Raw genomic sequence first — 55,650 nt, 5'->3', positions numbered from 1 at the left:
CGCCGTCGGTGTTGTGGCGGACGATGTCCCCGGTCCGGTAGAGCCGCTCGCCGACGGTGCCTTGGCGGCCGGAGACGAACTGCTCTTCGGTGAGTTCCGGTTGTCCCCGATAGCCGCGTGCGACTCCGGGGCCGGCCACGTGGAGTTCTCCCGGCACTCCCGTGGGTGCGAGCCGGCCGCGCTCGTCGAGGACGTACACGCGGGTGTTGCCGAGCGGACGGCCGATGGGGATGCCGGTGAGGTCGGCGGGAACCGGGGCCTGGATCGGGTGGCAGGTGGCGAACGTGGTGCATTCGGTGGGCCCGTAACCGTTGAAGAACCGCGTGCCGGGCAGAGCGGCGACGGCGCGGCGGACATGGGTGACGGACAGCGCTTCACCGCCGACGAGCAGCTGCCGAAGCCCGCCCAGCGCCGAGACGTCCTCGTCGACGATGTGGTTGAACAACGACGAGGTCAGCCAGGCCGTGCTGATCCGGTGCCGGGTGATCGCGTCGGCGAGCGGCCGGGCGGTGAGCACCCGTTCGCCCGCGATGACGCAGGTGGCGCCGGTGAGGAGGGCGCCCCAGATCTCGAAAGTGGCCGCGTCGAACGAGATCGCCGACGCGTGCAGCACCACTTCGTCCTCGCCGAGGATGCCTTCCGGGAGCCCGGTGACGAGACGGATGATCGACCGGTGCTCGATTTCGACGCCTTTGGGACGTCCGGTCGAGCCGGAGGTGTAGATGACGTAGGCCAGGTCTCGTGGCCCCGCACCGGAGTCGAGAGCGGCCGCTGATTCCTCGTCGAGGGTGGGATCGCCGGTGAGGTCGGCGGTGATCACCAGTTCGGCTTCGCCGTCGGTGAGCAGGAGCCGTTGGCGTTCCCCGGGGTACTCCGGATCGATCGGCAGGTAGGCGGCGCCGGTTTTGAGCACCGCGAGCAACGCCGTGATCAGCCCGATCGAACGCGGCAGGCACACCCCGACGAGGGCTCCCGGCCCGGCGCCCAGTGCGCGCAGCCGGTGCGCGAGCCGGTTGGACCGGACGTCGAGTTCGGCGTATGTCAGCGAGTCCTCGCCACAGATCAGGGCCGTCGCGTCAGGCCGACGGCGGACCTGTCCGGAGAACACCGCGGGCACCGTCGCCGGATCCGGCAACGTCGTGGCGGTGGCGTTCCAGTCCTCCGTCAGCCGCCGGATCTCGATGTCATCCATCATCGGCAGGGCCGGCAGCGGCCGCTCCGGGCCGTCCCCGACGGAGGAGAGCAGCTGCTCGAAGTGCTGGGTGAACCTCTCGATCGTGCCCCGGTCGAACAGGCGGGCGTTGTAGTCGACGCGCGCCTCCAACACGCCGTCCCGGTCCGTCATCTGGAATTCGAGATCGAACGCGCCGGACGGCGAAACCTCCGGCAGCGGCACGTCGACCAGCCGGAACGTGACCTGGGTGAGGGGAGTGCGGCTGAAATCCCGCCGGGGAACCAGCTCCGCGACGAGGCGCTCGAAGGGGATGTCCGGGTTCGCCTGGGCGCCGAGCGTGGTCTCCCGCACGCGTCCGAGCAGTTCCGGGAAGGTGGGGTCACCGGAAAGACTGCTGCGCAGCACCAACATTTCCGGCGACGCGGGCACACCGACCGTCACGTCTTCGGTGCGCCCGTAGCGGGACAGCACGACCTTGAAGGTCGCCAGAAGCGTCATGAACAGAGTGACGTCGTGGCGGCCGCTGAGTTCGCGAAGCCGCTCCGCGACAGCGGGATCCACGCCGAAGGAGACCGAGTCGCCGCGATACGCCGCCACCGGCGGACGCGCGCGATCCGTCGGCAGTTCCAGCGCCGCGGGGACGTCGGCGAGCCGGTTCCGCCAGTAGTCGAGTTGCCCGCCGAGCGCGCCGAAGATCGGCTCATCCGGACTTTCCATCGCGTGTTCGACGAGCCGGATGAGCCTGCCGACGAGCCGCGTCGCGGTGGAGCGGTCGAAAAGACCGGTGCGGAACACGAGTGAGCCGTGCAGCTTGCCGTCCTGCAGATGGGTGACCAGCTCGAGATCGAACCGGGTCGCCACCCCCGCCCACGGCACGCTGGAGATCTCACCTTCGCCGGGCGTGGGGATTTCCCCGTTGTGCACGACCACGACGTCGAAGATCGCGTTGCGGCCCGCGTCGCGATCGGGCCGGACCTCCGCGACCACCTGGTCGAACGGCGCCTGCTGATGGGCGTACGCCTCGACCATCTTGGTGCGTGTCACCTTGAGCAGCTCGCGGAACGACATCGACGGGGTGAGGTGGGCGCGCAACACCACGGTGTTCACGAAAAAGCCGAGGACGTCGGCGAACCGGCGGTCGTCGCGACCGGCCAGCACCGTTCCGATCGTGACGTCCACCTGTCCGGAATGGAGGGACAGCAGAGCCTGGAACACCGCGGCCACGGCGCTGGAGAGCGCGCACCGATTCCGCAGGGCGAAGGCGCTGAACGTCTTCGTGAGCTCGGCGGGCAGTTCGAAATCGACGTGGTCGCCCGCGAAGCCGGGTTTGCCCGTTCGCGGCCTGTCCGTCGGCAGCCGCAGCGGCTCGAATCCGGCGAGTTCCCGCCGCCAGTAGTCGAGGTGTTCCGCGGCGGACTCGGCGCCGGAACGCTGCGACGCCACGAACTCCTCATAGGTCACGTCGAGCGGCGCGGGGGTTTCCGAACGGTAGAACGCGACGAGATCCTCGGTCACGATCTGGATCGACCGGCCGTCGGTGATGATGTGGTGATTCACCAGGCACAGCACGGCCGATCCGTCGGCGCACTCGACGACCATCGCGCGTACGGGCGGCGCCGCCGCGAGATCGAACGGTTCGCTCACCAGGTCGGCCGTGTGCTTCTGCCATTCGTTCTCGCCGGGGCCCGCGGTCCGCCGCGCCACCGGGATGCGGAAGTCCGGCACCGGAACCGCCTCGGGCGTCCCCGATCCGTCCACGACGAACTTCCAGCGGAGCACCGGGTGACGTCCGGCGAGCGCGCCGAGCGCCTTGTCGAGTGCCTCGAAATCGACGCCGTCGTGGAACCGCAGGACGATCGGGATGTTGTACGCGGCGCTGGTGCGGTCGAGCTGCTGCACGAGCCACAGGCGCTCCTGCCCGAGCGACAACCTCATCGATTTCTCCTTCATCCGACGCTCGCGGGCACCGGCGGGGCCGCGGCTTCGATCAGCACTTTTTCGTCGACTTTCCCGTTGCGGGTCAAGGGGATCTCGTCGACCTGGACCCACAGGGCGGGTATCGCGTAGCTCGGCAGCCGGGCTGAAAGGAACGCGCGCAGCGAGCGCTGATCCGTCTCGGCGCCGGGGTGCACGACGATGGCCGCCACGAGCTGGAGGCTCTGGTTCGGTTGCCGCGAAACGACGATCACGGCGTCGCGGATACCGGGATGACCGGCGAGGACGGTGCCGATCTCCTCGGTTTCGATGCGATGCCCGTCGAGTTTGACCTGCTTGTCCGCGCGGCCGAGGAAGAGCACGTTGCCGTCCGGGTCGAGCCGGACCAGATCACCCGTGCGGTACAGGCGTTCGCCGACGTCCGGCGAGAAGTGGCCGAACCGTTCGTTCGTTTCGGCCTCGTCGTCGAGATAGCCGTCGGCCATCCCCGCTCCGGCCGCGTACAGTTCGCCGATCCCGCCGGGCGGGACGAGCCGGCCGTTCCGGTCGAGGATGAAGACCCTGGTACCGGCGATCGGCTTGCCGATCGGCAGCGGTCCGGAGATCTCCGCGGCGGACCGCACGGTGTACGTGGTCGTGAAAGTCGTGTTCTCGGTGGGGCCGTAGCCGTTCGTGAGCACCAGCCCGGGAAACGAATCGAGCACGCGCGCGGCGGCGTCGTGCGGAACGACCTCGCCCCCGCTCACCAGCCAGCGGAGTCCGGCGAGGGCCTGCGGCCGCGACTTGACGACCAGCCGGAACAGGCTGGCTGTCAGCCAGGCGACCGAGACTTCCCGCTCGGTGAAGAACTTTTCGAGCTTCCGGACCGTGGGAAGCCGCCCGGGAAAGACTTCCAGCGTCGCGCCGTTGAGCAAGGTCACCCAGATCTCGTACGTCGACGCGTCGAAAGCCAGCGGCGCCATGCGCAGCACACGGTCACCGGGTCGCGTTTGGAGCTCGGCCGTCCGCGCGAGCCGCGCGACCGCGCGATGCGGGACGACGACGCCCTTCGGTTCGCCGGTGGACCCCGAGGTGAACGCGATGTACGCCGTGCGGCCGGGGTCGCCGGAGCCGGATGTCCGGCTCGGCGTGCCGGGATCCGTTCGCTGCCCGGGAATCCAGGAGTCGACGCGGGTGAGCCCGCGCAGGACGGGATGATCGGCCGTGGCGGTGTCGACCACCGCGACCGCGGGGGCGAGCTTGCCGACGATCCTCTCCTGCCGGGCGTCCGGCGCGTCGTCGTCGAATCCCGCGTACGCCGCGCCCAGCCGGATGATCGCGAGCAACGCCACGATCTCGCCGACGGACCTCCTGGTCGCGATGAGCACCGTGTCACCGGGCCGGGCCCCGGCGCGACGCAGCACCTCGGCGTACTGATCGGCGGCGCACGCGAGCTGTTCGTACGTCAGCTCGACGTGGGCGTCACGGACCGCGACGTCCCGCGGGCGGAGCCGGACCTGTTCCAGGAACAGGGTTTCGATGTCGGACGGCGGACTGTCGGCACCGGCCAGCGCGTCGAGGATCCGGCGGCGTTCCGGCGCGATGCAGCGCACGTCCCGGAGGCGCTTGCCGGACGCGGCCAGTTCCGCCACCGCGGCGGCGACGTCGGCGATGAACCCGTGGTCGGCGTCCGGCACGCCGGTGACGAAACGGATCTCCCCGGAACGCAGATCGGCGTCCGTGGAAGCGATCACGAGGTCCACGGATCCGTCTTCGGCGGCTCCGGCCGTCCGCACCGAACGCAGGAAGTCACCGACGAGTGCTTCATCGTCGACCTCGAGCCGGATCACCTTCCCGGCGAACGAGATCGCGGCCTCGCTCGCGGCCGTCCACCGGCACAGGGTGACCGCGAACGCGGCCACCACCAGCGCGGCGGAGCCGGCCGTCAGAGCGTAGGGAAGGGTGCGCACCTCAGGCATCGGCCTTGCCACTGCTCGCACGCGCCAGCCGGACATGGAGGTGATCGGGGCGGCGGAAGATGTGGCCCCGCTCCCGCAGCCGCCAGAAACCCTGCCGGATTCCGTCGAGCGAGCCGCCGAGCCGGACGCCGCCGAACCGGAGCGACAACCGCTCGAACAGCGTGTCGAACTCCGCCAGGGCCAGCTGGATGCCCAGGCAGGTGTGCGGACCGGCCGAAAACGCCAGCAGCCGCTGGTCGGTGCGATCCGGGCGCCAGGTGTCCGGATCCTCGAAGGTGTTCTCGTCGCGGCTGGCGCTGCCCAGCGACAACAGGAGCGCGGACCGGCGCGGGATGTCGACACCGTGGAGGGTCAGGTCGGTGGTCGCGTACCTGAGGATGGTGTGACTCGGCGGCTCCCACCGCAGCGTCTCGCGGACCACCTGGGTCCGGTATTGCTGATCCGCCAACGCCGACAGCTCGACATCGTGCGCCAGCACGGCGTACATGATCTTGCCGATGGTGGCGACGCTCGTCTCGGTTCCGGCCAGCAGGAACAGCGTCGCCGTGCCCAGCATGGACTCGTCGACCGGTTCGCCCGGCGGGAAGACGAGGTCGAGGAACGGCATCCGGCCGCCGTCCCGGCGATCGGCGAGTTTGTCCTTCAGGTACTCGATCAGCTCCGCCTTGGCCGTGAGCGCCGAATCCAGCGAGGTCGCCGGGAACTCGATCGCGCCCGCCAGCGGGAGGACCCGGGGACGCAGCCAGGCCGCGTCTTCCGGCGGCAGACCGAACAGCCGGGTGACCATCGCGTAGGGCACCCCGACCGCGACCCGCTCCATGAACTCGACGTCGACCTCGTCCGCGGACCCCATCTCGGCCTCGATCGAGTCGAGGACCTGGTCCACCGCGGGTACGAGGATCTCGGTGCGCAGCCGCTTCACCGAGCCGCCCGCGAACAGCGGCATGAACAGCTTGCGCAGGTCGCGGTGGCGCGGGCCGTCGGTGTCCAGCAACGTCCGGCCGAACAACCGGCGGCTGCTGCGCATCGGGAACCCGCTGCCGACCTGCCGGTCCGACAGCAACTCCTGGACGTCGTCGAACCGCGTGATCAGGAAGGCGTTGAAGGCCGCCGACCAGTGCACGGGTTCCGACCGCCGGAGTTCCTTGTAGATCTGCCACGGATCGGCGAGGAACTCGTCCGAACTGAAGTCCAGACTCACCTTCGTGGTGCTCATTTGTCGCCTCCGTTGCCGACCAGTTCGGTCCGGGACTTCAACTGACGGCCGGCTTCTTCCGAGGTGAGCCGGATGGACTCCGCGGTCCCGTCGAAACCGCCGGCCAGTGCGGGCACGACCTCGTGCGCGAGAGCCGTCAGCTGCTCGAGGGTCGCCTTGTGCGAAACCCACCTGGGAACGAAGAAGTTCAACGAGACCGGGTCGCCGACGCGGTCCATCAGGTCGCGGATCCGGCTGACGCAGGTCGCGGTGTCCCCGACGATGAACCCGCCCGTGTCGACGAGGTTCTGCAACGTCTTGCGGTGGGCGACCGGCGAGTCCGGGATGGGCATGCCGAGCGTGTTCCGGTACAGGCCGCGCCGCAGCGCGGAAAACCCTTCCAGGAGCTCCTCGATGCCCGCGGCGGGGGAGTCGGCGATGTGGACGAAGACATTGCAGCGGATCCGGGTCCCGCCCGCGGATTTGTTCCGGTAGGAATCGACGCGCTCGATCAGCGCGCCGACCGGATCCGGGTCCATGCCGGGACGGATGGAGCCCCAGGGCGGTGCCACGTGGACGGTCGGAGTCGTGGCGGTGTCCGTCAGGAGTTCGATACCGGCCGGGCTCAGCGAAGACGCGACAACGGTCTCGATGGCCCCGGCGCCCCGCAGCGGCTGGAGCTGCAGGACGGCCTTCTTCACGGTGAACCACGGTGTCGTGGTGTTGACCGTCTCGCCGTTGAGGAGTGCTTGCACCGTCTCCAGCGCCGCCCGGAAGTGATCGCGGACCGTGGCCGGATCCACCCCGATCATTTCCATGTCGTGGACGTAGGTGCCCGTTCCGACGCCGAGGATCGCCCGGCCCGCGGTGAGGTGATCGAGCAGCACGATCCGTTCCGCGACATGCAGGGGGTGGTGATAAGGCAGCGGTATCACGCCGGTGGCGAACCGGATGCGGCGCGTTTCACGGGCCAGCGCCGCCATCAGCATTTCCGGAGAGCTGAGCGTGCTCCAGCCGCTGGAGTGGTGCTCGCCGAGCCAAATCTCGTCGAAACCCAGGTCGTCGGCGAGCACACTCAGTTCGATATCGCGCCGCAGCGAAGCGTGAGGGCTGACCGAAGGGTCGTGAAAGGGCGGCAGGAAGCAACCGAACGCCTTTGAATGCATGATACGAAGACCTCTTGATTCTTTGTCCGAGGGGCGATGGTCGGTTTCTCAGCCGGCGGGCACCTGCTCCAGCAGGTAGTCGCAGAACTTGTCAACGGTGGTCAGGTCCTCGTTCTCTTCGAGGTCGATGAACACGTCGAGCTTCGTCTCGATCTTCTCGATGAGCGCCAGGTACTCGATGGAGCTCATACCCGTCTCGGGGAACTCCGTGTCCGCCTCGATGGTCTGGTTCTCCAGAACGCCGCCTGCGACTTCGGACAGTAGTGAGAAGATCTGCTGACGCAGTTCCGACCTGGCATCTTCCGCGCTCATGTGTCCCCTTTGCTGATCCGCGCCTCATGGGTGCGGTAGACGTCGAAAAATAAACCAGTGGTTTCGGTCGATCCTTTTCCGGCCGGGCGTACCCTGTGCATCACGAAAGTGGCCTACGGCGGTGAAAGTATTGTTGCCCGAAAAGGCGGCGATTCGCAACACCGTCCCGCGGCGTAAAAGTGCCGAACAAAGAAAAAACTCCTGGCGGAGCGTCTTGACGCGCTCCACCAGGAGTATGTGAATGCTACTTTCAGCGCTTGCGTTTCTGGAGTAGTTCGGCGAATTGCCGCCAGTCTTCCGCGCGCGCCTTGGCGAGTTCGGAGATCAATTCCAGCCGGTGTTCGGGTATGTTCCTGGCGACCTGATCCCATTCGTCCCGGTCGTTGAGGTGCCCGTCCAGCAGCCGGACCAACGTGCGCCCGGCTTCGGTGTAGCGGATGGTGGGATCCGACCGGAGCCACTCCACCGCCGCTTGATCGGCGGCCGTCTGGGTGTGGGGGTCGGCTGTGGGTGGCCTCGCCGAGGTGCGTGCCGGGCTCCCGCTCCGCGTCACCCCGGGGGACGGCACGTCGCTGTTGCGGTGCCGATGACGCACGTCGTGCGCCGTCGCGAGGGAAACCCCCGCGTTGCGCGCGATTTCCCGGATCGAGGCGGTGGGGTTGCTCGCGAGCAACTCGTGCGCGCGCCGCCTGCCCTGCGTCGGATCCAGCGCGCGGACGCGGCCGTCGCGGCCGACATGGGCGTTCGACTGGGGAACTTCCCCAGTCGAACGGCGCAACCGGCCGACCGTCTTGTGGGACAGGCCGGTGACCGTCGCGATGGCGCGATCGGACCACTGGGGGCGCAGCTCGAGAATCCGGCAGGCGGCGGTCTTGCGGTCGGCGAGGGAGAGCGGCAGTCCGTGCGCGATGTTCGACTTCACCGCGAGGATGAACGCGGCTTGCTCGTCCCCGTCGAAGAACTGCACGGTGATCGCGACGGCCTTCTTGATCTTGGCCGCCTGCAGCCGGTGCGTCCCGTCGATCACCCGCATCGTGGGCCGGTGCACGAGAATCGGCGGCAGCGGCGAGTCCGTTTCCGCGAGTACCCGTGCGTAGGCGAGATCCACTCCCGCCGCCCTGGGGGAGTCTCGCGCGGTCAGCAGGTCTAACGGCACCTCGACGACCTCGCCGAGCGCTGGATCCCAGCCCGCCGCCACCCAGTCACTTTCCCGCCTGGCAACGGGGATCTGCGGACTGTCCGCCTGTTTTTCCTTGTGCCAGTTCAACATCTTCTAGCCCCCAGAGCACTTGGATCATGTCAAACCTTTTCCATCATTCGAGCCAGTGTGTGAACTTGTCAAGGGCCGTGAGTCGCTGAGGTGTTCGACCGCCGGCCGAGGAACTTGACGACTTTTCTGCGGTCGCGGCGAGGCTGTCCAAGGGCTTCCTTGACGGACGTGCGCCTTCCGTGCAGCCTGGTCGAAGGTGTGCCGCACGCAGGAGACCGCGGGTTGGGGGCGGATCGTGGCGGCAGGATGATTCTCTTGTGAGACAAGGGAAAGGCGCCCGTCGTAGGCCGCTTCGTCTTCCTCGAACACCCGAAATGGGACGATTGATCTTCGGAATGGCCGCGCCCGAAAGGCTTCGAAATTGCCCGGACGGGCCGAAAGAATTCTCTGGCGGCCGTAACGGCAAGCCACGAGTGTGACGGAGTGTGTGCCCTCGGCAGGATTCGAACCTGCGACACCTGCCTCCGGAGGGCTAAACCGCGTGTCGCGCCCGCGAGTGCCGTGACCTGCGCATATGCCAAGTTTGGAATGCTCGCCGACCCCCGGTTGGGAACGCATTGGGAACTGACGTGTGCCCAGCGGTCAGTTGGACCGTGGTTTCAGCGCGTCCGCCAGGACCCACTGGCGGTGCCACGTGGCCCCCTCGCCGGGCCTACCAAGGGGGAAGGTGACCCACCCAACCCAGTGTCCGGTGACCGTGGCTGCCCACGTGCTCAACGTCCCGGGCACGGTCCCGGTCAAGTCGAGTCCGTCAGAGAGCGATCCCCGCGGGCCGTCGACCGGGAAGACCACTCGCAGGTCGACCCACACCGGTCTGGGCGGCTCGACCGCGTGCACGTGTGGCGCATCGCCGGTAGGCCTTGCTGAGTCGGTCATGTGTTCGATTATGCATCCCTCGGTCCAGCCTGCTGGGAACACCTGGCGCGGTCCATGCAGGTCAATCCACACGAAGGAGTCAACACAGATGCACGACGCCTCTCGCAGTGTCAAACCGGTAACGTCAGGTCGCATGGGATTGACGGAGGAAGCGCAGCAACTCGCTGAACGTCTGGTCAAGCCGCTAGGTCGCCGCTGGAAGCATGTGCAAGCGGTTGCTCTGCGCGCCTCGCAAATTGACCATGCCGTAGCACCTTCAGACCGAGGGACTTTGGTTGCAGCCGCGTGGCTTCACGATATCGGCTACTCGTCCGACATCGGCCACACACGGTTTCACCCGCTCGACGGCGCTAGGTATCTGAAGCAAGAAGGCTGGCAGGCGACTGTGGTAAACCTGGTAGCCCACCATTCTGGAGCACGATTTGAGGCCATTGAAAGGGGAATGTCCGCTGAGCTGGGCGAATTTCCCTTCGAGGACTCGCCTCTTTTGGATGCGTTGGTCACTGCCGATTTGACAACAGGTCCCGGCGGCGAATCGGTCACGTACGACGAGCGAATTTCCGAGATCTTGAGTCGATATCCGGCCGATGATCCTGTGCACAGGACATGGGTCAAGGCGGCGCCGATACTTCGCAAATCAATCGAACGGACCGAGGTTCGCCTTGCGGCTTAGCCAAGGTAGGGTTCAGTTCGATCAGCATCTAACGCGTGCTCGATTCTAAGGCGCATTGAGGGGTGAATATTCAGGGCGGCCAACTCGCCTACCTGAACCCATCGCACTGCCTTAGTTTCAGTTCCATCTTCGCGTGCCGTTCCACCCGTCCAGCGTCCTTCAAAGCACAAGGAGAATTGCTGTCGCACCTCGCCGTCGTCGTATGCCATTACGTGACGCGGATCGGTGTAAGTTCCGACAAGGCGTTGCACTTCGATATCCAAGCCTGTTTCCTCTCTTACTTCACGGATAGCTGTGTCTGCGATGCTTTCCCCCGCATCGTGTCCGCCACCCGGGAGTGCCCACAAGTTGTTATCCACCTTGTGTATTAGAAGAATTCGACCTTCGTTGTCTCGAATCGCTACCGTCACAGAGGGAACCACGTTGTTCGCCTTCGGTGCGCTGGGGTCGTCGAAGTAATCGATACGCGCCACAGTTTCAGTCCTTCTTAGCTTTAGTCTCCGGAACGCCTACTGTCCAGACCTGTTCAAACGATCGCATATAGTGCTGCCAGATCGACCCGCCGTTAATTTGCCTATAGTGCATCACTGGACTCTGTCCGGCCAATGCGCCATGTGCGTGGCCATTGACTAGCAGGTTGTCATCGAATCGGTAAATTGAGTTATAAAGAATCGTTCCGTGTGTGCGAACCTCCACTCCGTCTACGTTCCACACGTCGCTCAAATACCGACGCATGAGCTGTATTCGCCCCTCAAGGCCGCCTGGTGTTCCTTCGTCTTTTGCTCGCTGTATTACGGCAGGTGTCGTTTCATCTCCTACGAGCAACCGGAACCTAACTCCCTGTTCCGCCTTCTTTTGGATGAGGGGAACAAGGTTGTATTGCTCGACCAGGAAGGCCCCCGAGAAGACCAAGACGTCCATCTCGCGTTCAACCGCGGTCAGTAACGACTCCCACACTGCGCCGGTCATTGCCGATCGCGACGGGTACATGTGGACCAACTCTGACTCAGTCGGCGCTGGCCGCGCGTCACCTGCCACATGGGGCCACAGGTCCATCTCGCGTACCCCAAGCACGCGGGTTATCGCGTGTCGCGTGACCCGATGAGGCGTCCTCTCCTTGCTGATCCACCGCTCAGCCGTCTTAACGTCCTTGCCCACCCTGGCAGCCAGCGTCTCGATATTGATGTTGGCTGCCAGCATCGCCGTCCTCAAACGGTCGTTAGCCACGGCGCCCTCCCCCGGGTCGGGTCGAGAACGCTTCGCCTCGCTGCGGGGACGTTTCGGACGTTTCGAGGACGCTCGCTCTCGCAGCAACGTCCTAAAAGGTCTTCTGAAACGTGGTGTCGACGTCCCTTGATCTGCGGTTTTCTTAAGTCACGGCAGGCGACACCAAGAAAATCCAGAAGGGACAGGCGGATGGCCAAGAACAGCGGCTTCCCGGGCCTCAAGACCGGGGGCGTAGTCGACAAGCTCAAGAAACTCATCCTTGCGGCAGTGGTGGTCACGGTCATCGTGATGGTGCTCAAGTCACCTGCGGAGGCGGCCGACGTGGTCACGGACGGCCGCGACAGCGGTGAAGATGCGATCGACAGTCTGATCACCTTCTTTCGATCTCTCAGGAACGGCTAGTGCTCTCCTCCAGTCGCGCGACCCGCTCCCTCAGTTCGTCAACCACCGTTCGAAGGCTTGCTAGCTCGCGCACGAGGTAGCCCGAGTCCGGCTTCTCGGCTGGCGGTTCGTTGACAAAGACTCCGACCGCCGGGGTCACCGATAGCCAGCCCTCACTTTGCAAAACCTGGAGGGCCTTCTGCACGGTGCCCGGCGAGTACCCCTCTTGTTCTGAGAGAACGCGATAGCCCGGAAGCATCTCGCCCTGCGGTAGATCACCGCTTCGAATCCTGCTCCTGATTGTCTCGGCGAGCACCTCGTACTTAGCGGTCATGAAACCAGTCTAGCCACACTGACCCATACCGACATAGATCACACGAATGGTCTAGCGACAACTGCTATATATCGATCTAGTCTGACATGTGTCAGTCCAACGAAGGAGATTCCGATGAGGAATGCACGACCGACCCGCCGCCAGATCGAGGCGAACTCCGATGACCTGGGGTTCGACGCGCTGACGATTACCCCGGCCGGGGTGGACGCCCTGGTGGCGTCCGATGAGGTGACCGCGGTGGAGGATCTACTGGCGGACGCCGGTTACATGGCCGTCGACCTGCCGGAGTTTGACTTCGAGCCGCGCACTCTGGCGGAGTTCGAGACTGAGATTTCCCCGGCCCCGGTGGTCGAGTTGGCTACCTGGTCGGTCGCCGGACTGCCGGGTCAGGGCAAGTCGGCGGGTGCCCTGGCGGCGCTGTACGACTTCGGTGAGGTGGCGTGATGGGCCGCCGCCTGTTCGTCCCGGCCGTGTTCGCTGACTTGTTCGCGTCAATGCCGCCGAAGACCGCTTCGGTCTCGCGGTGCCGGGAGTGGCTGGAGGCCACGGAGACCGCGCTCCGCTCCCAGATTTCCGGTCCGCACGGTGTGCAGGCCATGCGGATGATTCCGCTGCTGATGACCGTTCGTTACACGAGTTTCTGAGCTGACGTTCCGCTCACTTTTCCCACTATTTCTCACTTTCTCGCCTTTGTTGTGGAGGTACCGTCATGCCTGGATACGCCACCCCGGCCGCCGCGATCACGTCCCGGTTTCGTGCCCTGGCGGCTCTGCTGACCCGCAACGCCACCGTGCTGGAGGCGTCCGGGCTGCCGGGCGAGGTCGTGGCGCCGCGCTCGACGGTGTACCGGGATGTGGCCGCGCAGCTCAACCTGCAGGCCGGTGTCGAGGGGGAGCGAGCCGCGGGGAATCCGCTGGTGCTGGTGCTGTCCGAGTACGAGACCGCGCTGGCGATGGCGCACCGGTTCGAGCTGCTGGCCGGCCAGCTGACCGCCAACGCCCGCATCCTCACCGCTGGCACGTCGGACGTGGTGATGCGTCGCCGGGCTCGGGTGTATCGGGACGTCGCCGCGCAGGTTCGGCTGCTGGCACGGTTCGAGGTCGACGAGGCTACGGCGCGGCGGATCCGGGCGCAGCGTCCGGTCACGGAGGCGTTGCGGATGCCGTCGCGAGTGGCGCGGCAGGCGGCGACCCGGGCACCGCGGGTGCGGGCGGCGTTCCTCGAGGTTCTGGTGGCCGCGATCGCGAAGCGGCGCCGCCGGGGTTGGTCGGTGGCGCGGCTGACGCTGTGGCTGCGTGGCGAGTTACGGGATCCGCAGACCGGCGCGGTGCACCCGTGCGCTGAGAAGTCCTTTGTGTCTTACGTGGTCGCACTGCTGGGCGGTCCGGTGGGGACGGTGGCGGCGTGATGGCCGGGACTCCGTTCGATGGCCGTTGGCCGGGTGCTCAGCTGGCGGGCGAGTACGGCCTGTGGGTCCAGCCCACCGGCACGGCGGTGCTGTACGAGGTGATGATCGAGTCCTTCGGCTACCTGCACGGCCCGCCCCGGCCGCTGGTGACCGACACCCCTGCTCTGATGATCGATCTGCGGAGGCTGTTCCGCGACCCGCACGTCAGTCCCGCCCTGCGCTACCGCACCGGCCGGGACGACGCGGTCCGGGCCAACGTGCTCGACCAGCCCGGGGCCATGGAGTTCCTGCACGGTCAGGCCGCCGCGATCGCCGCCCTGGTGCCGTCGGTGTCGCCGGACGTGGTCACGGTCGCGGTGGGCTGCGCGGGTGGCCGTCACCGCTCGGTGGTGATCGCCGAGGCGCTGGCGCTACTGCTGTCCGGTGACGGGATCTCCACGGAGGTCTTCCACCGCGACATCCGCCGCCCCGTCGTGCGGCGCTGACCCCCGCGCCACCTCCTGAATCCCTTTACTGCCAGTTCTTTCCCGGTCGGGTGCTGTGCCCGGCCGGGAGATGTCAGCTCCACCTCGATAGTTCCGTCACTCCAACGAAAGGACATTTCCGATGAAGGACTCCGCGCTGATCACCATGGCCATGAGCTCGTTCAACCTCAGCAACAAGGAGGCGTCGGAGCGTGTCTCGCTGGTCACCTCGATGTTCCGCAGCGGTTCGGACACCGCGACCACCCGGGCCCGCTACAGCAACCGGTTCGGCGCCAACCGTGATGACACCCACGAGTTCGTGATGTTCGTCCTGCTGCGTTTCGAGGCCAAGGGCAAGTGACGGGAGAGACCTCACCCCCGACCCCGAGCACTGTCCTGAAAGGAGTTCTGATGTCGCTGAGACATTGGGTCGCCGCTATGGCGGTCCGGATCGCGACCCGTCTGGACCGCCGCGCGCCGGTGTTCTACGCCGCCGACGTGGTGCTGTTCGCCCACCACGACGGTGTGCCGCATGTGCTGCTGATCGAACGCGGGAAGAACCCGCACCAGGGCAAGGCCGCGTTTCCCGGCGGGCACGTCGAGAGCTGGGAGACCTCGCTGGAGGCCGCGAAACGCGAAGCGGTCGAGGAGACCGGGCTCGACCTCGACCGGGTACCGCTGCGCCTGGTCGGTGTCTACGACGCTCCCGGCCGGGATCCGCGCGGCCGGTATGTCGGTGCCGCCTACACCGCGGTGCTCTCGACGATGCCCGCTCCGGTGGCCGCCGACGACGCGGCCGCCGCGCACTGGGTTCCGCTGGCCCGTGCCGTGAAAGCCGCCCAGGACGGCGGGTTCGCGTTCGACCACGCGGACATCCTCACCGACGCCGTACGAGCCACTGGCGTCGGCCGCTGACCCGCTGTCCGGCCCGCACACCTCAATGACCTTCCGGTTCGCGGTTCATCCCGCCACGAACGCGCCGCGCCCGGCAGGAGCACCAACCACTACCAACCCACATCGAGCACAGGAGGACGTCATGAGCATCGTGAAGGCCGTCAAGGCCACCGCCAAGGCGGTCGACAAGACCGCGGGGTTCGTCGGCCAGAACCGTTCGCGGGTGGTCATGCACACCGGGAACGGGCTTCCCAAGACCCACTGCGGCGGGTGCGGCAAGCCCGCGAAGAAACAGTTCAGCGGTCACCGCTACTGCGGTAAGTGGGCGTGCCAGCAGAAGATCACCGCGAAGCTCTACGGCTGAACCCGCGATGGAACAGCCGATCTGTCGTTGCTGAGCACGCCGCACTCGCCACGTGCCACATCGGACGATCCACATCGGACATTCGCCTGGTCACCGCCTGGACCGCACACATCCCAACGTCTTCCCATGGAGGAACCACGATGCCCTACATCAAGCTCACCGGCCACTACAGCGAACAGACGCCGGGCGGCGTGTACATCGGCCATATCAACATGACTGTGCGTCTCGGGAATGGTGTCACGGTCGAGCTGCCGCTTCCGTTCGTGCCGCTGGGCAGTCACCTCGGTGTCGCTCCGGTGGTCGAGCCGGGCGAGGCGGGTTCGGTCCGGCTCGACTTCACCCGGTGGACCCCGGTCAGCTACGGCGACGTCACCGCCCGGTTCCCGTTCAACTTCGACCGCCAGGACATGGCGGTGAAAGTCACCCGCGCTTTCGACAACGACCCGGCGACGAACTGGAACGACGACCAGGGCCAGATCATGACGTGGCTGCGGACCTGGGGCGCCAGTCACAGCCTGTCGTTCGCCTGAGGTTCCGCCCGTATCGCTGCCTGTGAACAGGAGGGCCCCGGCCCGGTGGTTCATCCCGCCAAGAACGCGCCACCGGGCCGGGCCTTCCCACCAACCCACGCCGCTCACGCGGCCATCAACAGGAAGGGTTTCCCATGCTACCGACCACAACGGTCCACACCTGGGCCGAGGTGATGGCCATCGACCTGGACCACGTCCTGGCCACGACCCGCGCGAATCTGGTCTACGACGCCGCCGACCCGTGGGCGGTCACGCTGACCGTGCGCGGCGGCGACAACTGGGTGCCGTGGGTGTTCGCCCGGTCCCTGCTCACCGACGCGATGACGGCCGGCGGGTCGATGCTCGACCGCGTCGGCGACGGCGACGTCCGGATCACGGTGCGCGGCACGCATGTGTTGCTGGAGCTGGATTCCCCTTCCGGGCACGCGTACCTGCGCCTGTCTCGCGCGGACGTCGACCGGCTGCTGGATCAGGCCGAACAGCTCGTCCCGGAAGGCGCCGAAGCCCTCGACTGGGACCAGGAGATGGCACTGCTGGCGGGTGAGGGCGCGTGACCCGCACGATCGGTGACATGTCCGGCATCGTCGAGCCCGGCGACACGATCAACGTCGTCATGGTCGGCCCGGACGGCACCCCGACCGGTGTCAGCCACACCACCACCGTCGATGACCTGGGCCGCTATCGCGGACGGCAGGCCGTCGCACGGGGCGAGGCGAAGGTCGCCACGATCAACCGCCCGCCCCGACGCTGATCCCTTCCGCTGTCCGGAAAGGACACCTGATTTCCCATGGAAGACAACAATACCACCACGAACTGCGTGATCGTGGTCGCTGACCCGGCCGGGCTGGTGCTGGCGATCGACACCGACTGTCCCGGCTGCGGGCACTGGGAGCGCACGTTGACCGCGGCCACCGGCCTCTACGGGTGCACCCGCTGCGCGCACACCTCATTCGAACGCGACCACTGACCCCGCTCATGTGCGACCGGCCGCGGCGATGCCGTGGCCGGGAAGGAGTGCTGACCATGACCGAGACCAAGCACGACAACAACCTTGGCGCCGGTGTCCAGGTGGACCTCGAGCACCTCGACCAGGCCGCCGAGGCACTGGCGGGCGCCAGCTCCCGCGACTGGCGCAACGTCGACGTCCGCAACCGCTACCGCGGCCTGGCCCTGATCACGATCGGCGCCTACCTCGCCGCGACGGAGACGGCCGACTGACTTCACATTCTGTCCAAGGAGGACACACGATGGCGAAACTGAATGGCACGGCGCGGGAAACGCTGGCCAACGCCGGGATCACCCCGAAACAGTGGGCGCAACGCCACTTCGGCACGGACCAGTGGCACGGGGACGCGTGTGGCTGTTCCGACGACCGCTGTATCGGTTTCCACCACAGCGACGACGGCGACTGCGGATGCCTGCCCGCGTTGCTGGAGCAGCCGTCATGACCCCGGACGGTGCGCGACCGTCGACACCGGACGAGGTCGTGCTGGGCACGGCCGCTGGGTTGTTGCGGATGCTGCTGGAGCGCAACGGAACGTGGGTGCTGTGCAAGGTGTTCGGCGCGTTCGCGTTGTTCCTGGCGCTGCATCTGATCCGGATTCCGCTGGTGCTGCTGGTGCGGGTGCTGGCCGGGGTGATCGGCGAGCTGGACGGCTACACCAGCCGCCAGATCACCACCCCGCCACGCGGGCCGATCAACCACTACTACGACCCCGCCACCACGATGGCGGGGAGCTGGGAGCACGCACATGTTCGGACGTGACCGCAACCAGGTCTACCGGTCCTATGAGGACGCGTGGCGGGCGGCCGCGATCGCCGACTCCAGCCACGCGATCCGCCGGAACGTGGTGATCGTCCTGGTGCTGATGGCGGCGGATCTGCTTCTGCTGCACGACACGTGGCTCATCTGGCCGCTCTACGCCCTCGCGGTGTGGACGGTGTGGAACACCTGTGGTTGGGCGGTGTTCCGCCACAAGGTCCGTCAGGGCCTGATCTGGGCGCCGGAACGACCCTTGCCGCCATTCGGTGGCCCGGCGCAGGACGGGGGGTGGCGTCATGGCTGAGCGGACACCGCGCCGCACGAGGCAGGAGACGGCGGTGGCGTGGGCGTCCACGCACGCCGGGGAGCTGGCCGGCGTGGCCGTTCCGCTTGTGGCCGGGGCGGTCGTGTCGCCGTGGCTGTGCCTGCTGGTGGTCCCGGGCACCGCGGCGTGGGTGGCCAGTGAGCTGCGGTTGCGGCGCACCACCCGCGCCGCCCGAACCTCGATCACCAGCGCCACCGCCCCTGTCCTGTCCGCCAGCGACGGGGAACAGGACCCGGGCGGTGGCACGAGCGATCAGACCGACCCGGCCGGGAGCAGAGAGCGGAAGGAGGCGCACCGATGACCACGACGAACCTCGATCACCACGACGGCGGGGACAACGGGGACCAGGAGTTCTCCACCGGGCTCGCCGCGCTGGAGAAGCACCTGGCCGACGTCGCCGCACAGCCCACCGACCCGGCCCCACCGCCGGATCCGCCCATGCCGGACGAGGTCCCCGACAACGGCCCCGCCACCTCCGAGGTGGCGGGGCCGGTTCATCGGCGGCCCGGCCGGACGCGGCGCGTTCAGCGGCGGATCGCCGAACACGCCGAGGCGCACCAGCTGCTGACGCTGGAGCACGACGACGCGCCGTTCGAGGTCACTTCCGACAAGGTCCGCGCCCGCCGCAAGGCCGTCGTGGAGGCCTCGCGGCTGTGGCGGCTGGACCGCGACCCGCGAGTGCTGGCCTACCGCGACGCACGGATGGTCACGCTGATCACCAGGCTGGCGCTGGTGTCGCTGGTGCTCGCGCTGGCCTGGTCGACCGCCGGGGTCCAGGTGTTCGCCGCCGAGGGCGCGGCGCAGTGGTCTCCGCAGTGGTGGTTCGCGTGGCTGGTCGAACCGTTCTGCTCGCTGGCGCTGCTGATGGTCGTCGGTGGCAAGGCCTACCTCGCCACCCGGGGCCATGAGGTGGCCGACAAGGGCCTCGACCGCGCGGAATGGGTGTTCCTGTCCCTCACCCTCGGGATGAACGCCTGGCCGCACCTGCCCGGCATCACCGAGGAGTTCACGGTGTCGGCGCTGGTGCTGCACATCCTCGGGCCCATCGTCGCGATGGCCGTGGTCCGCGCGCTGCCCCGGCTGCTGGCCGCGTTCCGGGGCCTGGCCCTCGACCTCGAGGACCCACCGGTCACCGAACCCGACCCGGGCACCGGAGCCGTGACCGCGGTGACGGCCACCGGGCCCCCGACGGAGAAGCCGGTTCCCGTCCGGACCGCACCGGCCCGCCGGAGCGCTCCGGCGACACGACCGGCGCGCTCGACGATCCCGGAGCCCAAGCGCCGGGACCTCACGCAACTGCGCGCCGAGTTCCAGAAGGCGCTCGTGTCGCGCCCGGACGGGTTCGACCCGGCCAACGGCGCGTCGATCATGCGCACCCTCAAGTGCGCGAAGAAGTACGCCAATCAGCTACGTGACGAGCACCTGAACCGCCCCTCGGGCGGTGATGCCTGACCACCCTCCCGCACAGTCACCGGGCAGGGCCGAACCCACCGTTCCCGGTGCGGGTCCGGCCCTGCCCGGTGCTGCACGAGTCCGCACCGAAAGGGACCACTCGCGATGAACCCCACCGACCACAACGACACCCCCGAGTCCACGCCCGAGACCACCGCCGAGTCCGCGCAAGAGTCCGCCACCCCGGCGGGCGAGCTGGCGACCGTGCACCCGCTGCGCACCCGCCCCGACCAGCACGAGTCCACCGGCCCCGCCGATGGCGAGTCCGCGCCTCAGGTGGTCGAGGGACGGATCATCTCCGAGTACGAGTACCGGCTGCTGACCGACGAGAAAGCACAGCGCGAGTGGCGCTACGCCGAGTACCGCAAACAGGCCGTGTGGCTCGCCCGCACCACCCGGACCGCGGTCACCCACGACCGGACGGTGTCGACGCTCAAGTTCGTCGGACGCAACACGCTGGTGTACCCGACTCTCGGCGCGGGGGTGGCGCTCAAGCGGTGGCGCGACACCCACGGATCGAGCCGCTACGAGCGGATGATGCGGGCGGCGGAGCTGGCCGGGGACCACGACAAGCTGGCGGACTGGGAGGCCCGCGACGTGGCGGAGAAAGCGCGCCGTCACGACCGGGCGATGGACTGGGTCCGGTCCCCGTGGCAGCTGGCGAAGGCGGCGGGCGCGGTCACCGTGTGCGCGGCGGTGCTGCTGCTGGTGCTGGGCCTGATCCTGTGGGTCGGCGGGAAGGGCGAGTTCCTAGGGCCGATCAGCGCGGTCATCGACGCGATCGCGTTCGCGGTCTGGTTCGTCATCACCTACGGGGTTCTGCTGGTCACCGGCGTCACCGCCGGGGTATTGACCTGGCTGTGGAACCTGGGCCGCACCTCCCAGGCCGTTCCGGACCTGTTCCGCCCGGCCGCGCAGCGCAACCTCGACGACGTCGAGATCACACCGTCCATCGTGGTCACCGCTCTGCGTGACCTGCGGATTTCCGAGCTGCGCAAGAAGATCGAGGCAATGGAGGACCGGGGCGCCGCGATGCTCGGACCGATCCGGATAGCCGGCTGCGGTGTCGAGTTCGACATCCACCTCCCCTCAGGTGTGGACACCGAGGAGGTCAAGCGCAAGCGGCGGAAGTTCGCCGAGAACATGGGCCGCCACGAACACGAGGTGTTCCTGACCACCCCGCCCACGCCGCGCACGGTCCGGGTCTGGGCAGCCGACTCCGGGGAGCTAGACAAGCCGATCGGGCCGTCTCCGCTGGTCACGGACCCGACCCTCACCGCGGACATGTACTCCGGGCGCGCCCCGTGGGGTATGGACCTGCGCGGGGACGCGGTGCTGATGGCGCTGCTGCAATGCCACCTGCTGATCACCGGACTGTCCAAGCAGGGCAAGACCGCGTCCCTGCGCGCGCTGGCGTTGTGGCTGGCGCTGGACCCGTCGGTGCGGCTCTACATCGCCGATCTGAAGGGCATCGGGGACTGGCGGATGTTCAAACCGGTCGCCGAGAAGCTGATCGAGGGCCCGACCGACTCGCACTGTATCCAGGCCACCCACATGCTGGAGTGGGGAGTGGAGGAGATGGAACGCCGCCTGCAGGCCTTCGACGGTGACAAGTACCGCAACGGTGTGCCCCGTGAGCTGGCGAAACCCGGCGGGCCGTTCGCGCCGATCGTGCTGCTGGTCGACGAGGCCCAGCAAGCGTTCATGAACCCCGCCAAGGACGACAAGAACATCCCATTCGGCGGGCAGACCAGCAAATCCAGGTACTTCATGGCCGCCCGCAAGATCCACAACCAGGGCCGGGCGGTGAACGTCGTGCTGTGGCAGGGAACCCAGGACCCCACCAACGACAACCTGCCCAAACTCGTCCGCGAAGGCGCACACATCCGCGCGGCGCTGGCGCTGGGAACCGAGTCCCAATCGAGGATGGCCCTCGGGGACAAGGCCGTCGACGGCGGTGCCGCACCGCACGAACTGCGCTCTGGCCTGGACAAAGGCACGTTGGTGGTGTCCGGGGAAGGCGTTCCGCTGCCCGCCGGGCAGCCGTCGATGACCGTGCGCACGCACTTCATCGACGGCGACGACTCCGTCACCGTCATCGACCGCGCCGTCGCCATCCGAGGCGGCACCACCACCGAGAAAACCCAGGTCGAGGCACCGCCAGAGCGGGATCTGCTCGACGACGTGGCCGAGGTTCTGGCCGGTGACGACGTCAAGGCCACCGACGTGGCCGCGCGGCTGCGCAGGCTCGCACCCAGCCACGAGCCCTACGCAGATCTCGGCGCCACCAAGCTCAAGGAGGCGCTGGAAAACGTCGGTGTACCGGTCAGGCAGAAAGACGGAACACTCACCGTCCGTGTCCGGCATCTGGTCAACGCCCTGGCCGACCGCGAGGACGAGAAGGGAAGCTGACCCCCTCCCGGGTCAAGCGCTAAAACCAGGGAAATCAGGGTTTTCGCGACCCGGTTTCCCTTCCTCCCTTCTTTCCCTCATCCACCTATCAGTGCTGATCAGGGCAAGGGAGGGTCAGAAGGGAAGGCGGGGAAGCATATGCTTCCCCGCCGCTCGGCCTCCCTTGGCGTTTCCCTTCCGATTCCCTTCCTGTCGCACACACTCCGCCGCGCTCCTGCGGCTACTCGACGTGACCAGTGGAGGTTGTTATGGGCTGGTTGTTCTCGACGGACCGCGACCCGGAGGACCCGGACCAGATGGCGATCGCCGTGCACGAACTCGGTCACGCGTGGGCGTGGAAGGACGGCGGGCTCACGATCACCGAGATCCGGCACCAGGGCGACGAAGGCCACGTGAGGTTCGACTACCGCGCAAAGGACTGGGGCGAGACGCTGGCGCTGGCGTACTGCGTCGGGTGCTGGGCCGGGTTCGAGGCTGAGGACCGGTGGCGCAAGGCCAACGGGCACGGCCGCGCGCAGCGTGGCCACTCCGCCCACGACATCGGCAACTTCAAGCACGTCGCCCGCGGCATGGACAAGCGGCCCTCCGAGAGCACCGCGCGCTCACTAGCCCGCAAGCGCGTCGGGCAGCGCTGGTCGCAGATCGTGCGGCAGGCCCCGGTCCTGGTCCGCGACGGCCGTATCTCCATCTGACCGGGCTGTCCACGACTAGCGCGGCCGCTGGCCCTTCATCACAGACGTTCGCCGGACCGGCGGCAGGCACTCGACGCCCCGCCGGTCCGGCGAAACCCATCACCGCAAGGAGGCTCCATGTTCCTGCCCACGCCCGACCTGTCCGAGACCGACGCCTACGCCTGCCTCGGAGTCCGCCGCCCCACCGTGATCCTGCACGAGCGCCACGTGTTCGCGGTCGGGTTCACCCGGCCCGACGTCGCCCGCGACGCCGTCGAGGCGGCCGCCCTGGACCTGTGGATCCCGGTGCCGTCACGGGCCGACGCGACACGGTTCCGGCTCGCGTGGTTCGCCTACACCCACGCCTGGCACGAGGACGACCCGGTGATGCGCCGCGCCGCGCCCGGCGAGGACGGCGCGTTTCCGGTGATGATCTGGCGGGCGGCCGACATCGACGACGCCTGGGCCGCCGAACAGGACCGCGTCGCCGCGCGCCGGACGGCGGTGGCCGCATGATCCCTCGCGCCATCATCGCGGCCGCCCCGGCCGGGTGTCAGGCCTCGAGACCCCGCGCGGCCGCCGACATCGGTGATGGCGCGATTCCCGCTCTGACGGCCCGTGAATCGATCGTCGCAACGGTTTTCGCAACGGGTGCCGCAACGGCGGCCCGCGACCATCGAGTTGTCCAGATGGCACCGACGAAAGGAAGTTCCCCGTGAGCGGCAATCAGGAGACCCCCGCCCAGGAGTGCCTCCGACACCAGCAGAGCATCCACCCGGCCGAGTACGTCGAGTTCTGCGGCCGCTGTGGCCACGCCACCGGCGGCGGCTACGGCCACCTCACCACGTGGTGCACGGCCGACGGCAGAAAGCCGACCGAAGACCATTTCTGCTGCCCCGGCTCCTGTCAGCTGCGCGACGGCTCCAACGTCAACCGGAACGCGCCGTGTCACCCGAAGCCGCGTGACCTCGCGCGTTGGATCGCCGAGACCAACGCGGCATGGGAGAAGCGTCGCCGGTAATCAGCACCCACACACATCCACGGACTCGCCCCGGCCGACCTCGACCGGGGCGAGTCCGTCGACCGGGCAGCGCACGGCCGCGCCACCGCCATGTCCAGCTCGCACAACAACATCCGCCGACCAGGGAGGAAAGACTTCATGACGGACGACGACTTCGATCCCGATTTCGACCTTGACCTTGACGAGGAGGACCCGGACGCCCCGGTAGCGGGGCTCGTCACCGGCATCTGCCGCCGCTGTGAAGCCCAGATCACTGACGTCACCGTGGAAGAAGGCGAACGCTGGGAACGCAAGCACCGACGAACGTGCCCGCGCCGAGACCAACCCGCGATCTGGTAGCCCCTGGCGCGGGCCTCTCCTGCGCGTTACACCGCAGTCCCTGACCCGGTCCCGGTCGCGCGGTGCCTGCGCGCCTCGCCGGAGATGGCGGGACCGCTGGACGCGGTGCTGTCCCGGCTGGCCCGCCGGTTCGCGGTGCACCTGCACGAGTGCCCGGCGTGGGATCCGAAACCGAACTGGCGGAAGGAGATCCGTGGATGACTGACACCCAGCGCGCGGCGCTGATGCGGGCGGCGCTGGAGATGGCTGGCAGGGGGATACCGGTGTTCCCGCTCTGGCCCGGTACGAAGATCGCCGCCTGGCACCGCCCGGACCGCTGTCCCGCAACAGGGGCGTGCGCGGACGGGCACGCGATGCCGGAAGACCTCGCCACCCTCGACCCGGACCGCATCCGATGGCGCTGGGCCGACCGCCCGTGGAACGTCGGGGTGTTTCCCGGCCCGGCCGGCCGGATCGTCGTGGACTGCGACCAGCCCAAGACCGGCGACGACCCGGACGGCTGGCAACAGCTGCAGGCGCTCGCGGCGGACCTCGGCGGGCCGCTGCCCGACACCTGGACCGTCACCACTCCCAGCGGTGGGCGGCACTGCTGGTTTCGGGTGCCGCCCGGGTGCCGCCTGCGCGGCACCGTGAAGCACATCGCGTCCCATGTGGACACGAGGTGCTGGGGCACCTACGCCCTGGCGCCGGGGTCGGTGTTCGAGGGCGGCGCCTACGAGCTGCTCGACGACACCGACGAAGCCGAGTTCCCGGGGTGGCTGGTCCAGGCCAACGTCGAACACGCCACCACGGCCATCTCAGGGCGCGGTGAGAAGCCCGTGAAAGCGCCCGATGCCTATGTGGCGGCCGCACTGCGGTCCGAGACCGACCGTGTCCGCAGGGAACCGCCAGGGCGGCGGAACAAGGTGCTGTCCACCGCCGCCTACGCCCTCGGTCAGCTCGTCGGCGCGCACGTGCTCGACGAGCACCTCGCCCGCACCGAACTCCAGGCCGCGGTCGCCGCCTGGCGCACCCCCGAATCGCTGGTGAAAGACCACGGGGTCATCGACACCAGCCTGCGCGCCGGGGGCCGCAATCCCCGGCGCATCACCGGAAAAGCGGCCTGACTTCCCGGGCCGAACGCTCCACATCGCACCAACCCCATCGAAGGAAGGAACACATCATCATGTCCGTGCACAGCCGCTGGGACGACACGGTCCGCGACGCGATCACCAGCCTGGAACACCGCAAGGGCGACTGGGTGTCCCTGGCCGACCTGCGATCGAAACTCGACCACCAAGGCACCAGCCGCGCCGCGCAGGACGCGCACCTCAACCGCATGTCGCAGGAAGGCAAAGCCCGCTTCAACCCCGATGGCAACCGCATCAAGTGGGTCGGCAAGCGCTGACCCCGTCGTCCGCCTGAGCCTCCCGCCAGCTCGCCAAAGGCGCCGCACCACCAACCCACGCACACCCCCCGGGGGCGCTCCCGGCACCCGGGACTCATCGCACCGGAAGGAAACACACCATGCCGAACTCGTCTGCCCAGTGGTCCGTCAAGGGCGATACCTTCGCCAAGAGCGGTAGCAAGCCCACCGCCGAAGCCGCGTGGACCGCCGCCCGCAACTACGCGGACCCGCACCTCCAGGGGGCCGGGGAGAACGGGGTCGGGGAGATGGCCGCGATCACCGTCAACGGCCTCACCACCTCGGTCACCAAGGACACGCTCCACCGCGAGATCCGCGACCGGATCGCCGCCAGCAAATAGTCACCCAGTCCGCCACGAGGGCCCGCGCAGCACCGGCTGCGCGGGCCCTTCCCTGTGCTGCCCGGGAGGACAGCGATGGCACGCCAATACCCGTGGGTGCTCGCGGCGGTGCCGTGGTCACCCGATCTCGAATACACGCGCGGCCGCCTGTACGGGAAACCGTTGCTGTCGCGCAACACCGCACCACGGCATCTGCTCGCGACCCGCCGCCAGCTGCGCGCCACCGGGAAACGGCCGGGTGGTCAGGATCCGGTGGCGTTCCTGTACTTCCGGTGCCGCAAGGCCGGGAAGACCGTCTACGCCAACCTCTACCTCATCGACCAGGCCAAGCCGGTCCGGCCGATGACCCCCGCCCGGCAGGAGGCGTTGGGCAAGGCGATGGCCGCCCGCCGCACCTGCCGCGAATGCCGCGAGACCGGTTACGCGGAACTGCCGAAGGCGCACCGCACCTGCGAAGCCTGCCTCTACACCGCCGGGCTCGACTCGGATTCCTATCTGCACGAGTTCCTGCACGGCGACCCCACCCTCGACGCCGCCGGGCACGCCGCCCTGTCCACACACGACCACCCCGCCATCGGATGGGAGATCGCCGCGTGACCCCGACCCTGCGTTTCCTCGCCCTGCCGCCCTACCTGCACACCCGTCCGCGCCGTTCCGAGGAGAGCTGATGTTCACGACCTATCACGAGTTCGCCGGGTTCGGCGGCGACACCACCGGAGTGCTGGCCGTGCCCGGCACCGAAGGCGTCCTGGCGGCGAACCACGACAAGATCGCGGTCGCCACGCACGGGCTGAACCACCCGGGGATGGACCACTACCGCGGGGACATCGCGAAGGCCGACATCGGCGGCTTCCCGCGCGTGGACTTCTTCTGGGCATCGCCCGCGTGTCCGCCGTGGACGGACGCGCGCGGCCAGAAGAGGGACTTCGACCAGAACCTGCAAGGTGTCCTGTTCGACCCCAAGACCGGGCCCAAAGCGCTCGACCCGTCGGTGGCGCGGGCACGGGCGCTGATGGAGGAGGTCCCGCGCTACCTGCGCGCAATGAGGCTGCGCGGCAAACCCGTGCTCGGAGGCGTCGTGGAGAACGTCGTGCAGGTGGCGAAGTGGTCGGAGTTCAAGCGCTGGCGCCGGGAGATCGAGGCCGAGGGCTACCTGACCTGGCTGATCGCGCTCAACGCCATGCGCGTCACCGGCCCGACGCTGGGGAAGGTCGCACAGTCGCGGAACCGGTTCTTCCTGGGCTACTGCCACAAGAGCCTCGGCCGGGTGCCGGACTGGGACAAGTGGCTGCGCCCCAAGGCCTACTGTGCCAGCTGCGACGAGATCGTCACCGCGATGCAGGTCTTCAAGAAACCCGACGACGTCATGGGCGTCTACGGCATCCGCAACGGCCAGTACGTCTACAAGTGCCCGCACCGTAAGTGCTGCAACCAGATCGTGGAGCCGGAGGTGCTGGCCGCGTCGACCATCATCGACTGGGACCTGGATCCCGGACAGCGGATCGGGGAACGGGTCGACGACCGCGGCCGGCCGGACCCGCTCACCCCGAACACGATGGCCCGGATCGAAGCCGGACTGGAACGGCACATGGGCGCACTGCTGGCCCCGGCCGGAGGCACCTGGCGCCAGCACGCCACCAGCGTGGACGAGCCACTGCCCACCCGCACCACCCGGGAGACCGACGGGCTGGTGTGCCCGCCGCTGCTGGTCTCCTGCGCCGCGCGGGCCGGGGTGAACACCGCCATCACCGTCGACCGGCCGATGCGGGCACAAACGTGCCGCCGGGAGACCGCGGTCGTCATGCCGCCGTTCATCTCCATCCAGCGCAACGGAGGCTCTGCCAAGACCGCCTACCCGGTCAGTGGACCGATCCCGACCGTGTCCGCCGGAGGCAATCACCACGGCCTGGTCGTACCGTCCGCAGACCTGATGCACATGCTGATGCGGAACAACTCGAGCCGTGGTTCCGGCGCGGAGATGTGCACCCCTGTCGACGAACCCATCCGCACTCTGACCACCCACGGGCACCAGTCGCTGATCGCCTGGCAACCCAGTCGAGCAGACGTCGATCTCTGCACGTTCCGGATGCTCGAACCGCACGAGATCGGCGCCGGGATGGGCTTCCCGCCCGGCTACAAGATGTCCAGCAAGGTCAAACGCGCACAGGTACGCGGCTACGGCAACGCCGTACCCCCGGCCATGGCCGAGGTCCTCGCGTCCGCGTTGATCGAGACCTTCTCCGGTGAACCACTGGAACCCGCCGCATGACGGCGGGCGCAACACGGCACCACCCGCACGACCGAAGGAGGCCCCATGTCCAGCACGCCCGACACCACGCCACACGGCGGCACGTCGTTGTGGCCGGTCGGCGACGACGGCCGCCGGATCGTGCGGATCGGTGAGGACCCGGACGCCATCCGGGTCCTCACCCGCGCACTGGACGCGCGGATCATCCCCGGCACCTACGTCTCCGACGGCACCCCCGTGGTCGTGGAGGAGATCTCCGGCGCCGCCGGACCCGAAGCCGCCGACGAGGACGTCGCGCTGCCACTGACCGCGTCGGTGCTCAAACCCGCACTGCTGGCCGCGCTGCTGGCCGAGCACGCCACCGTCAACGGGGTGAAGAACGGGAAACCGGCGGAAGTGAGCCCGCCGGGCCCGGTGCTGTCGGCGGTGCTCGCTCGGCGGGCGTGGCGGGGGCTGCCGGTGCTGCGCCGGATCATCTCCACCCCGGTCCTGCGCCCGGACGGAACCCTGCTGCAGCGACCCGGTTACGACCCGGCGACCGGGTTCTATCTGGCCAGCAACACCCATCTCGCGCCGGTCCCGGACCAGCCCACCCCGGCCGAGGTCGCCGCCGCCCGGGACTTCCTGATGGAACGGTTCCTCGGGGACTTCCCGTGGCGCACCCCGGCGGACAAGGCCAACTACCTTGCCTTGCTGGCCACGCCGCTGGTGCGGCCGCTGACCCGGGCGCTGTCGCCGTTCGGGCTGATCGAGGCGTCCATGCCCGGATCGGGAAAGACGATCCTGACCGGGTGCGTGGGGCTGCTGGTCGGGCAGACCGTGCAGACCTGGACCGACTCCGAGGACGAACTCCGCAAGACCATCACCACCGTCCTCGACGGCGACCACGGCGTGATCGTGTTCGACAACCTCAAGGAAGGGACCATCGTCGATTCCGCCGTCCTCGCCCGGCTGATGACCGAACGAACCTGGTCGGATCGGAAGCTGGGCACCAACAGCGCGAGCACGTTCACCAACGACCGGATGTGGCTGGCGACCGGGAACAACCTGCGGACCGGTGGGGACATGGCCTCGAGGACGGTGTGGGTGCGGCTCGACCCGGACTGTCCCCGGCCGGAAGCGAGGACGGGGTTCACGATCCCGAACCTCGACACCTGGATCCTGGATCCGCGCAACCGGGCCACCGTGCTGCGCCACATCCTTATCCTGATCCTCGACTGGGCCACCCACGGTGCGCCGCTGGCGTCCGGGGCGATTCCGCAGATGCGGCAGTTCACCGCCTGGGCCAAACACCTGGGCGGGTTCCTCGAGCATCACGGCGTGGCCGGGTTCCTGACCAACACGGAATCCGTGCGCGGGCTGGACGAGGACAACGCCGAGTGGCGGAACTTCCTGCACACCTGGCACGACCTGCACGGCGACATCCAGCTCACCGCACAGCAACTCCGGGTCTCCGGCGAACCCACCGCGGGCACCGACCCCTGGGCCGGAACGTTCCCGACCGACCGAGCCGGGAAGCCCGTCAGTGCCAAATCACTGGGAAGAAGGCTGACAGGTCATATCGACCGCTGGCACACCGACATCGTTCTACGCAGCGTGATCGACGACCACGCCAACTGCCGGGCCTACTGGGTCCAGAAGGCGACCTCCTAGGAATCCCGGGGAAACAAACCCGCAAACCCGCAAACCCGCAAAACACGTCCTGACCTGCCGAAACATCGTGCGGGTTTGCTTGATCAAGGAAATTCTAAACCCGCAAACCCGCTGCTTTGCGGGTTTGCGGGTATGCCCTCCGAATCCAAACCCGCAAGCATATGCGCAGGTCAGAGGGCACTTTGCGGGTTTGCGGGTTTGCGGGTTTGGTTTCAGCCCCCACGCCCCAAGGGTCCAAACCCGCCATCCACCACCTGCCAGCACTCCCACGCAACCCGCTACCCAACGTCACACCGAGCAGGCCGCCGGACCACCACCGACGGCCTGCTCGACGTGCCCGCACGAAAGGAGCTCGCCATGGGTCAGGATCGAGCCTTTATGAGGCGGCTTCTCAGTATCGCCGAGGTGTGCGACGAGATGGACGTTGCACCGTCCACTTTCTACGAATGGCGGGCGACGAAACGCGCGCCGAAGTGTCTCAAGCTGCCGAACGGCGCCGTCCGGATCCGACGCAGCGATTTCGAAGCTTGGCTCGACGAGAGGGAAGTGGCTGCATGATCAGCCTGTCGTACAAGGTCCGTATCTGGACAATTGAGACCCGGGTGAACGCGGCGGGCAAGGTGACCAGCTACCGCGCCCAATGGATGGTCGAGCAAGAGAGATTCAAAGAGTCGTTCAAGCTCTTTACGCAAGCGGACGGGTTTCGCTCGTCGCTGCTCGCGGCGCAGCGTGCGGGCGAGGCCTTCGACATCGTGACCGGGTTGCCACGTTCGATGACTCAGCCCAAGGGTGACATGACGTGGTATCAGTTCGCTGAGTCCTATGTGGACATGAAATGGCCGGATGCCGCTGCGACGGCCCGGCAGACAATGGCCGAAGCGCTGATCCGTGTGACGCCGGTGTTCATGCAGGAAGAGAAGAATCGCCCCGACGCCAAGGTGGTCCGGTCCGCTCTGCGTCAGTGGGGGTACAACACGGAGTATCGCACCGGTCGAGAGGTGCCGACGGACGTCGAGAAGGTGTTGGCGTGGTGTCGGCGCAAGACGGTAAGCGTGAAAGCGGTGACGGATCCGGATGTTCTGCGCGCTTTGCAGCGAGCGGTGACACGCCGCCTCGATGGCAAGCGCTTCGCGCCGAGCGTGGCGCGGAAAACCCGCGCCGTGTTGTTCAACGCGCTTGACTACGCGGTGGAACTGGGGCTGATCGAGGCGAATCCCTTGAGTTCGGTGAAGTGGTCCGCCATGCCTTCCGGGAAGAGAAAGGTGAACAAACGGGCGGTCCCGAATCCTGTCCAGGCGCGCACTCTGCTGGCCGGGGTTGGCTCGCTTCCGCGCAGCGGCCCGCGACTTGAGGCGTTCTTCGGTTCGATGTACTACGCCGGCCTCCGACCTGAGGAGACGGTTGCCTTGAACAAGCGCAATCTCGCGTCACTTCCGGAACCGGAGTGGGATGAAGAACGCGAGGAGCATGTCTACGACTGGGGCGAGTTCCACTTGGAGCTTGCCGAACCTCACGCGGGAGGGCGGTGGACCGACAGCGGGAAGCCGCGCGACGAACGGCCTTTGAAGTCGCGCGGGGAAGGGGAAGGGCGCACTGTGAGTTTCCCGCCCGACCTGACTCGCTTGCTGTGGCGCCACATCCGGCTGTTCGGGTTTGCGCCGGACGGGCGGCTGTTCCACGGGGAGCAGGGGGGCGAGGTCCCGATGATCACCTACACCAGGGCGTGGCGTGCAGTGCGCAAGCTGATCCTTAGCGAGGAAGCGCAAGCCACGCCATTGGCGTCCAGGCCGTACGACCTTCGTCACGCTGCCGTCAGTACACAGCTGGCGGCCGGGATCGACCCGGCCGCGGTGGCCGAGTGGGCGGGGCACTCAGTGGCGGTGCTGCTGGAGACCTATGCCGCGTTCCTCGACAAGGGAGAGGCCGCCAACCGGGCGCGCATCGAGAAAATCCTTGGACACAAGCCGAAGGAGTGAGTCCGTCGCGTTCCCCGTGGGAACGCATTGGGAACAGACACCCGTGGAAAGCCGGAGCAGGCCGGAGACAGCCGGAGTGCGGGGGAAGATCGCGAACGCGATGATTTTGCTGGTCAGATGCGGTTTTCCCCGCACTTTGTGGTGTGCCCTCGGCAGGATTCGAACCTGCGACACCTGCCTCCGGAGGGCAGTGCTCTATCCCCTGAGCTACGAGGGCGTTGCCGCCTGAGCGACTTGCGAAGCTTAGCGCATCCGTCCGGCGTCCTCGCGCGCGGTGGTCGTTAACCGTGGTGATGGTCCACCAGGCGGGTGAGGAGCCGGGTCAGCTGCTCCCGTTCGGCCGGCTTCAGCGGCGCGAGGAAGACGTCCTGTGTGTCCCTGACCAGCTCCTCCAGGTGATCCAGCCGTCGAGTGCCCGTGTCGGTGAGGGTGATCAGGTTGCGCCTGCCGTCGGCCGGGTCGGGGGCGCGCTCGACGTAGTCCGCGTCGGCCAGTTCGTTGATGACGGCGACGACGTCGCTGCGGTCGATTCCGGTGGCGCGGCTGAGCGCGGCCTGGCTCGAAGGGCCGTTCTCGTCGATGGCCGCGAGGATCCCGTAGTGGTACCGGCGGGCGCCGCTGCGGGCGAATTCGTCGATCGCGAGCCGGTGGGCCACGGTGGCGGCCTGGTTGACCAGCCAGCTGGCCTTGTCGCGGAGCCGGGCGGGAGCGGTGCTCATTCGGACAGCGTAGCGTTGGTGACACCAACGAACTGGGAGGACATCGTGATCGAACCGTTCGAGGTGCGGATTCCCGAATCCGCCGTCGCCGACCTGCGCGAGCGGCTGCGCGCCACGCGCTGGCCCGAGCCCGCCACCGTGGACGATTGGGGCCAGGGTGTCCCGCTGGAGTTCGCGCGGGAGCTGTGCCGGTACTGGGCGGAGGACTACGACTTCGGCCTGGCGGGCCGCGTCAACGCTTTCCCGGGCTTCAAGACCGCCGTGGAGGGTCTCGGTATCCATTTCCTGCACGTCCGGTCGCCGGAGCCGGACGCGACGCCGCTCGTCCTCACGCACGGCTGGCCGGGGTCGGTGGTCGAGTTCCTCGACGTACTCGGCCCGCTGACCGACCCGGCCGCGCACGGGGGTGACCCCGCGGACGCGTTCCATGTCGTGGCGCCGTCGCTGCCAGGGTTCGGGTGGAGCGACAAGCCGACCGGGACGGGATGGAATGTCGAGCGCATCGCGCGGGCGTGGGACGAGCTGATGGGCAAGCTCGGCTACGAGCGCTACGCCGCGCAGGGCGGCGACTGGGGCGCGGGGGTGACGAACATGCTCGCCAAGGTCGCGCCGGAGCGCTTGATCGCCATCCACGTGAACATGGCGGGCGTCCCGTACGACGAGACCAAGCTGGGTGCGCCGACGGCGGAGGAGAAGGCGGCGATCGGCGATCTGCTCCGGTTCCGTGAGGTCGGGTCCGCGTACTCGCAGCAGCAGGGCACGCGTCCGCAGACGGTCGGCTACGGGCTCAACGACTCGCCGGCGGCGCAGGCGGCCTGGATCGTCGAGAAGTTCTGGGAGTGGACCGACAACGACGGCTCGCCGGAGACGGCGCTGTCCTGGCGTCAGATGCTCGACGCGATCTCCGTCTACTGGTTCACCGAGACGGCGACTTCGTCGGCGCGGATCTACTGGGAGAGCAAGGAGCGGGACCTCTCGGCGATTGAGGTTCCTTCGGGTATCTCGATCTTCCCTCGCGAGATCATCCGCCCCTCGAAGCGCTGGGCGGAGCTGCGCTACACCGATCTTCGCTGGTACGAGGTGCTGTCCAAGGGCGGTCACTTCGCCGCGTTCGAGCAGCCCGAGGCCTTCGTCGGCCAGTTGAGGGGGTTCTTCCGGTCGCTCCGGTAGCGGACCGTGTCGGTTTCAGGTTTCGGGAAGGCCCTCCTGGGGGATGGCTTCCTTGTGTGGCTTAAGACATGGTGAACTTAGGCTCACCTGTATTGCACATATGCGCATGTGACAATATATTCGGCCTGTCGACTTCACGAGAGGCGGAGCAATGGGTCACGGGCACGGGCATGGGACGGCCTCGCCGTCGAGCGCGTCAGGCCGCTACCTCAAGAGCCTGACGATCGCCCTGGTCATCGGCGCCGGCTTCATGGTCATGGAGTTCATCGTCGGGTTCGCCACGGGCTCGCTCGCGCTGATCTCCGACGCCGCGCACATGTTCACCGACGTCCTCGGGGTCGGGATGGCGCTGGCGGCGATCATGCTCGCCCGGCGCAGTGGCCCGACGCTCACCCGCACGTTCGGTTTCTACCGGGCCGAAGTGCTCGCGGCGCTGGGCAACGCCATCCTGTTGTTCGGCGTCGCGGGCTACGTCCTGGTCGAAGCCCTCGGCCGGATCAGCGACCCGCCCGCCGTGCCCGGTCTGCCGGTGCTGCTCGCCGCGGCCGCGGGTCTGGCCGCGAACATCGTTTCCTTCCTGATCCTGCGCAAGGGCGCCGAGGAGAGCATCAACGTCCGCGGCGCGTACCTCGAGGTCCTCGCCGACCTGATCGGCTCCGTGGGCGTACTGCTGAGCGGCGCGATCACGTTGCTGACCGGCTGGCGCTACGCGGACCCGATCATCGGTGTCGCGATCGGCCTGTTCGTCCTGCCCCGCACCTACGCCCTCGCCCGTCGCGCGCTGCGGATCCTGTTCCAGCACGCGCCCAAGGGGGTCGACGTCGCCGGGATCCAGACCGAACTCGGTGAGCTTCAGGGCGTCGAGGACGTCCACGACCTGCACGTCTGGACGCTGACTTCGGGGATGGAGGTCGCTTCGGCGCACCTCACCATCGCGCCGACGGTCGAGCAGGCCGCGGTCCTGACCGAGGCGCAGAACCTCCTGGCGAACCGCTACTCGATCGAGCACGCGACCCTGCAGATAGAAGTGCCCCAGTGCGCGCAACGCTGCCGGGAACTCTCCTGGTGAACCCCCGCGTTTAGTCCTCTGGATGCGGTAGTTGGCATCGCGAACTACCGCATCCAGAGGACTAAACGCGTGAGGGGGGAGTGCGTCAGGCGGGGAGCGGGGAGCCGCCACGCTCCTGCAGGAGGCCCTTCATGAGGTCCATCTCGGCGCCCTGCGAGACGAGCATGCTCCGCGTCAGCGACTTCACGTCCGCGATGGACGTGTGGTCGTTGCCGTACTGCGCCATCTCCGTCCCGCCCATGTGATGCCGCAGCATCAGCTGGAGGAAGAAGACGTCCATCTCCTTGCCGGTCAGCGACCGCAGTTTGGCCAGTTCGGCCGACGTCGCCATCCCCGGCATCGGCGCGCCGTTCGACGGCTTCATGTCGACGCCCCCGTGCCCGGCGTGGCCGGACGGTTCGGTCATCCAGGTCATGTAGGCGCCGGTCGTCTGCTCGGGCTGGCCCCACAGGCCCAGCCAGCCCTTCATCCGGCCGACCTGGCCGGTCTGCGTGCGTTCGATGTCGAAGGCGAGGGTCTTGATCGCCGGATCGGCGGTGTGGTCCCGCGCCCAGCCCGCCATGGTGACGGCCTGGAGGTGGTGCACCGACATGTCCTGCGCGAAGCCGACCTCGACGGAGCCCGCTCCCGGGGTCGTCTGCTCCGGCTCCGAGTCGAGCAGCCTGGTGGTCAGAGCCCCGAGGCCGAAGCCCAGGATCAGCATGACGACCAGGGCGGCCCCGATCACCAGCCACCGGCTCTTGGTCGAGCGCGGTACTTCGTCGCCGGGTTCGTCGACGTACTGGAGATCGGGGTCCATCTGGCTCACTTACTTGCTCGCGGGCGCCGACGGCTGGGTGGCCGGGGGCTGCGACGGCTGACCGGCGCCGGGCTGGTCCTGCTGCGTGCCCGCGGTGCCCTTGTAGTCCATCGGCTTCGCGTCCGGCCCCGGCGGGGTCGCGTCGAAGTCGCCCGGTTCGATCTGCGCGTCGCAGGTGGCGTCACGCTCGGGGTACGCGCCGTAGGGGTTGGTGCGCAGCGCCGCGATGAACTGGTCGATCCGCTCGTCGGAGGCGCTGTCCAGCTTCAGCTGGTGACCCCAGGACTGCACCGAGATCGGCTTGTCCAGGTTCGGGTACGGCGACATCGTGGTGTACGGCTTGCCCTCGACGCGGACCCGCAGCAGCTCGAGCGCGTCGCCCGTGATCTGCGCCGGGTTGTAGGCGATCCAGACCGCGCCGTGTTCGAGACCGTGGACCATGTTCTCGTTGCGCACGGCCTTCTCGTAGACGACGCCGTTGCAGGCGGCCCAGGCCTGGTCGTGCGGGCCGCCGTAGGGCGGGGTCTTGTCGTAGGCGACGCGCTCGGCGGCCGTGACGTGCACGGAGCCTTCGTAGGTCGTCGTGGTCACGCCGTTGATCCGCTTGGAGGGATCCGGGTCCTGCTGCGAAGGCGCGAAGGCGGCGGCGACCTCTTCACGGGTCTTCTGCTCGCGCTTCGGCGCCGAGGCGACCATGTAGTAGGTGACCACCGAGGCGGCCAGGGCGACGATCGCGACTACCGCGATGATCGTGCCCCAGGGCGTGCCTTTCTTGGACACGACGGAACTACGGGCGGCCTTCATGGCGTTCTTCGACGACGCGCCCTTTTTTCTGGTTGTCCCGTTAGCCATGGCTCCTGCGTTCTCCAAAGGGGGTGGTCCCTGCGCGGGCCAGTGTAGAGACCTCGCGTCTGATCACCGTGAACAGTCGGAAGATCACCGGCTTGGCTCACACCTTCCGGCGGTCGCTGCGAAGCCCGGACCAGGTCACACCTAGAATTCCGCGAGTGACTCCCGCAGCTCTCGCCGACCTGGTCCGTAACTCAGCCGTGCAGGTTCTCACCGCGCGCGGCCTCGACGATTCCGTGCTGCCGGAGAAGGTGACGATCGAGCGTCCCCGCAACCCCGAGCACGGCGATTACGCGACCAACCTGGCGCTGCAGGTGGCCAAGAAGGCGGGGATGAAGCCCCGCGACTTCGCCGACGCGCTGGCCGAGGCCCTCGCCGCGGCCGACGGCATCGACTCGGCCGAGGTCGCCGGGCCGGGCTTCCTCAACCTGCGGCTCGCCGCCGACGCGCAGGGCCAGATCGTCCAGCAGGTCCTCGACGCCGGTGAGCGATTCGGCCTCGGCGACGAGCTGGCCGGGCTCAAGATCAACCTCGAGTTCGTCTCGGCGAACCCGACCGGCCCGATCCACCTCGGCGGCACCCGCTGGGCCGCGGTCGGCGACGCGCTCGGCCGCGTCCTGTCCGCGCAGGGCGGCCTGGTCACCCGCGAGTACTACTTCAACGACCACGGCGCGCAGATCGACCGCTTCGTCCGCTCCCTGGTCGCCGCCGCCAAGGGCGAGCCCGCCCCGGAGGACGGCTACGCGGGCGGCTACATCAACGACATCGCCGCCGAGGTCATCCGCCAGGAGCCGAGCGCGCTCTCGCTTCCGGACGACGAGCGCGCCGAGACCTTCCGCCGGGTCGGCATCGAGCTGATGTTCACCGAGATCAAGCAGAGCCTGCACGATTTCGGCACCGATTTCGACGTGTACTTCCACGAGAACTCGCTGCACGAGTCCGGCGCGGTCGCGTCCTCGGTCCAGCGGCTGAAGGACTCCGGGAACCTGTACTTCGAGGACGGCGCCTGGTGGCTGAAGTCCAAGGAGCACGGCGACGACAAGGACCGCGTCGTCATCAAGAAGGACGGCAACCCGGCCTACATCGCCGGTGACCTCGCTTACTTCCAGGACAAGCGCGACCGCGGCTTCGACCTCTGCATCTACATGCTCGGCGCGGACCACCACGGTTACATCGCCCGGCTGAAGGCCGCCGCGGCCGCCTTCGGTGACGACCCGGCCGTCGTCGAGGTGCTGATCGGCCAGATGGTCAACCTGGTCTCCGACGGCAAACCCGTCCGGATGAGCAAACGCGCGGGCACCGTGATCACCATGGAGGACCTGGTCGGCACCGTCGGTGTCGACGCGGCCCGCTACGAGCTGATCCGCTACTCGGTCGACTCCACTTTGGACATCGACCTCGACCTGCTGCGCAAGCATTCGAACGACAACCCGGTCTACTACGTCCAGTACGCCCACGCGCGGCTGGCCTCGTTGCAGCGCAACGCTTCCGACCTCGGTCTCAAATTCGATGGCGATGTCGACCTCGGTCTGCTTACGTTGCCCGCCGAGGGCGATCTCATCCGCACACTCGGCGAATTCCCGACCGTCCTCCGCCGAGCGGCGCAGCTGCGCGAACCGCACCGTGTCGCCCGGTACCTCGAAGAACTCGCCGGCGCCTACCACAAGTGGAACGCCGTCGGCCGGGTTCTCCCGAAGGGCGACGAAGAGGTCACCCCGCTCACGTTCTCCCGTCTCGCGCTGTGTGAAGCGACCCGCCAGGTGCTGGCGAACGGTCTTCGCGTGCTCGGTGTCTCTGCTCCGGAACGGATGTAATCGATGGCTCACCCCGCGGGCCCCCGCCACGCCGACGTCTACCCTCACGCCGACGCCTCCGGTTTCCCGCCGTCGAGTCCTGAGGAACTCGACAGGCTGTACCCGAAAGTCTGGCCCCGCAACACTTTCCGCGGCGGAGACGGTGTCGTGCGCATCGCGGGCGTCGACGTCCGCGAACTCGCCGAGAAGTACGGCACGCCGCTGTTCGTCGTGGACGAGGCCGACTTCAAGTCCCGTTGCGCGGACTACGCCGAGGCGTTCGACGACCCGGCCCTCGTGCACTACGCGTCCAAGGCGTTCCTGTCCATCGAGATCGCCCGCTGGGTGGCCGAGCAGGGGCTGAGCCTGGACGTCTGCAGCGGCGGCGAACTCGCCGTCGCGCAGCGCGCGAACTTCCCCGCCGAGCGGATCACCTTCCACGGCAACAACAAATCGCTTCCCGAACTCGAAGCGGCCGTCGAGGCCGGTGTCGGCACGGTCGTGGTCGACTCGTATTTCGAGATCGCGCGGCTGGCGGATGTCGCCGCCCGGCACGACGTCGTGCAGAACGTGCTGATCCGGGTCACCGTCGGCGTCGAGGCGCACACCCACGAGTTCATCGCGACCGCGCACGAGGACCAGAAGTTCGGTTTCTCGCTGGCTTCCGGTGACGCGGCGGAGGCCGTGCGCCGGGTGCTCAACGCGCCGTCGCTCAAGCTGATCGGCCTGCACAGCCACATCGGTTCGCAGATCTTCGACGCCGACGGCTTCGAGGTCGCCGCCCGCCGCGTGGTCGGCCTGCTGGCCGAACTCGCCAAGGAGCACGGCAACGATCTGCTCGACCAGTTGTCGATCGTCGACCTCGGCGGTGGTTTCGGTATCGCGTACACCGACAAGGACAACCCGCCCCCGCCCGCGCAGATGATCACGCAGATCCGCGAGATCGTCCGCAAGGAATGCGAGTACGCGGGTCTTCCCGTGCCGAAGATCGCGGGCGAGCCGGGCCGCGCCATCGCAGGCCCCGGCACGATCACGCTGTACGAGGTCGGCACCATCAAGGACGTGTCGCTCGGCGACAAGGCCTCCCGGCGCTACGTCAGCGTCGACGGCGGCATGAGCGACAACATCCGCACCGCGCTCTACGACGCGGTGTACGACTGCCGTCTCGTTTCCCGTACCTCCGACGACGACGGTGACGGCCAGGTCGCCGCCGCGCTGTCCCGGGTCGTGGGAAAACACTGTGAGTCCGGCGACATCGTCGTCCGGGACTGCTGGCTCCCCGACACTCTTGCTCCCGGCGACCTGCTCGCCGTGGCGGCCACCGGGGCGTACTGCTACTCGATGGCCAGCGGGTACAACCGGCAGCCGCGGCCCGCGGTGGTGGCCGTGCGCAACGGCAGCGCCCGCGTGCTGCTGCGGCGGGAGACGACGGACGACATGCTGCGCCTGGAGGTCTAGCAAGTGTCTACTGTGGACGGACGCGTGATCAGGGTCGCCCTGCTCGGCTGCGGGACGGTCGGCGGTGAGGTCGTCCGGCTGCTCACCGAGCAGGCCGAGGAGCTCGCCGCCAGGGCGGGCGCCAGGGTCGAGCTCGCGGGTATCGCCGTGCGGCGCCCCGACAAACACCCCGAGCTGCCGCCGGAACTGGTGACCTCCGACGTGACGAAGCTCGTCACCTCCGAAGACGTCGACGTGGTCGTCGAGCTCGTCGGCGGGATCGAGCCGGTGCGGGAGTGGCTGCTCGACGCGCTCAAGGCCGGGAAATCCGTTGTCACGGCGAACAAAGCGCTGATGGCCGAGCATTCCGCGGAGCTGTTCGAGGCCGCCGACGCGTCCGGTGTGGATCTGTACTTCGAGGCCGCCGTCGCCGGGGCGATCCCGCTGCTGCGTCCGCTGCGCGAATCGCTGGCCGGCGACCGCATCACCCGCGTGATGGGGATCGTCAACGGCACCACCAACTTCATCCTCTCCGCGATGGACTCCACCGGCGCGGGCTACGCGGAAACCCTGGAAGAGGCCAGCAGGCTCGGATACGCCGAAGCGGACCCGACGGCCGACGTCGACGGCTACGACGCGGCGTCCAAGGCCGCGATCCTCGCCTCGCTCGCGTTCCACACCCGGGTCACGGCGTCCGATGTGCACCGTGAGGGCATCGCCGACGTCACCGCGTCGGACCTCGCCGCGGCCAACGTGCTGGGCCGCACGGTGAAACTGCTCGCCATCTGCGAACGCGTCACCTCCGACGACGGCACCGAATCCGTTTCGGCGCGCGTCCACCCGGTGATGATCCCGCGCGGGCACCAGCTCGCCGGGGTCGGCGGCGCGTACAACGCCGTCTACGTCGAGGCCGACGCGGCCGGTGAATTGATGTTCTACGGTCAGGGCGCCGGTGGCGCGCCGACCGCGAGTGCCGTGCTCGGCGACCTCGTCGCGGTGGCTCGAAACCGGGTCGTCGGCGGACGTGGCCCGCGCGAATCCGCGCATGCCGCGCTCCCGGTCAGGCCGATGGGCCAGACGCCGACGCGGTACCACGTCAGTCTCGACGTGGCCGATCGAGCGGGCGTGCTCGCCCAGGTGGCCCAGGCGTTCGCCGGGCACGGTGTCAGCATCGCCGCGGTGCGGCAGCGCGACGCGAACGACACGGCCAGTCTGGTCGTGGTCACCCACCTGGCGCCGGACGCGGCATTGCGGTCCACTGTGGACGACATTGCCAAACTCGATGTGGTGAACCAGGTCGTCAGTGTGATGCGTGTGGAAGGCGAAGACCAGTGATTCCCCAACCATGGCCAGGGATCATCCAGGCCTACCCCGACCGGATCCCGGTGCCGGCCGGCGCGAAGGTGATCACCCTCGGCGAAGGCAACACCCCGTTGCTGCCCGCGCCGCACCTTTCGGAACTGACCGGCTGCGAGGTCCACCTCAAGGTCGAAGGCGTGAACCCGACCGGTTCGTTCAAGGACCGCGGGATGACCGTCGCCATCACGCACGCGCTCGCCAGCGGGCTCCAGGCGGTCATCTGCGCCTCCACCGGCAACACTTCGGCGTCGGCCGCGGCCTACGCGGCCCGCGCCGGGCTCACCTGCGCGGTGCTGGTCCCGCAGGGCAAGATCGCGATGGGCAAACTCGCCCAGGCAGTCCTGCACGGCGCGCGGATCCTGCAGGTGGACGGCAACTTCGACGATTGCCTCGAACTGGCGCAGAAGACCGCGATCGACTACCCCGTGACCCTGGTCAACTCGGTCAACCCGGTGCGCATCGCCGGCCAGAAGTCGGCCGCGTTCGAGATCTGCGACGCACTCGGCAAGGCTCCGGACATCCACTGCCTGCCGGTGGGCAACGCGGGCAACATCACCGCCTACTGGGCGGGCTATTCGGAGTACGCGGGCGACGGTGTGGTGAAGAACACCCCTCGGATGTTCGGCTTCCAGGCGGCCGGTGCCGCGCCCCTCGTGCACGGCGAGCCGGTGGCCGATCCGGACACCATCGCGACCGCGATCCGCATCGGCAGCCCCGCGTCCTGGGACGGCGCGATGAAGGCGAAGAACGCCTCCGCCGGGCTGTTCGAGGCCATCACCGACGAGAAGATCCTCGAGGCGTACAGGCTGCTCGCGCGCAAGGAGGGCGTGTTCGTCGAACCCGCGTCGGCGACCAGCGTCGCGGGCCTGCTCGCCACGGCCGCCGACGGACGCCTGCCGAAGGGGTCGACCGTTGTGTGCACCGTCACCGGGCACGGTCTGAAGGATCCGGCCACGGCGCTGGAAGGCAACGTCGAGGTCGAACCGCTCGCCGTCGACCCGACCGCCGTCGCCGCCGCGCTGGACCTGCGATGACGCTGCTCAAGGTCAAGGTCCCGGCGTCTTCGGCGAACCTCGGACCGGGGTTCGACACGCTGGGCCTGGCGCTGGCGCTGTACGACCGGGTCGAACTCCGGATCACCGACCACGGGCTCAAGATCGAGGTGATCGACGCGGGCGCCGGCGGCGTCGACGACGTCCCGACCGACGAATCGCACCTGGTCGTGCGGGCTTTCCGGCGTGGCTGTGAGCATCTCGGCCTCCGGCCGCCCGGCTTGCACCTGCGCTGCTTCAACGCCATCCCGCACGCCCGCGGCCTCGGCTCGTCCGCGGCCGCCGTCGTGACCGGCGTCGCGGCGGCGTACGCGCTGGCGGAGAAGGCCCTGGACGACGACGCGCTCCAGTTGGCCGCCGGGTTCGAGGGACACGCCGACAACGCGGCGGCGAGCCTTCTGGGCGGCTTCGTGGTCGCCTGGAACGAGGGCGAGCGGTTCCTCGCCGAACGGCTCCAGCCGCATCACGACATCCGGCCCGTGGTCGCCATCCCGGCACTGCGGTCCTCGACGGACGCGACGCGCGGCCTGCTTCCCGCCCAGGTCCCGCACGCCGACGCGGCGTTCACGGCGGGGCGCGCGGCGCTCGCGGTCCACGCGCTCACTTCGCGCCCTGACCTGTTGCTCTCCGCGACCGAAGATCGGCTCCATCAGCATTACCGGGCGCCCGCGTACCCGGCGAGCAGCGAGCTGGTGCGCGCGCTGCGGGCCGAAGGGGTGGCCGCGGCCATCTCCGGAGCCGGTCCGAGCGTGCTCGCGCTGACCACCGAAGGAATACTCCCGACGGGCGTCGACGTTACATCTTTCGACGTCACCGAGCTGCCGATCGATCCGGGCGGCGTTCAGGTTGCGGCTCAGTAAAGCCTCGGTCACGTGCAGGAGCCCCATCCCGCCACGCGGGGGGTGGTTGTTGCACCCGGCCGTGGCGCGGTCTACCCTCGGGGGCGTTCGATCACCGTGCGTTTCCGCACCCGGTGCCGGTCCAGGTGACCAGTGTCATCCTTGGCCCGCATCCTTCGTTGATCCGCCAGTTCCGCGCACCGCCTTGGCAAGCGGGGCGGCGGAGGGACGCAGGCGGGTTCCGGTTCCGGCGGTGCCGAATTCCGCTTCCTCCATTTGGAGGACGCAAATCCCTGTGCTGGAGGCCTTCTAGCTGTGTTCAACACGGCCGAGGAGCTGATCGCCCGTATCGGGGGACAGATACGCCGTTTCGCAATCGGACGCGAACGGCGGTCCGCTGATCCACCTGGAGGCGTGGATCGGTCAGGAAGGACATTTGTGAGCAACACCGATCTTTTGAGCGACGTCGAAGGTGGCGCCGCCGAGTCGAACGGCGTCGTCGCTCCCAAGCGCACGGTCGGCGGATTGACCGGCAAGACCGTTGCCGAACTGCGCTCGATCGCTGGGGACCTCGGCATCGGCGAGACCACGGGTATGCGTAAGGGCGACCTGATCGCGGCCATCCGTGAGCGTCAGGGCAAGACCAAGCGCAAGACCCCCGCGGCGGCGAGCGAAACGCTTCCGCTCGAGGGGATCGACGCACCACGCAAGGCTCCCAAGGCCGAGGCGCCCAAGTCGGAGGCCCCGAAGCAGGAGGCCCCGAAGGCCGAAGCGCCGAAGGCCGAATCCGCCCCGGCCGAGGCCCCTCGCGCCGAGAAGGCCGAAAAGACCGAGAGGTCTTCGGAGAACGGCTCCGCGCCCGCCGCCGAGCGGCCCGCGCAGCAGGAGAACGGGCCGCAGGACGGCCAGTCGCAGCAGGAAGAGGGCGGCCGCAGCCGTCGTCGTCGCGGCTCCAACCGCGCCGCGGGTTCACCCGAACAGGGTGGCCAGCAGCGTGAACGCGGTGAGCAGCGTGACCGTGGCGACCGCAACGAGCGTGGCGATCGCGGTGAGCAGGGCGGCAACCGTCAGGGCAACCGCGACGGCGGTCGTGACGGCAACCGCGACAACCGCGGCCAGGACAACCGCCAGCGCAACCAGCAGGGCGGCGGCCAGGACAACAGCCAGCGCCAGGGCCAGAACCAGGGCCCGCAGGGTGACGACGACGAGGAAGGCGGCCGTCGCGGCCGTCGCTTCCGCGACCGTCGCCGCCGGGGTGCCGGCGGTGGCCGTGAACAGGGCGGTTCGCCCGACACCGAGATCCGCGAGGACGACGTCCTGCTGCCCGTCGCGGGCATCCTGGACGTGCTCGACAACTACGCGTTCGTGCGTACCTCGGGCTACCTCGCCGGGCCGAACGACGTGTACGTCTCGCTGTCGCTGGTCCGCAAGTACGGCCTGCGCCGCGGTGACGCCCTCACCGGCGTCGTGCGTCAGCCGCGTGACGGCGAGCAGCAGCGGCAGAAGTTCAACCCGCTGGTGCGCGTCGACTCGATCAACGGCCTGGAGCCGGACGAGGCCAAGCGTCGTCCGGAGTTCACCAAGCTGACCCCGCTGTACCCGAACGAGCGACTGCGCCTCGAGACCGAGCCGCACAAGCTCACGACCCGTGTCATCGACCTGGTGATGCCGGTCGGCAAGGGGCAGCGTGCCCTGATCGTGTCGCCGCCGAAGGCCGGTAAGACGACGATCATGCAGGACATCGCGAACGCGATCTCGACGAACAACCCCGAGTGCCACCTGATGGTCGTGCTCGTGGACGAGCGTCCTGAAGAAGTCACCGACATGCAGCGGTCGGTGAAGGGTGAGGTCATCGCCTCGACCTTCGACCGCCCGCCGTCCGACCACACCTCGGTCGCGGAGCTGGCCATCGAGCGGGCGAAGCGTCTGGTCGAGATGGGCCACGACGTCGTCGTGCTGCTCGACTCGATCACCCGTCTCGGCCGTGCGTACAACCTCGCGGCCCCGGCTTCCGGCCGGATCCTCTCCGGTGGTGTCGACTCGACGGCGCTCTTCCCGCCGAAGCGTTTCCTCGGCGCGGCGCGCAACATCGAGAACGGCGGATCGCTCACGATCTTCGCCACCACGATGGTCGAGACCGGATCCACCGGTGACACGGTGATCTTCGAGGAGTTCAAGGGAACCGCCAACGCGGACCTCAAGCTCGACCGGAAGATCGCCGAGCGCCGGGTGTTCCCCGCGGTGGACATCAACCCGTCCGGTACCCGCAAGGAAGATCTGCTGCTTTCGCCGGACGAGCTCGCGGTCACCCACAAGCTGCACCGGGTGCTGCACGCGCTGGACTCGCAGCAGGCCATCGACCTGCTGATCTCGCGACTGCGCAAGACGAAGACCAACATCGAGTTCCTCATGCAGGTCTCGAAGACGGCCCTCGGCTCGAACGACGACGACTGAGTTTTCGGTCTGGTCAGTACATGAAGGCCCCCTTCCTTGCGCTAGGCGCAAGGAAGGGGGCCTTCATGTACTTGAGGCGGGGAGGGCCGAGCTGATCGTGGCGCCGCGTCGCCGGATCTGCAACGGCAACTCCGGTCCTTCGCCCGCGAACGCCGCACCCTCCGCGCGTGGGAGACGGGGTCCCGGTGATGCCGCTGACCTCGCCGCGCGCGACGAAACACTGGCTCGCGTCTCGGGAGTGGTAGTGGCACGTGTCCTGTCGGACTTGGGAAGGCGTGAAGGTCGAGTTTCCTCGGCTGAGCCGCGTGAAGGGGGCCTTCACGCGCAGCCGTTGTGGCTGCTGGGGCGAACGTGGCGATCACGGAGACCGTGAAGGCCTCCTTCCCTACCGTCAGGGTAGGCAAGGAGGCCTTCACGGACCGAAGTCGCGAGAGCGGAGGCTCAGCGGTGCGGGACGGCCGCGGGGGTCCAGCCGCGGTAGTTGTTGAAGTAGTTCACGCTCGAGGCGTGGCCGATCTTGCCGCCGATGCTGGAGGCGTAGATCCCGCCGGAGCCGTCAGCGATGCCGACGTGGCCCCACTGGCTGATGTTCCAGTACACGAAGGAGCCCTTCGGCGGCGTCCCGGTCGTGTGCTTCGGGCTCGCGCCGTTCCAGTGCGCGTTGGCCGAGGCCCAGACGCCGGTGGTCCCGTACGCGTTCTCGACGGCCTTCTCGCAGAGGCCCTGGTACGCGGTGGAGCCTGCCTTGTTCTTGAACCACTGGACGGCGCCGGCGGGCGTGCCGTCCCCGGCGCCCTGGATGGACAGGTCACCGTCGGAAATCGTGGTGAACGTGCCCGCGGCCGGGTTGATGTCGGCGGCGGTGATGGTGGCGCCCGCTTCGGGGGCGGCCGGAGCGGCCCCGGCGACCGGAGCCAGTGCGAGAGCCGCGATGGCCAGCGCGGCGACGGACGCCGGCTTCGCCACCTTGGCGAGGATGGTGCGCATGATCAGTACCTCCTGTTGAGGAATAACCAACAGTGAGGACTCTCGCGGGATCGGGTACAAATTTCGTACAACCGGGCGTCGATAGTTGATTACTCAACGTGTTGGAATATGCCGAGGGAGGGGTGCGTTAACCCCACTGCCAGCGCATCTGGCAAAATCATCCGCTGAAGTCCGGCACCGGTTCACCCCGCACGGGGACCCGGGGCCAACGAGAGAGGACACCATGAAAAGCGGTATTCACCCCGAGTACGTGGTCACGAACGTGAACTGCGACTGCGGTAACACCTTCACCACGCGCAGCACCAAGACCTCCGGCAACCTCCACGTCGAGATCTGCTCGAACTGCCACCCGTTCTACACCGGCAAGCAGAAGCTCATGGACACCGGCGGCCGCGTCGCGCGCTTCGAGGCTCGCTACGGCAAGCGCAAGAAGGCCGAAGACGCCAAGTAGCTTGAACAACGGCGCCTACCCGCATGTCCGGGTAGGCGCCGTTTTCTGTGGTGTCCCAGTCTTGGATTTATCCGGGCCGTTTGAAAGGTGGAGTGGTGGATTCGAGTTCGCTGAAGGGTCTGCTCGAAGAGCACGCCCAGCTGGAAGAGCAGCTGGCCGACCCGTCCGTGCACGCCGACCAGGCGCGCGCACGCAAGCTCGGCCGCCGTTACGCGGAGCTGAGCCCGGTCGTCAAGACGGTCCGTGAGCTCGACACCGCCCGCGACGACCTCGAGACGGCGAAGGAACTGGCGTCGGAGGATTCGACCTTCGCGGCCGAGGCCGAGGAGATCTCCGCCAAGATCCCCGTACTCGAGTCCAAACTCACCGAACTGCTCCTGCCGCGCGACCCGTACGACGGCTCCGACGTGGTCATGGAGATCAAATCGGGTGAAGGCGGCGAGGAGTCGGCGCTGTTCGCCGGCGACCTGCTGCGCATGTACCTGCGCTACGCCGAGCGTCACGGCTGGAAGGCCGAGGTCCTCGACTCGGTCGACTCGGACCTCGGCGGTTTCAAGGACGTCACCGTGTCCATCAAGAGCCGTTCGGCCGACGTCGACGGTGTCTGGGCGCGGCTCAAGTTCGAGGGCGGGGTGCACCGCGTGCAGCGCGTGCCCGCCACCGAATCGCAGGGCCGCATCCACACCTCCGCGTCCGGCGTGCTCATCTACCCCGAACCCGAGGACGTCGAGGTCGAGATCGACCCCAACGACCTGCGGATCGACGTCTACCGCTCGTCCGGCCCCGGCGGCCAGAGCGTGAACACGACCGACTCGGCCGTGCGTATCACCCACCTCCCGACCGGTGTGGTCGTCTCGTGCCAGAACGAGAAGTCGCAGATCCAGAACCGTGCCCGCGCCCTGCAGGTGCTGCAGGCCCGCCTCCAGGCGATCGCCGAGGAGGAGGCCGCCGCGAAGGCGTCGGACGCGCGTCGCTCGCAGGTCCGCACCGTTGACCGCTCCGAGCGGGTCCGCACTTACAACTTCGCCGAGAACCGCATCGCCGACCACCGGGTGAACTACAAGGCGTACAACCTGGACCAGGTCCTCGACGGTGACCTCGACGGCGTGCTGAACGCCCTCATCACCGCGGACCGCGAGGAGCGGCTCGCCGCCCACGCCGGCTAGCCGGGTTCGGTGTAGAACGGGTCGTCCTCCAGTCCGGTGTGGATGGCCCGGACGGACATGCTCACGCAGGAGAGCTTCTCGGTCACCTCGGTGGTGACCCGGCTGAGCGCCTCTTCGCCGCTTTCCCCGGCGGCGGCGGGGAAGGCCGACAGCAGGACCGCTTCGCAGGGCCCCGCGTCCGTGGTGATCCGGACCAGTGACGCCGAGAGATCGGCCGCGGGGCGGCCGCACAGGCCCACTGCCAGCCGCAAGTCGCCTGCGGGGACGTAAAGATGTACCCGTGAAATGACGTCGGTGTCCGCACGCGGGGTGAAATCGTGCCGGGGGACGTACGCCGGTTCCCGCGGGTCGGTGCCGCCGACGGCCGCCATCAGTGAATAGAGCGTGTAGCCGTCGGCTCGGGTGTCGGGAGCTTCGTAGCTTCCGTATTGGCCGGTCTCCGGCGTGCCGTGGATTTCGAAGAATTCCGCATTCAGGCCGAAGTGGAAAAGCGCGGGTACCGCGGCGCGGTGCAGTGTGTCCGCGGGCTCCTCTTCGTCCGCCGGTGGCGTGCGATAGCCGACGGAGACCGAGTACCCTTTCCAGCCGCCTTCGGGATCGGCCCGGCAGATCTCCAGCTCGGTGGCCTCGAACTCGTCGATGAAGCGTTCGCCCAGTGCGGCGGCCGCGGCGAAATCATCGGTTTCGATATTCGCGGAAATCCGCGTGACGACTTCCGTTTCCCGGAGATCCATGGCTACTTCGAGTGGCCCCTTCAGTGACTGCAGGTATGCATAGCGTACGGCCGGTGCGGAAGGGCCTCCGAACGGGCCTGTCCTTGATTCCCCACTTCCGCTACTGTTTTTGAGAGCAGGGAAATCAGTATGGGGGAACAAGAATTCGTGTCGTACGCAGACCATGTCACCATCAAGGAAAGACCGATTCCGGCGGCCCGGAAACGCGCTCCGCGAGCCATCGTGCTCGGCGTGGGAACGATCCTGCTGAGCGCGGCCGTCGTCGCCAGGATCGGCAGGTTCGGCTTCAATCCGACGGACCAGGGATTCGTGCTCGCGCAGGTGTGGCGCGTCCTGCACGGCGAGATCCCGCACGTCGACTTCCTCGGGCCGAGGCCCTTCGGTTCGGCTTATCTGCACCTGATCGACCATCTCGTCCCGGCGCCGCTGATGATCGGCTCGAGTTTCGTGATGATGATGCAGCTGATCGTCGCCACGTTCGCCCTCGCCGCGTTCCTGACCGGGACTTCGCCGCTGGAGTGGGGGCCACTGCGGCTCGGGCTGGTTTTCGCCGCCGCGCTGGTCTGCCTGAACACGTATCCGCTGATGGCCTGGCACACCGTCGACGGCGTCTTCCTGGTCGCTGTCGGCTGGTGGCTGCTCGACAGCGGGTTGCGCTCCGGCTCGCGGTGGCGGCGCCTGCTCGGCCTGTTCTGCCTCGGGTTCGCGATCATCGTCAAACAGAGCTTCCTGTTCGCCGCGCCGATCGGCTTGCTGATCCTGCTGTTCCACCCCGCCGCGCCGCCGAAGAAGTGGCCGCGTCTGCTCGGTGACGTCCTCGTGCTCGGCGCGGCGCCGTTGCTCTACTTCGGCATGGTCACCGTCGCCGGGGGACTCCCGTCGGCGATCGAGCAGCTCTCCGGCGGCAAGCAGACGTGGGGTGAGGGCCTTTTCCGGTTCTGGACGGCCGACTTCACGGGCCGCGAAGATCCGAGGACGTACATCCTTCCGGTGCTGCTCGGGACAGCGGTGCTCGCCGTGGCGTGGTCCGTCCGCGAACGGCTCGGCGAGCCCGGACGATGGCTCCGCCTCTCGATGGCCCTGTGCGTCGTGGCCGTGGTGGTGTTCGTCGTGGCCGACGGCGGGTTCGAGCACGCGGGTAGCTGGCCGGTCACGTTGCTGTGGCTCTTCCTGGCCGCCGCGGTGCTCGACGCCGTGGTCCGAAGACGGTTGCCCTGGCAGTACCTGGCGATCGCCGCACTCGGCTGGATGGCCAGCCTGTCTTGGGGCTACCCCCTTCCGGGACTGCTCACCGGGATCTTCTCGCTGGGCGTGCTGGAAGCCGTCGCGCCGCCGGATCTGCCGCGGCCGCCCAAGCTCGCGGGTGGTGCCGTCGGCGCCGTCGCGTTCGTGCTCGCCGGTCTGCTGCTGATGTCAGCGCACGACAAGGCGCCGTACGCGGACAGGCCGCAGGGCGAACTGACGAAGGAACTGGGGGAAATCGAGCCTTCGCTGCGCGGTGTCCGCACGAGCCCCAGCGTGTACACCTATGTCGCCCAGATCCACGGCTGCCTGGAACGCTATCCCGCGTCGAGGGTGGCCGTCCTCCCGGACAATCCCTTCGTCGCCCCGATCTTCGGCGTCCGGAACCCGTTCCCGCTGGACTGGCCGCTCCCGTTGGAGATGACCGGCGACAGTCCGGAAAGGATGGTCGAGGCGGCGGCACGGCTGGACGAGGAAGGGGACTATCTGGTGCTCTTCCAGACGGTCAAGGCCGTTTCGCTGACCGCGGGCGCGTCGGTGCCCGACGCAGTCACCCCGGACGCGCGGACCATCGGGATGAGCAGCGTGGAAGACCGGATCAAGGACGAGCTCGGCGGGGCCAGCGTCGCTTGCGGCAGCTTCGCGGGATTCTGGGCGCCGGCGCGCTGAAACTCAGCCGGAGACGGACGCAGTCTCCGGCTCGGGCTCTTCGGCCGCCGACGGTTCTTCCTTGCGCCGCGGCAGGAAGGAGAGCGCGGCGAAAGCGGCGGCGAGCAGGGTCGGGAAGATCGTCAGCTGCTGGTGCTTGACGTTTTCGATGCCTTCCGCGAGACCGGAGACCAGGAACTGTCCCATCGCGAACAGCAGGAACAGCAGTACGACGATGCCGACGTCACGGCGTCCGGCGCGGTTGCGGAAGGCGCGGAGCCCCGCCCAGCCGATCAGCAGCCAGATCGGCAGCAGGGCGAACAGCCCGAGTGGGGAGATCCAGCCGGTGATCGCGGACAGGACCGGGATCCGGTACTCCTTGGCGAGCGGCGGCTGCCCGGCGTGTTCGTCGAAACTGCCGAGGTTCGGCACCCGCGCGGTCAGCGTCTCCTGCGCGGACCGGTGCAGCATCTCGACCACCCGCGACGGATGGTCGAGGTAGTACTGGGCGACGTTGCGGCGGCTGATCTTGTCGCGGTACCGGGGGTACTCGGGGGAGTACACCGCCGAGTTCTCGCTCCACCAGCCCGTGCCGGTGTACTTGGCGAACTCCGGCGGGAGCCCCAGCGCGGCGAGGTCGGCGGCGCTGTCGTGTTTCCCGTCCACGATCCCGTTGAACACGACGTGGTACATGTTGGCCTCGCGGTACTCCGCGTTGGCCGAGTCGCCCGCGCTCTGCACCAGCGCGGTACCGGTGCCGACGACGGCGAGCACGGCCAACGGCAGCGCCCACCGGGCCAGGCCGCGGCTGCCCGCCGGACGGACGAACAGCAGCGCGAGCGCGAACAGCGGGATCAGCAGCAGTGTCTGCGACTTCGCGTTGATCCCGATCATCGCGCCGAGCACGGTGACCGCGGCGCCGGTGTAGCGCCACGGTCCGGTGCGGTGCATCAACAGGAGCCCGCCCGCGAGCAGGAGCATCCCGGCGAAGGCGGCGCCCTCGCTCAGGACCGAGGCGAAGTACCCGAAGAAGGCCGAGTCCGCGGCGACCAGCAGCAGCGCGGCCGTGGCGATGAAACTGTCGCGGACCGAAAGGCGCAGGCCCGCGACGATCGCGGCGATCCCGCCCGCGACCAGCAGACAGCCCAGCACGCCCAGGACCAGCAGGTTCAGGACCACGGACGAGTCGAACAGCCGCCCGGCCTCGCTGGCGATCTTGTCGATCCAGCTCTGACTGGAGATGTACTCGCTGTTGCAGGCCGGGGCGGGGCCATAGGAAAAGCGGACGAAATATTGCGAAGGCCGGTCGATCTCGCGGGCGCCGAGCCGGCAGAGGATGCGCCAGCCGTCGCCGTTGTCCGCCATACCGATCGGGCGCGGGACCAGGAAACGGACGAGAAGCACCCCGAGCGCGACGAAAAATACGCCCAAGGCCAGTCGAATCTCCCGGATCTTCACCCGCGCCACCTTAGGAGACGCCGGAGAGTGACCGGCCTGTGCCCTCTTCGAACCATGACGACCGGGTCGGCACGCCCGGACGGCGGCGAGGACACTGACCGGAGATCTCGATCGTCGACAGGTAGAGGAGCAGCGTGGAAGCCCTGGCCAGATTCGGGTTCGAACTGGGTGTGCTCAAGCGGATCCGGCGGGCGGGATGGTGGCAGGCCGGGGTCCGCGATCCCGAATCGGTCGCCGAGCACACCACACGGGTCGCGCAACTGGCCGGTCTGCTGGCGGCCGAGGGCGGCGCGGATCCGGCGAAGGCGGCGTACCTCGCGCTCTGGCACGACACGCAGGAGACGCGGACCGGCGACCTCCCGCACACGATCAAGGGTTTCGTCGAGAAGCCGGACCCCCGGGCGATCACCGCCGCGCAGACGTCGGCCCTTCCCGGCGCCGCGCGTGACTCGGTGCGCGACGCCGTCGACGAGTACGAAGCCGCGAAGAGCCCGGAGGCGCTGTACGCGCGCGACGCGGACAAGCTCGAGATGCTGCTCCAGGCCGTCGAGTACCGCGACATCGGCGTGCAGAACGTCGACGAGTGGATCGCTTCGGCGAAGAAGAGCCTTCAGACCGACCTCGCGCGGAGGGTGGCAGAAGCGGCCCTGACGTTGTCTTCGCTCTCGTGGCGGGTGCGCTGAAAGCAATCGATACCCTGAGCCCGCGTGTATCGACCCCGGCACGCGTGCCTCGTGTGTCAGGCTTGACTCTGTGAAGGAACACCAGTGAACCGGCAGCCGTTGCGCCTCGCCATCATGGAAGCGACCCGCATCCTCACCGAGGCCGGTGTGGCATCACCGCGCTCGGACGCGGAGCTGATCGCCTCGCATGTCCTCGGCGTGGAACGCGGCCGCCTGCCGATGGTGCCGCTGGTGGACCCGCCGGTCATCGACGCGATCGGCCAGCTCGTGAACCAGCGGGCCAAACGGATCCCGCTGCAGTACCTCACCGGATGGGCCGCGCTCGGCGACATCACGGTCAACGTCGGCGCCGGGGTGTTCGTCCCGCGTCCGGAGACCGAGCTGCTCCTGGAATGGGGCCTCAAACTGCTGCACGGGCGCGAGTACCCGGTGGTGGTCGACCTGTGCACCGGCTCGGGAGCGCTGGCGCTGGCCGTGCAGCACGCGCGGCCGGACGCCGTCGTGTACGCCGTCGACATCGACGCGCAGGCCCTCGCCTGGGCCCGGCACAACGCCGACGTCCACGCCGACGCGGGGGACACGCCCATCCGCCTGTACTCCGGCGACGTCGCCGACAGCACGATGTTCGCCGAGCTCGACGGGCTCGTCGACCTGGTCCTGTGCAACCCGCCGTACGTCCCCGAGGGCACGCCGGTGCCCGCGGAGGTCGCCGAGCACGACCCGGCGCGGGCGGTGTTCGCGGAGGAGAGCGGGCTGGCGGTGATCCGGCACGCGATCGCCGCCGCCGCGCGGCTGCTGCGGCCGACCGGCGGGATGGCGATCGAGCACGACGACACGCACGGCTCCGCCGTCCCGGCGCTGGTGCGGGCTCGACGGGTGCTGACCGACGTCCGAGGTCACCTCGACCTCGCCGGCCGCCCGCGTTTCGTCACCGCCTTGCGCGTCTCCTGACGCTTCTCCCTGCATTTAGTCCTCTGGATGCGGTACTTGCGCGTGCAACTACCGCATCCAGAGGACAGAACGCGAGCGTTGGGGCCGGATGGTTAGCGGGACTCACGACTTCCGGCGGTGCCCAGGGCAAAGCCCACCTCCTACCGTCGATCACGGCCGCCTGATCGGCGGTCCGACTGGGAGGTGTACCCCGATGCGATCGTCTCTCCGACGAGCCCCACTCAGAACACTCGCCGTCCTCGCCACCGCCGTACTGCTGCCGGGTCTGTTCGCCCAGCCCGCGTCCGCGGCGGCGCCCGCGAAGGGCTGGCCCGCCGCGATCGACGGGTCGACCTGGGAGAACCAGGACCACATGACGTGGGACGACTACCGCAAGCCACCCGGCACCAACTGGGCCGACCCCGCGCTGAAGCCGACCAAACGGACGTTCAAGGGCGCCGTGGTGCTCGCTGACTACCCGGATCAGGAATTCGCCGTCACGCAGCCGACGCATTCGACGGTGTTCGGCAACCCCGGCCCCGCCGCCAGCAACATCCCCCGTGCCAACGTCGCGAAGTTCTACCAGGACTTCCTCAACAAACCGCAGGCGCTCAACCAGGGTCACACGATCAACGAGTACTGGATGGAGGACTCCGGCGGCAGGATGGGCGTCGCGCTGACCGCGTTCGGGCCCTACCGGCTGCCGGGCAAGTCCTTCGAATACGGCATGGAGTTCCAGCCCGGCGCGTGCCCGCCGGGCGCGAACTGCAAGCGTGACCTGCGTGCCGACGCGGGCGCCGCGTGGCGGGCGGACGTGGGCGACGTCTCCAAGCAGTTCGACTTCGTCTTCTATCTTTCCGCCGGTCAGGACGAGAGTGCGACCTGGCAGGAATTCGGCGTGATGAAATTCGGTGAGCCGGGCAACGTTCCCGACGAATTCGGTCCCGGTGTCGCCGGAATGCCGAACGCCGCGTCCACCCGCTATGTCCCGTGGACGTCTTGGAAATCCGCGGCGAGCATCTGGCCGAACGCGGTCACCGGTTCCTCGACGCAGGCGGAAAGCTCGGGTCAGGCGGTTTACGCGCACGAATTGAGCCACATTCTCGGTATCGGAGACAACTACAACAACCCGTTCGGGACACCGCCGTCCAGGACCTACACCGGTCCGTGGGAGATGATGTCGCGCGGCAGCTTCAACGGTCCCGGCGGACCGCACACCCGCTGGCAGATCCCGGCGACGCAGGGCGGCTCGATGGGGTCGCATCACATGCTGCGCACCAAGATGAAGCTCGACATCATCGACCTCGACGATGTGCTCAAACTGGACCGGAAGCAGCTCGCCAAAACCGGCCCGGTTTCGGCGCGGATCACCGCTCGTTCGGTCATTCCCGGACAGGGCGCCTACAGTGGAATGAACATCGCGCTGACCGGTGGGGACCTTTCGCCGAAATGCGACCGCTCCAAGGATCCTTTCTGCGACGGCGGCGGATACGACAATTACACCGTCGAGGTCGTCGACCGGATGGGCAGTGATTCCTTCGCTCCCGATTCCGGCGTCATCATCGCGAAGACGAAGAACCAGGACAACGCACCGTTCGAGTGGATCGTCGACGCGCATCCGGCCGACATCGGCATGACCGACTACAAGAAGCCGGACGGCACCGCGGTCCCGATCCCCATCGGCGACTACCGCCAGCTCAACGACGCGGCCTTCAAGGCGGGCACCGGTTCGGCGAGCAAGTACGAGTACACCGACGAGGCGAACCGGCTGAAGTTCCTGGTCTCGGACGTCGAGCGCGACCGCAAGGGCGTGCTGTCCTACGTCGTCACGGTGGCTTCGCTCGACGGCGCGGGCTCGCAGGCGAGGGGCGTTTCGCTGTGGCCGTCGGCACCGGCGTTCGGCAAGAACGGGCTCGCGACCTGCTCGTTCCCGGTGTTCAACACGGGCAACGCGAAGGGTTCGGTGGCGCCGTACAACACCGATACCTACCGCCTGAGCGCGTCCACCACCGCGAAGGGCTGGGAGGTCCGGCTGCCGAACGAGC

Annotated in this window: 61 protein-coding genes and 1 tRNA gene (2 of these 62 cut by a window edge); 46 read left to right on the top strand and 16 right to left on the bottom strand. The window is 68.1% G+C overall.

Annotated features, from left to right (window positions below; genetic code table 11):
• The 6 genes from HDA45_RS13055 to HDA45_RS13030 all read right to left on the bottom strand — a co-directional run.
• Positions 1-3,109: the 5' portion of a non-ribosomal peptide synthetase gene (locus tag HDA45_RS13055; protein ID WP_184895031.1), read on the bottom strand. Its footprint begins 1,688 nt before the window's first position; the window shows 3,109 of its 4,797 coding nt (coding positions 1-3,109); it begins with the start codon at positions 3,107-3,109; its stop codon lies off the left edge, out of view.
• An 11-nt stretch (positions 3,110-3,120) separates the two neighbouring features.
• On the bottom strand, positions 3,121-5,067 hold the full coding sequence (locus HDA45_RS13050; protein WP_184895029.1) for an amino acid adenylation domain-containing protein: 1,947 nt from the start codon (positions 5,065-5,067) through the stop codon (positions 3,121-3,123).
• Positions 5,060-6,283 (bottom strand): cytochrome P450, encoded by a 1,224-nt coding sequence (locus HDA45_RS13045; protein WP_184895027.1) that lies wholly within the window; start codon positions 6,281-6,283, stop codon positions 5,060-5,062. Before HDA45_RS13045 ends, HDA45_RS13050 begins: the two co-directional genes overlap by 8 nt.
• Positions 6,280-7,428: an LLM class flavin-dependent oxidoreductase gene (locus tag HDA45_RS13040; RefSeq protein ID WP_184895026.1), complete on the bottom strand. Its 1,149-nt coding sequence runs from the start codon at positions 7,426-7,428 to the stop codon at positions 6,280-6,282. Before HDA45_RS13040 ends, HDA45_RS13045 begins: the two co-directional genes overlap by 4 nt.
• 48 nt (positions 7,429-7,476) lie before the next feature.
• Entirely contained in the window at positions 7,477-7,740 is a 264-nt protein-coding gene (locus tag HDA45_RS13035; protein WP_184895024.1) for an acyl carrier protein, read from the bottom strand.
• Positions 7,741-7,990: 250 nt separating this feature from the next.
• Positions 7,991-9,010: a ParB/RepB/Spo0J family partition protein gene (locus tag HDA45_RS13030; protein ID WP_184895022.1), complete on the bottom strand. Its 1,020-nt coding sequence runs from the start codon at positions 9,008-9,010 to the stop codon at positions 7,991-7,993.
• 1,009 nt (positions 9,011-10,019) lie between these two features.
• Between HDA45_RS13030 and HDA45_RS13025 the strand changes: the two genes are divergently transcribed.
• Entirely contained in the window at positions 10,020-10,559 is a 540-nt protein-coding gene (locus HDA45_RS13025; protein WP_184895020.1) for an HD domain-containing protein, read from the top strand.
• Here HDA45_RS13025 and HDA45_RS13020 read toward each other — a convergent pair.
• Together HDA45_RS13020 and HDA45_RS13015 are read right to left on the bottom strand one after the other, a co-directional pair.
• Positions 10,556-11,032, bottom strand: coding sequence for an NUDIX domain-containing protein (locus tag HDA45_RS13020; protein WP_184895018.1), 477 nt, complete (start codon positions 11,030-11,032; stop codon positions 10,556-10,558). The genes HDA45_RS13025 and HDA45_RS13020 overlap by 4 nt on opposite strands.
• Before the next feature lie 4 nt (positions 11,033-11,036).
• Complete coding sequence (locus HDA45_RS13015; protein WP_184895016.1) at positions 11,037-11,786, bottom strand: helix-turn-helix domain-containing protein; 750 nt, start codon at positions 11,784-11,786, stop codon at positions 11,037-11,039.
• A gap of 189 nt (positions 11,787-11,975) precedes the next feature.
• On the opposite strand from HDA45_RS13015, the gene HDA45_RS13010 reads away from it, so the two are divergent.
• Positions 11,976-12,188, top strand: a complete 213-nt coding sequence (locus HDA45_RS13010) for a hypothetical protein (RefSeq protein WP_184895014.1) — start codon at positions 11,976-11,978, stop codon at positions 12,186-12,188.
• Here HDA45_RS13010 and HDA45_RS13005 read toward each other — a convergent pair.
• Entirely contained in the window at positions 12,175-12,501 is a 327-nt protein-coding gene (locus HDA45_RS13005; RefSeq protein WP_184895012.1) for a GntR family transcriptional regulator, read from the bottom strand. The genes HDA45_RS13010 and HDA45_RS13005 overlap by 14 nt on opposite strands.
• Positions 12,502-12,615: 114 nt before the next feature.
• Here HDA45_RS13005 and HDA45_RS13000 point away from each other — a divergent pair, with 114 nt between their 5' ends.
• From HDA45_RS13000 to HDA45_RS42370, 30 genes are all read left to right on the top strand, one after another.
• Positions 12,616-12,945 carry a hypothetical protein gene (locus HDA45_RS13000; protein WP_184895010.1) on the top strand — a complete coding sequence of 110 codons (330 nt, stop codon included), beginning with the start codon at positions 12,616-12,618 and terminating at the stop codon, positions 12,943-12,945.
• Positions 12,945-13,145: a hypothetical protein gene (locus HDA45_RS12995; RefSeq protein ID WP_184895008.1), complete on the top strand. Its 201-nt coding sequence runs from the start codon at positions 12,945-12,947 to the stop codon at positions 13,143-13,145. Before HDA45_RS13000 ends, HDA45_RS12995 begins: the two co-directional genes overlap by 1 nt.
• A gap of 65 nt (positions 13,146-13,210) precedes the next feature.
• Complete coding sequence (locus HDA45_RS12990; RefSeq protein ID WP_184895006.1) at positions 13,211-13,909, top strand: hypothetical protein; 699 nt, start codon at positions 13,211-13,213, stop codon at positions 13,907-13,909.
• Positions 13,909-14,394, top strand: coding sequence for a RapZ C-terminal domain-containing protein (locus HDA45_RS12985; protein WP_246480691.1), 486 nt, complete (start codon positions 13,909-13,911; stop codon positions 14,392-14,394). Before HDA45_RS12990 ends, HDA45_RS12985 begins: the two co-directional genes overlap by 1 nt.
• 121 nt (positions 14,395-14,515) lie before the next feature.
• Positions 14,516-14,734, top strand: a complete 219-nt coding sequence (locus HDA45_RS12980) for a hypothetical protein (protein ID WP_184895004.1) — start codon at positions 14,516-14,518, stop codon at positions 14,732-14,734.
• A gap of 50 nt (positions 14,735-14,784) precedes the next feature.
• Positions 14,785-15,288, top strand: coding sequence for an NUDIX domain-containing protein (locus tag HDA45_RS12975; RefSeq protein WP_184895002.1), 504 nt, complete (start codon positions 14,785-14,787; stop codon positions 15,286-15,288).
• A gap of 121 nt (positions 15,289-15,409) precedes the next feature.
• Positions 15,410-15,631: a hypothetical protein gene (locus tag HDA45_RS12970; RefSeq protein WP_184895000.1), complete on the top strand. Its 222-nt coding sequence runs from the start codon at positions 15,410-15,412 to the stop codon at positions 15,629-15,631.
• Between the two features lie 140 nt (positions 15,632-15,771).
• A complete protein-coding gene (locus tag HDA45_RS12965; protein WP_184894998.1) occupies positions 15,772-16,161 on the top strand; it encodes a hypothetical protein in 390 nt (129 codons plus the stop codon).
• Between the two features lie 134 nt (positions 16,162-16,295).
• Positions 16,296-16,715, top strand: coding sequence for an SsgA family sporulation/cell division regulator (locus HDA45_RS12960; protein WP_246480690.1), 420 nt, complete (start codon positions 16,296-16,298; stop codon positions 16,713-16,715).
• Positions 16,712-16,912, top strand: a complete 201-nt coding sequence (locus tag HDA45_RS12955; protein WP_184894996.1) for a hypothetical protein — start codon at positions 16,712-16,714, stop codon at positions 16,910-16,912. Before HDA45_RS12960 ends, HDA45_RS12955 begins: the two co-directional genes overlap by 4 nt.
• Positions 16,913-16,948: 36 nt before the next feature.
• Positions 16,949-17,128, top strand: coding sequence for a hypothetical protein (locus HDA45_RS12950; protein WP_184894994.1), 180 nt, complete (start codon positions 16,949-16,951; stop codon positions 17,126-17,128).
• Positions 17,129-17,184: 56 nt separating this feature from the next.
• On the top strand, positions 17,185-17,379 hold the full coding sequence (locus HDA45_RS12945) for a hypothetical protein (RefSeq protein ID WP_184894992.1): 195 nt from the start codon (positions 17,185-17,187) through the stop codon (positions 17,377-17,379).
• Positions 17,380-17,408: 29 nt separating this feature from the next.
• Positions 17,409-17,609: a hypothetical protein gene (locus HDA45_RS12940; RefSeq protein ID WP_184894990.1), complete on the top strand. Its 201-nt coding sequence runs from the start codon at positions 17,409-17,411 to the stop codon at positions 17,607-17,609.
• A complete protein-coding gene (locus tag HDA45_RS12935) occupies positions 17,606-17,926 on the top strand; it encodes a hypothetical protein (protein WP_246480689.1) in 321 nt (106 codons plus the stop codon). Before HDA45_RS12940 ends, HDA45_RS12935 begins: the two co-directional genes overlap by 4 nt.
• Positions 17,913-18,227, top strand: a complete 315-nt coding sequence (locus HDA45_RS12930) for a hypothetical protein (protein WP_184894989.1) — start codon at positions 17,913-17,915, stop codon at positions 18,225-18,227. The genes HDA45_RS12935 and HDA45_RS12930 overlap by 14 nt, the downstream gene beginning before the upstream one ends.
• Positions 18,220-18,549, top strand: a complete 330-nt coding sequence (locus HDA45_RS12925) for a conjugal transfer protein TraH (RefSeq protein ID WP_184894987.1) — start codon at positions 18,220-18,222, stop codon at positions 18,547-18,549. The genes HDA45_RS12930 and HDA45_RS12925 overlap by 8 nt, the downstream gene beginning before the upstream one ends.
• Positions 18,546-19,700, top strand: coding sequence for a conjugal transfer protein TraI (locus HDA45_RS12920; RefSeq protein WP_184894985.1), 1,155 nt, complete (start codon positions 18,546-18,548; stop codon positions 19,698-19,700). The genes HDA45_RS12925 and HDA45_RS12920 overlap by 4 nt, the downstream gene beginning before the upstream one ends.
• Positions 19,701-19,805: 105 nt before the next feature.
• Positions 19,806-22,112, top strand: a complete 2,307-nt coding sequence (locus HDA45_RS12915) for an FtsK/SpoIIIE domain-containing protein (protein WP_184894983.1) — start codon at positions 19,806-19,808, stop codon at positions 22,110-22,112.
• Positions 22,113-22,360: 248 nt separating this feature from the next.
• Entirely contained in the window at positions 22,361-22,804 is a 444-nt protein-coding gene (locus tag HDA45_RS12910) for a hypothetical protein (protein WP_184894981.1), read from the top strand.
• 117 nt (positions 22,805-22,921) lie between these two features.
• Positions 22,922-23,299, top strand: coding sequence for a hypothetical protein (locus HDA45_RS12905; RefSeq protein WP_184894979.1), 378 nt, complete (start codon positions 22,922-22,924; stop codon positions 23,297-23,299).
• A 199-nt stretch (positions 23,300-23,498) separates the two neighbouring features.
• Positions 23,499-23,804, top strand: coding sequence for a hypothetical protein (locus HDA45_RS12900; RefSeq protein WP_184894976.1), 306 nt, complete (start codon positions 23,499-23,501; stop codon positions 23,802-23,804).
• A gap of 138 nt (positions 23,805-23,942) precedes the next feature.
• Entirely contained in the window at positions 23,943-24,143 is a 201-nt protein-coding gene (locus HDA45_RS12895) for a hypothetical protein (RefSeq protein WP_184894974.1), read from the top strand.
• A gap of 197 nt (positions 24,144-24,340) precedes the next feature.
• Complete coding sequence (locus HDA45_RS12890; RefSeq protein ID WP_184894972.1) at positions 24,341-25,249, top strand: bifunctional DNA primase/polymerase; 909 nt, start codon at positions 24,341-24,343, stop codon at positions 25,247-25,249.
• A 59-nt stretch (positions 25,250-25,308) separates the two neighbouring features.
• Positions 25,309-25,530, top strand: a complete 222-nt coding sequence (locus tag HDA45_RS12885; protein WP_184894970.1) for a hypothetical protein — start codon at positions 25,309-25,311, stop codon at positions 25,528-25,530.
• A 119-nt stretch (positions 25,531-25,649) separates the two neighbouring features.
• Positions 25,650-25,889: a hypothetical protein gene (locus tag HDA45_RS12880; RefSeq protein ID WP_184894969.1), complete on the top strand. Its 240-nt coding sequence runs from the start codon at positions 25,650-25,652 to the stop codon at positions 25,887-25,889.
• 75 nt (positions 25,890-25,964) lie between these two features.
• Positions 25,965-26,486, top strand: a complete 522-nt coding sequence (locus tag HDA45_RS12875; RefSeq protein ID WP_184894967.1) for an RRQRL motif-containing zinc-binding protein — start codon at positions 25,965-25,967, stop codon at positions 26,484-26,486.
• 70 nt (positions 26,487-26,556) lie between these two features.
• On the top strand, positions 26,557-28,158 hold the full coding sequence (locus HDA45_RS12870; RefSeq protein ID WP_246480688.1) for a DNA cytosine methyltransferase: 1,602 nt from the start codon (positions 26,557-26,559) through the stop codon (positions 28,156-28,158).
• A 45-nt stretch (positions 28,159-28,203) separates the two neighbouring features.
• Complete coding sequence (locus tag HDA45_RS12865; RefSeq protein WP_184894965.1) at positions 28,204-29,790, top strand: hypothetical protein; 1,587 nt, start codon at positions 28,204-28,206, stop codon at positions 29,788-29,790.
• 357 nt (positions 29,791-30,147) lie between these two features.
• On the top strand, positions 30,148-30,348 hold the full coding sequence (locus tag HDA45_RS12860) for a helix-turn-helix transcriptional regulator (RefSeq protein WP_184894963.1): 201 nt from the start codon (positions 30,148-30,150) through the stop codon (positions 30,346-30,348).
• The gene (locus HDA45_RS42370; protein WP_246480687.1) at positions 30,345-31,766 is read left to right on the top strand and encodes a tyrosine-type recombinase/integrase; all 1,422 of its coding nucleotides are present in this window, start codon (positions 30,345-30,347) and stop codon (positions 31,764-31,766) included. The genes HDA45_RS12860 and HDA45_RS42370 overlap by 4 nt, the downstream gene beginning before the upstream one ends.
• 144 nt (positions 31,767-31,910) lie before the next feature.
• Here the strand turns inward: HDA45_RS42370 and HDA45_RS12850 are convergent.
• A tRNA-Arg gene (locus HDA45_RS12850) sits at positions 31,911-31,983 on the bottom strand.
• 64 nt (positions 31,984-32,047) lie between these two features.
• Positions 32,048-32,485, bottom strand: a complete 438-nt coding sequence (locus tag HDA45_RS12845) for a MarR family winged helix-turn-helix transcriptional regulator (RefSeq protein ID WP_184894961.1) — start codon at positions 32,483-32,485, stop codon at positions 32,048-32,050.
• A 45-nt stretch (positions 32,486-32,530) separates the two neighbouring features.
• Between HDA45_RS12845 and HDA45_RS12840 the strand changes: the two genes are divergently transcribed.
• Both HDA45_RS12840 and HDA45_RS12835 read left to right on the top strand, forming a co-directional pair.
• Positions 32,531-33,655 (top strand): alpha/beta fold hydrolase, encoded by a 1,125-nt coding sequence (locus tag HDA45_RS12840; RefSeq protein WP_184905560.1) that lies wholly within the window; start codon positions 32,531-32,533, stop codon positions 33,653-33,655.
• Positions 33,656-33,806: 151 nt separating this feature from the next.
• Entirely contained in the window at positions 33,807-34,724 is a 918-nt protein-coding gene (locus tag HDA45_RS12835; protein WP_184894959.1) for a cation diffusion facilitator family transporter, read from the top strand.
• A gap of 85 nt (positions 34,725-34,809) precedes the next feature.
• Here the strand turns inward: HDA45_RS12835 and HDA45_RS12830 are convergent, their stop codons facing one another.
• Positions 34,810-35,523 carry a DUF305 domain-containing protein gene (locus tag HDA45_RS12830; RefSeq protein WP_184894957.1) on the bottom strand — a complete coding sequence of 238 codons (714 nt, stop codon included), beginning with the start codon at positions 35,521-35,523 and terminating at the stop codon, positions 34,810-34,812.
• Between the two features lie 9 nt (positions 35,524-35,532).
• Positions 35,533-36,327: a thioredoxin-like domain-containing protein gene (locus HDA45_RS12825; RefSeq protein WP_184905558.1), complete on the bottom strand. Its 795-nt coding sequence runs from the start codon at positions 36,325-36,327 to the stop codon at positions 35,533-35,535.
• 203 nt (positions 36,328-36,530) lie between these two features.
• Between HDA45_RS12825 and argS the strand changes: the two genes are divergently transcribed.
• The 6 genes from argS to rho all read left to right on the top strand — a co-directional run bounded on the left by argS (position 36,531) and on the right by rho (position 45,306).
• Entirely contained in the window at positions 36,531-38,186 is a 1,656-nt protein-coding gene (argS, locus tag HDA45_RS12820) for an arginine--tRNA ligase (RefSeq protein WP_184894955.1), read from the top strand.
• Positions 38,187-38,189: 3 nt separating this feature from the next.
• Entirely contained in the window at positions 38,190-39,623 is a 1,434-nt protein-coding gene (gene lysA, locus HDA45_RS12815) for a diaminopimelate decarboxylase (RefSeq protein WP_184894953.1), read from the top strand.
• A 3-nt stretch (positions 39,624-39,626) separates the two neighbouring features.
• Positions 39,627-40,937 (top strand): homoserine dehydrogenase, encoded by a 1,311-nt coding sequence (locus tag HDA45_RS12810; RefSeq protein WP_184894951.1) that lies wholly within the window; start codon positions 39,627-39,629, stop codon positions 40,935-40,937.
• Complete coding sequence (thrC, locus tag HDA45_RS12805; protein ID WP_184894949.1) at positions 40,934-41,995, top strand: threonine synthase; 1,062 nt, start codon at positions 40,934-40,936, stop codon at positions 41,993-41,995. Before HDA45_RS12810 ends, thrC begins: the two co-directional genes overlap by 4 nt.
• Positions 41,992-42,873: a homoserine kinase gene (thrB, locus tag HDA45_RS12800; RefSeq protein WP_184894947.1), complete on the top strand. Its 882-nt coding sequence runs from the start codon at positions 41,992-41,994 to the stop codon at positions 42,871-42,873. The genes thrC and thrB overlap by 4 nt, the downstream gene beginning before the upstream one ends.
• A 417-nt stretch (positions 42,874-43,290) precedes the next feature.
• Positions 43,291-45,306: a transcription termination factor Rho gene (gene rho, locus HDA45_RS12795; RefSeq protein WP_184894945.1), complete on the top strand. Its 2,016-nt coding sequence runs from the start codon at positions 43,291-43,293 to the stop codon at positions 45,304-45,306.
• A gap of 441 nt (positions 45,307-45,747) precedes the next feature.
• On the opposite strand, the gene HDA45_RS12790 is transcribed toward rho, so the two are convergent.
• Positions 45,748-46,293 (bottom strand): CHAP domain-containing protein, encoded by a 546-nt coding sequence (locus tag HDA45_RS12790; RefSeq protein WP_184894943.1) that lies wholly within the window; start codon positions 46,291-46,293, stop codon positions 45,748-45,750.
• A 223-nt stretch (positions 46,294-46,516) separates the two neighbouring features.
• Between HDA45_RS12790 and rpmE the strand changes: the two genes are divergently transcribed.
• Both rpmE and prfA read left to right on the top strand, forming a co-directional pair.
• Complete coding sequence (gene rpmE / locus HDA45_RS12785; RefSeq protein WP_076162388.1) at positions 46,517-46,744, top strand: 50S ribosomal protein L31; 228 nt, start codon at positions 46,517-46,519, stop codon at positions 46,742-46,744.
• 95 nt (positions 46,745-46,839) lie between these two features.
• Complete coding sequence (prfA, locus tag HDA45_RS12780) at positions 46,840-47,910, top strand: peptide chain release factor 1 (protein ID WP_184894941.1); 1,071 nt, start codon at positions 46,840-46,842, stop codon at positions 47,908-47,910.
• Here the strand turns inward: prfA and HDA45_RS12775 are convergent.
• Positions 47,907-48,644 (bottom strand): hypothetical protein, encoded by a 738-nt coding sequence (locus tag HDA45_RS12775; protein WP_184894939.1) that lies wholly within the window; start codon positions 48,642-48,644, stop codon positions 47,907-47,909. The two genes, prfA and HDA45_RS12775, sit on opposite strands and share 4 nt — an antisense overlap.
• Positions 48,645-48,773: 129 nt before the next feature.
• Between HDA45_RS12775 and HDA45_RS12770 the strand changes: the two genes are divergently transcribed.
• Positions 48,774-50,555, top strand: coding sequence for a hypothetical protein (locus HDA45_RS12770; protein WP_221471103.1), 1,782 nt, complete (start codon positions 48,774-48,776; stop codon positions 50,553-50,555).
• A gap of 3 nt (positions 50,556-50,558) precedes the next feature.
• On the opposite strand, the gene wsfD is transcribed toward HDA45_RS12770, so the two are convergent.
• A complete protein-coding gene (gene wsfD / locus HDA45_RS12765; RefSeq protein ID WP_184894937.1) occupies positions 50,559-51,992 on the bottom strand; it encodes a glycan biosynthesis hexose transferase WsfD in 1,434 nt (477 codons plus the stop codon).
• A 134-nt stretch (positions 51,993-52,126) separates the two neighbouring features.
• Between wsfD and HDA45_RS12760 the strand changes: the two genes are divergently transcribed.
• From HDA45_RS12760 to HDA45_RS12750, 3 genes are all read left to right on the top strand, one after another.
• The gene (locus HDA45_RS12760; RefSeq protein WP_184894935.1) at positions 52,127-52,675 is read left to right on the top strand and encodes an HD domain-containing protein; all 549 of its coding nucleotides are present in this window, start codon (positions 52,127-52,129) and stop codon (positions 52,673-52,675) included.
• Positions 52,676-52,759: 84 nt separating this feature from the next.
• Complete coding sequence (gene prmC, locus HDA45_RS12755; RefSeq protein ID WP_101610254.1) at positions 52,760-53,626, top strand: peptide chain release factor N(5)-glutamine methyltransferase; 867 nt, start codon at positions 52,760-52,762, stop codon at positions 53,624-53,626.
• Positions 53,627-53,819: 193 nt separating this feature from the next.
• Positions 53,820-55,650, top strand: the 5' portion of a protein-coding gene (locus HDA45_RS12750) for a M6 family metalloprotease domain-containing protein (protein ID WP_184894933.1). 155 nt of this gene lie beyond the right edge of the window; only the first 1,831 of its 1,986 coding nucleotides appear in the window; its start codon is at positions 53,820-53,822; its stop codon lies beyond the right edge, outside the window.

This window comes from Amycolatopsis umgeniensis (assembly GCF_014205155.1).
In the GTDB taxonomy this organism is placed as follows: Bacteria; Actinomycetota; Actinomycetes; order Mycobacteriales; family Pseudonocardiaceae; genus Amycolatopsis; species Amycolatopsis umgeniensis.
The sequence above is the reverse complement of the archived record's forward strand: the minus strand, read 5'-3'. Positions and strand labels throughout refer to the sequence as shown.

Coding starts and splice junctions, on each gene's coding strand:
- HDA45_RS13040 (WP_184895026.1), bottom strand. CDS start 7,428: ATGCATTCAAAGGCGTTCGGTTGCTTCCTGCCGCCCTTTCACGACCCT.
- HDA45_RS12965 (WP_184894998.1), top strand. CDS start 15,772: ATGCCCTACATCAAGCTCACCGGCCACTACAGCGAACAGACGCCGGGC.
- HDA45_RS12830 (WP_184894957.1), bottom strand. CDS start 35,523: ATGGACCCCGATCTCCAGTACGTCGACGAACCCGGCGACGAAGTACCG.
- HDA45_RS12920 (WP_184894985.1), top strand. CDS start 18,546: ATGACCACGACGAACCTCGATCACCACGACGGCGGGGACAACGGGGAC.
- thrB (WP_184894947.1), top strand. CDS start 41,992: ATGACGCTGCTCAAGGTCAAGGTCCCGGCGTCTTCGGCGAACCTCGGA.
- HDA45_RS12945 (WP_184894992.1), top strand. CDS start 17,185: ATGACCGAGACCAAGCACGACAACAACCTTGGCGCCGGTGTCCAGGTG.
- HDA45_RS12925 (WP_184894987.1), top strand. CDS start 18,220: ATGGCTGAGCGGACACCGCGCCGCACGAGGCAGGAGACGGCGGTGGCG.
- HDA45_RS12860 (WP_184894963.1), top strand. CDS start 30,148: ATGGGTCAGGATCGAGCCTTTATGAGGCGGCTTCTCAGTATCGCCGAG.
- HDA45_RS12775 (WP_184894939.1), bottom strand. CDS start 48,644: ATGGATCTCCGGGAAACGGAAGTCGTCACGCGGATTTCCGCGAATATC.
- HDA45_RS12885 (WP_184894970.1), top strand. CDS start 25,309: ATGTCCGTGCACAGCCGCTGGGACGACACGGTCCGCGACGCGATCACC.
- HDA45_RS12930 (WP_184894989.1), top strand. CDS start 17,913: ATGTTCGGACGTGACCGCAACCAGGTCTACCGGTCCTATGAGGACGCG.
- HDA45_RS12975 (WP_184895002.1), top strand. CDS start 14,785: ATGTCGCTGAGACATTGGGTCGCCGCTATGGCGGTCCGGATCGCGACC.
- HDA45_RS12980 (WP_184895004.1), top strand. CDS start 14,516: ATGAAGGACTCCGCGCTGATCACCATGGCCATGAGCTCGTTCAACCTC.
- HDA45_RS12880 (WP_184894969.1), top strand. CDS start 25,650: ATGCCGAACTCGTCTGCCCAGTGGTCCGTCAAGGGCGATACCTTCGCC.
- HDA45_RS12770 (WP_221471103.1), top strand. CDS start 48,774: ATGGGGGAACAAGAATTCGTGTCGTACGCAGACCATGTCACCATCAAG.
- HDA45_RS12870 (WP_246480688.1), top strand. CDS start 26,557: ATGTTCACGACCTATCACGAGTTCGCCGGGTTCGGCGGCGACACCACC.
- HDA45_RS12990 (WP_184895006.1), top strand. CDS start 13,211: ATGCCTGGATACGCCACCCCGGCCGCCGCGATCACGTCCCGGTTTCGT.
- HDA45_RS12970 (WP_184895000.1), top strand. CDS start 15,410: ATGAGCATCGTGAAGGCCGTCAAGGCCACCGCCAAGGCGGTCGACAAG.
- HDA45_RS13045 (WP_184895027.1), bottom strand. CDS start 6,283: ATGAGCACCACGAAGGTGAGTCTGGACTTCAGTTCGGACGAGTTCCTC.
- HDA45_RS13005 (WP_184895012.1), bottom strand. CDS start 12,501: ATGACCGCTAAGTACGAGGTGCTCGCCGAGACAATCAGGAGCAGGATT.
- HDA45_RS12845 (WP_184894961.1), bottom strand. CDS start 32,485: ATGAGCACCGCTCCCGCCCGGCTCCGCGACAAGGCCAGCTGGCTGGTC.
- HDA45_RS42370 (WP_246480687.1), top strand. CDS start 30,345: ATGATCAGCCTGTCGTACAAGGTCCGTATCTGGACAATTGAGACCCGG.
- HDA45_RS12995 (WP_184895008.1), top strand. CDS start 12,945: ATGGGCCGCCGCCTGTTCGTCCCGGCCGTGTTCGCTGACTTGTTCGCG.
- HDA45_RS12935 (WP_246480689.1), top strand. CDS start 17,606: ATGACCCCGGACGGTGCGCGACCGTCGACACCGGACGAGGTCGTGCTG.
- rpmE (WP_076162388.1), top strand. CDS start 46,517: ATGAAAAGCGGTATTCACCCCGAGTACGTGGTCACGAACGTGAACTGC.
- HDA45_RS12905 (WP_184894979.1), top strand. CDS start 22,922: ATGTTCCTGCCCACGCCCGACCTGTCCGAGACCGACGCCTACGCCTGC.
- HDA45_RS12895 (WP_184894974.1), top strand. CDS start 23,943: ATGACGGACGACGACTTCGATCCCGATTTCGACCTTGACCTTGACGAG.
- HDA45_RS12865 (WP_184894965.1), top strand. CDS start 28,204: ATGTCCAGCACGCCCGACACCACGCCACACGGCGGCACGTCGTTGTGG.
- HDA45_RS12890 (WP_184894972.1), top strand. CDS start 24,341: ATGACTGACACCCAGCGCGCGGCGCTGATGCGGGCGGCGCTGGAGATG.
- HDA45_RS13000 (WP_184895010.1), top strand. CDS start 12,616: ATGAGGAATGCACGACCGACCCGCCGCCAGATCGAGGCGAACTCCGAT.
- HDA45_RS12910 (WP_184894981.1), top strand. CDS start 22,361: ATGGGCTGGTTGTTCTCGACGGACCGCGACCCGGAGGACCCGGACCAG.
- HDA45_RS12835 (WP_184894959.1), top strand. CDS start 33,807: ATGGGTCACGGGCACGGGCATGGGACGGCCTCGCCGTCGAGCGCGTCA.
- HDA45_RS12950 (WP_184894994.1), top strand. CDS start 16,949: ATGGAAGACAACAATACCACCACGAACTGCGTGATCGTGGTCGCTGAC.
- HDA45_RS13010 (WP_184895014.1), top strand. CDS start 11,976: ATGGCCAAGAACAGCGGCTTCCCGGGCCTCAAGACCGGGGGCGTAGTC.
- HDA45_RS12915 (WP_184894983.1), top strand. CDS start 19,806: ATGAACCCCACCGACCACAACGACACCCCCGAGTCCACGCCCGAGACC.
- HDA45_RS12940 (WP_184894990.1), top strand. CDS start 17,409: ATGGCGAAACTGAATGGCACGGCGCGGGAAACGCTGGCCAACGCCGGG.
- HDA45_RS12825 (WP_184905558.1), bottom strand. CDS start 36,327: ATGAAGGCCGCCCGTAGTTCCGTCGTGTCCAAGAAAGGCACGCCCTGG.
- HDA45_RS13035 (WP_184895024.1), bottom strand. CDS start 7,740: ATGAGCGCGGAAGATGCCAGGTCGGAACTGCGTCAGCAGATCTTCTCA.
- lysA (WP_184894953.1), top strand. CDS start 38,190: ATGGCTCACCCCGCGGGCCCCCGCCACGCCGACGTCTACCCTCACGCC.
- HDA45_RS12790 (WP_184894943.1), bottom strand. CDS start 46,293: ATGCGCACCATCCTCGCCAAGGTGGCGAAGCCGGCGTCCGTCGCCGCG.
- HDA45_RS13030 (WP_184895022.1), bottom strand. CDS start 9,010: ATGTTGAACTGGCACAAGGAAAAACAGGCGGACAGTCCGCAGATCCCC.
- HDA45_RS13025 (WP_184895020.1), top strand. CDS start 10,020: ATGGGATTGACGGAGGAAGCGCAGCAACTCGCTGAACGTCTGGTCAAG.
- HDA45_RS12875 (WP_184894967.1), top strand. CDS start 25,965: ATGGCACGCCAATACCCGTGGGTGCTCGCGGCGGTGCCGTGGTCACCC.
- HDA45_RS13050 (WP_184895029.1), bottom strand. CDS start 5,067: ATGCCTGAGGTGCGCACCCTTCCCTACGCTCTGACGGCCGGCTCCGCC.
- HDA45_RS12985 (WP_246480691.1), top strand. CDS start 13,909: ATGGCCGGGACTCCGTTCGATGGCCGTTGGCCGGGTGCTCAGCTGGCG.
- HDA45_RS12960 (WP_246480690.1), top strand. CDS start 16,296: ATGCTACCGACCACAACGGTCCACACCTGGGCCGAGGTGATGGCCATC.